The organism is Pseudomonas sp. NPDC087817 (assembly GCF_044742875.1).
In the GTDB taxonomy this organism is placed as follows: Bacteria; Pseudomonadota; Gammaproteobacteria; order Pseudomonadales; family Pseudomonadaceae; genus Aquipseudomonas.
The window spans coordinates 1-52,438 of the sequence record NZ_JBIUVJ010000014.1; the positions used below are offsets into that span (position 1 = coordinate 1).

Annotated in this window: 47 protein-coding genes and 1 pseudogene; 30 read left to right on the forward strand and 18 right to left on the reverse strand. The window is 60.4% G+C overall.

The genetic code is table 11. From position 1 onward, the window contains the following. Positions 1 to 276: pseudogene (locus tag ACIONG_RS12820) on the forward strand (aconitate hydratase B); the annotation flags it as partial. Between the two features lie 170 nt (positions 277 to 446). Here the strand turns inward: ACIONG_RS12820 and ACIONG_RS12825 are convergent. From ACIONG_RS12825 to ACIONG_RS12835, 3 genes are all read right to left on the reverse strand, one after another. Next, positions 447 to 2,093 carry a SulP family inorganic anion transporter gene (locus ACIONG_RS12825; RefSeq protein WP_401299805.1) on the reverse strand — a complete coding sequence of 549 codons (1,647 nt, stop codon included), beginning with the start codon at positions 2,091 to 2,093 and terminating at the stop codon, positions 447 to 449. Between the two features lie 80 nt (positions 2,094 to 2,173). Then, positions 2,174 to 3,454, reverse strand: a complete 1,281-nt coding sequence (locus ACIONG_RS12830; protein WP_401299808.1) for a serine/threonine transporter — start codon at positions 3,452 to 3,454, stop codon at positions 2,174 to 2,176. Between the two features lie 538 nt (positions 3,455 to 3,992). Further along, positions 3,993 to 4,187 (reverse strand): hypothetical protein, encoded by a 195-nt coding sequence (locus ACIONG_RS12835; RefSeq protein WP_401299810.1) that lies wholly within the window; start codon positions 4,185 to 4,187, stop codon positions 3,993 to 3,995. Between the two features lie 525 nt (positions 4,188 to 4,712). Between ACIONG_RS12835 and ACIONG_RS12840 the strand changes: the two genes are divergently transcribed. The 3 genes from ACIONG_RS12840 (at position 4,713) to ACIONG_RS12850 (ending at position 6,937) form a co-directional block, all read left to right on the forward strand. Next, positions 4,713 to 5,096: a tautomerase family protein gene (locus tag ACIONG_RS12840; protein ID WP_103303342.1), complete on the forward strand. Its 384-nt coding sequence runs from the start codon at positions 4,713 to 4,715 to the stop codon at positions 5,094 to 5,096. Between the two features lie 207 nt (positions 5,097 to 5,303). Continuing rightward, positions 5,304 to 5,828: a cysteine hydrolase family protein gene (locus tag ACIONG_RS12845; protein ID WP_401299813.1), complete on the forward strand. Its 525-nt coding sequence runs from the start codon at positions 5,304 to 5,306 to the stop codon at positions 5,826 to 5,828. A 140-nt stretch (positions 5,829 to 5,968) separates the two neighbouring features. Further along, positions 5,969 to 6,937 carry a 2-hydroxyacid dehydrogenase gene (locus ACIONG_RS12850; protein WP_401299816.1) on the forward strand — a complete coding sequence of 323 codons (969 nt, stop codon included), beginning with the start codon at positions 5,969 to 5,971 and terminating at the stop codon, positions 6,935 to 6,937. Here ACIONG_RS12850 and tssA read toward each other — a convergent pair. The 5 genes from tssA to ACIONG_RS12875 are packed head-to-tail and all read right to left on the reverse strand — an operon-like array spanning position 6,934 to position 14,441. Further along, positions 6,934 to 8,016, reverse strand: coding sequence for a type VI secretion system protein TssA (gene tssA / locus ACIONG_RS12855; RefSeq protein WP_103303339.1), 1,083 nt, complete (start codon positions 8,014 to 8,016; stop codon positions 6,934 to 6,936). The two genes, ACIONG_RS12850 and tssA, sit on opposite strands and share 4 nt — an antisense overlap. Beyond that, complete coding sequence (locus ACIONG_RS12860; RefSeq protein ID WP_401299819.1) at positions 8,013 to 11,837, reverse strand: type VI secretion system protein; 3,825 nt, start codon at positions 11,835 to 11,837, stop codon at positions 8,013 to 8,015. Before ACIONG_RS12860 ends, tssA begins: the two co-directional genes overlap by 4 nt. Beyond that, complete coding sequence (locus ACIONG_RS12865) at positions 11,834 to 12,598, reverse strand: DotU/TssL family secretion system protein (RefSeq protein WP_401299821.1); 765 nt, start codon at positions 12,596 to 12,598, stop codon at positions 11,834 to 11,836. Before ACIONG_RS12865 ends, ACIONG_RS12860 begins: the two co-directional genes overlap by 4 nt. A gap of 18 nt (positions 12,599 to 12,616) precedes the next feature. After that, positions 12,617 to 13,948, reverse strand: a complete 1,332-nt coding sequence (tssK, locus tag ACIONG_RS12870) for a type VI secretion system baseplate subunit TssK (protein WP_401299824.1) — start codon at positions 13,946 to 13,948, stop codon at positions 12,617 to 12,619. 46 nt (positions 13,949 to 13,994) lie between these two features. Then, positions 13,995 to 14,441: a type VI secretion protein gene (locus ACIONG_RS12875; protein WP_401299827.1), complete on the reverse strand. Its 447-nt coding sequence runs from the start codon at positions 14,439 to 14,441 to the stop codon at positions 13,995 to 13,997. A 227-nt stretch (positions 14,442 to 14,668) separates the two neighbouring features. Here ACIONG_RS12875 and tssB point away from each other — a divergent pair, with 227 nt between their 5' ends. The 11 genes from tssB to ACIONG_RS12930 all read left to right on the forward strand — a co-directional run bounded on the left by tssB (position 14,669) and on the right by ACIONG_RS12930 (position 27,812). Further along, positions 14,669 to 15,211 carry a type VI secretion system contractile sheath small subunit gene (gene tssB, locus ACIONG_RS12880; protein ID WP_064117633.1) on the forward strand — a complete coding sequence of 181 codons (543 nt, stop codon included), beginning with the start codon at positions 14,669 to 14,671 and terminating at the stop codon, positions 15,209 to 15,211. A 30-nt stretch (positions 15,212 to 15,241) separates the two neighbouring features. Then, positions 15,242 to 16,726, forward strand: a complete 1,485-nt coding sequence (gene tssC, locus ACIONG_RS12885) for a type VI secretion system contractile sheath large subunit (RefSeq protein WP_401299830.1) — start codon at positions 15,242 to 15,244, stop codon at positions 16,724 to 16,726. Between the two features lie 219 nt (positions 16,727 to 16,945). Further along, positions 16,946 to 17,440, forward strand: a complete 495-nt coding sequence (locus ACIONG_RS12890) for an Hcp family type VI secretion system effector (RefSeq protein ID WP_103303333.1) — start codon at positions 16,946 to 16,948, stop codon at positions 17,438 to 17,440. Positions 17,441 to 17,455: 15 nt separating this feature from the next. Then, entirely contained in the window at positions 17,456 to 17,899 is a 444-nt protein-coding gene (tssE, locus tag ACIONG_RS12895; protein WP_103303332.1) for a type VI secretion system baseplate subunit TssE, read from the forward strand. Further along, positions 17,883 to 19,676 carry a type VI secretion system baseplate subunit TssF gene (tssF, locus tag ACIONG_RS12900; protein ID WP_401299835.1) on the forward strand — a complete coding sequence of 598 codons (1,794 nt, stop codon included), beginning with the start codon at positions 17,883 to 17,885 and terminating at the stop codon, positions 19,674 to 19,676. Before tssE ends, tssF begins: the two co-directional genes overlap by 17 nt. Beyond that, entirely contained in the window at positions 19,640 to 20,665 is a 1,026-nt protein-coding gene (gene tssG, locus ACIONG_RS12905) for a type VI secretion system baseplate subunit TssG (protein ID WP_103303330.1), read from the forward strand. Before tssF ends, tssG begins: the two co-directional genes overlap by 37 nt. Position 20,666: 1 nt before the next feature. Then, positions 20,667 to 23,207 (forward strand): type VI secretion system ATPase TssH, encoded by a 2,541-nt coding sequence (gene tssH, locus ACIONG_RS12910; RefSeq protein WP_401299838.1) that lies wholly within the window; start codon positions 20,667 to 20,669, stop codon positions 23,205 to 23,207. Between the two features lie 47 nt (positions 23,208 to 23,254). Further along, positions 23,255 to 24,118, forward strand: a complete 864-nt coding sequence (locus ACIONG_RS12915) for a hypothetical protein (protein ID WP_213028282.1) — start codon at positions 23,255 to 23,257, stop codon at positions 24,116 to 24,118. Between the two features lie 84 nt (positions 24,119 to 24,202). Further along, positions 24,203 to 25,231 (forward strand): endonuclease/exonuclease/phosphatase family protein, encoded by a 1,029-nt coding sequence (locus ACIONG_RS12920; protein WP_103303327.1) that lies wholly within the window; start codon positions 24,203 to 24,205, stop codon positions 25,229 to 25,231. Between the two features lie 16 nt (positions 25,232 to 25,247). After that, positions 25,248 to 27,257, forward strand: a complete 2,010-nt coding sequence (tssI, locus tag ACIONG_RS12925) for a type VI secretion system tip protein TssI/VgrG (RefSeq protein ID WP_401299843.1) — start codon at positions 25,248 to 25,250, stop codon at positions 27,255 to 27,257. A gap of 12 nt (positions 27,258 to 27,269) precedes the next feature. Next, positions 27,270 to 27,812, forward strand: coding sequence for a toxin-antitoxin system YwqK family antitoxin (locus ACIONG_RS12930; protein WP_213028280.1), 543 nt, complete (start codon positions 27,270 to 27,272; stop codon positions 27,810 to 27,812). Between the two features lie 143 nt (positions 27,813 to 27,955). On the opposite strand, the gene ACIONG_RS12935 is transcribed toward ACIONG_RS12930, so the two are convergent. After that, entirely contained in the window at positions 27,956 to 28,351 is a 396-nt protein-coding gene (locus tag ACIONG_RS12935; protein ID WP_103303324.1) for a DUF4280 domain-containing protein, read from the reverse strand. Between the two features lie 190 nt (positions 28,352 to 28,541). Between ACIONG_RS12935 and ACIONG_RS12940 the strand changes: the two genes are divergently transcribed. The 3 genes from ACIONG_RS12940 (at position 28,542) to ACIONG_RS12950 (ending at position 31,638) form a co-directional block, all read left to right on the forward strand. After that, on the forward strand, positions 28,542 to 29,609 hold the full coding sequence (locus ACIONG_RS12940) for a phosphotransferase family protein (protein ID WP_401299847.1): 1,068 nt from the start codon (positions 28,542 to 28,544) through the stop codon (positions 29,607 to 29,609). 22 nt (positions 29,610 to 29,631) lie between these two features. Next, positions 29,632 to 30,399, forward strand: coding sequence for an SDR family oxidoreductase (locus ACIONG_RS12945; RefSeq protein WP_041480848.1), 768 nt, complete (start codon positions 29,632 to 29,634; stop codon positions 30,397 to 30,399). Positions 30,400 to 30,531: 132 nt separating this feature from the next. Further along, positions 30,532 to 31,638, forward strand: coding sequence for a Gfo/Idh/MocA family protein (locus tag ACIONG_RS12950; protein WP_401299850.1), 1,107 nt, complete (start codon positions 30,532 to 30,534; stop codon positions 31,636 to 31,638). Between the two features lie 3 nt (positions 31,639 to 31,641). Here the strand turns inward: ACIONG_RS12950 and ACIONG_RS12955 are convergent, their stop codons facing one another. From ACIONG_RS12955 to ACIONG_RS12980, 6 genes are all read right to left on the reverse strand, one after another. Further along, positions 31,642 to 32,295, reverse strand: a complete 654-nt coding sequence (locus ACIONG_RS12955; RefSeq protein WP_401299853.1) for a trimeric intracellular cation channel family protein — start codon at positions 32,293 to 32,295, stop codon at positions 31,642 to 31,644. Between the two features lie 949 nt (positions 32,296 to 33,244). Continuing rightward, the gene (locus tag ACIONG_RS12960; RefSeq protein ID WP_103303320.1) at positions 33,245 to 33,502 is read right to left on the reverse strand and encodes a DUF1652 domain-containing protein; all 258 of its coding nucleotides are present in this window, start codon (positions 33,500 to 33,502) and stop codon (positions 33,245 to 33,247) included. A 136-nt stretch (positions 33,503 to 33,638) separates the two neighbouring features. After that, a complete protein-coding gene (locus ACIONG_RS12965) occupies positions 33,639 to 35,135 on the reverse strand; it encodes a helix-turn-helix transcriptional regulator (protein WP_103303319.1) in 1,497 nt (498 codons plus the stop codon). A 234-nt stretch (positions 35,136 to 35,369) separates the two neighbouring features. Beyond that, positions 35,370 to 36,254, reverse strand: coding sequence for a LysR substrate-binding domain-containing protein (locus ACIONG_RS12970; protein ID WP_401299857.1), 885 nt, complete (start codon positions 36,252 to 36,254; stop codon positions 35,370 to 35,372). A gap of 6 nt (positions 36,255 to 36,260) precedes the next feature. Further along, positions 36,261 to 38,474, reverse strand: coding sequence for a molybdopterin cofactor-binding domain-containing protein (locus ACIONG_RS12975; protein WP_401299860.1), 2,214 nt, complete (start codon positions 38,472 to 38,474; stop codon positions 36,261 to 36,263). After that, a complete protein-coding gene (locus ACIONG_RS12980) occupies positions 38,474 to 38,938 on the reverse strand; it encodes a (2Fe-2S)-binding protein (RefSeq protein ID WP_401299863.1) in 465 nt (154 codons plus the stop codon). The genes ACIONG_RS12975 and ACIONG_RS12980 overlap by 1 nt, the downstream gene beginning before the upstream one ends. Positions 38,939 to 39,056: 118 nt before the next feature. Between ACIONG_RS12980 and ACIONG_RS12985 the strand changes: the two genes are divergently transcribed. The 11 genes from ACIONG_RS12985 (at position 39,057) to ACIONG_RS13035 (ending at position 50,578) form a co-directional block, all read left to right on the forward strand. Beyond that, positions 39,057 to 39,947: a LysR substrate-binding domain-containing protein gene (locus tag ACIONG_RS12985; RefSeq protein ID WP_401299866.1), complete on the forward strand. Its 891-nt coding sequence runs from the start codon at positions 39,057 to 39,059 to the stop codon at positions 39,945 to 39,947. Positions 39,948 to 40,277: 330 nt separating this feature from the next. After that, the gene (locus ACIONG_RS12990) at positions 40,278 to 41,207 is read left to right on the forward strand and encodes an amidohydrolase family protein (RefSeq protein WP_401299869.1); all 930 of its coding nucleotides are present in this window, start codon (positions 40,278 to 40,280) and stop codon (positions 41,205 to 41,207) included. A gap of 4 nt (positions 41,208 to 41,211) precedes the next feature. Further along, positions 41,212 to 42,117, forward strand: a complete 906-nt coding sequence (locus ACIONG_RS12995; protein WP_064390555.1) for an amidohydrolase family protein — start codon at positions 41,212 to 41,214, stop codon at positions 42,115 to 42,117. Between the two features lie 311 nt (positions 42,118 to 42,428). Then, complete coding sequence (locus ACIONG_RS13000) at positions 42,429 to 43,814, forward strand: UbiD family decarboxylase (RefSeq protein ID WP_401299872.1); 1,386 nt, start codon at positions 42,429 to 42,431, stop codon at positions 43,812 to 43,814. Between the two features lie 11 nt (positions 43,815 to 43,825). Then, on the forward strand, positions 43,826 to 44,440 hold the full coding sequence (locus tag ACIONG_RS13005; RefSeq protein WP_177431383.1) for a UbiX family flavin prenyltransferase: 615 nt from the start codon (positions 43,826 to 43,828) through the stop codon (positions 44,438 to 44,440). An 87-nt stretch (positions 44,441 to 44,527) separates the two neighbouring features. Then, positions 44,528 to 45,589 carry a CobW family GTP-binding protein gene (locus ACIONG_RS13010; protein ID WP_401299875.1) on the forward strand — a complete coding sequence of 354 codons (1,062 nt, stop codon included), beginning with the start codon at positions 44,528 to 44,530 and terminating at the stop codon, positions 45,587 to 45,589. Positions 45,590 to 45,836: 247 nt separating this feature from the next. Continuing rightward, complete coding sequence (locus tag ACIONG_RS13015) at positions 45,837 to 47,192, forward strand: nucleobase:cation symporter-2 family protein (protein WP_103303309.1); 1,356 nt, start codon at positions 45,837 to 45,839, stop codon at positions 47,190 to 47,192. 13 nt (positions 47,193 to 47,205) lie between these two features. Then, entirely contained in the window at positions 47,206 to 48,594 is a 1,389-nt protein-coding gene (locus ACIONG_RS13020) for an amidohydrolase family protein (protein WP_401299878.1), read from the forward strand. 152 nt (positions 48,595 to 48,746) lie between these two features. After that, a complete protein-coding gene (locus ACIONG_RS13025) occupies positions 48,747 to 48,947 on the forward strand; it encodes a hypothetical protein (protein WP_401299881.1) in 201 nt (66 codons plus the stop codon). Positions 48,948 to 49,040: 93 nt separating this feature from the next. After that, positions 49,041 to 49,817 (forward strand): PoNe immunity protein domain-containing protein, encoded by a 777-nt coding sequence (locus ACIONG_RS13030; protein WP_401299884.1) that lies wholly within the window; start codon positions 49,041 to 49,043, stop codon positions 49,815 to 49,817. Further along, positions 49,817 to 50,578 carry a PoNe immunity protein domain-containing protein gene (locus tag ACIONG_RS13035; RefSeq protein ID WP_401299887.1) on the forward strand — a complete coding sequence of 254 codons (762 nt, stop codon included), beginning with the start codon at positions 49,817 to 49,819 and terminating at the stop codon, positions 50,576 to 50,578. Before ACIONG_RS13030 ends, ACIONG_RS13035 begins: the two co-directional genes overlap by 1 nt. Positions 50,579 to 50,617: 39 nt before the next feature. Here the strand turns inward: ACIONG_RS13035 and ACIONG_RS13040 are convergent, their stop codons facing one another. Both ACIONG_RS13040 and ACIONG_RS13045 read right to left on the reverse strand, forming a co-directional pair. Continuing rightward, a complete protein-coding gene (locus tag ACIONG_RS13040; protein ID WP_401299890.1) occupies positions 50,618 to 51,064 on the reverse strand; it encodes an NUDIX hydrolase in 447 nt (148 codons plus the stop codon). Between the two features lie 86 nt (positions 51,065 to 51,150). Beyond that, entirely contained in the window at positions 51,151 to 51,318 is a 168-nt protein-coding gene (locus ACIONG_RS13045) for a hypothetical protein (protein ID WP_177431377.1), read from the reverse strand. Between the two features lie 159 nt (positions 51,319 to 51,477). Between ACIONG_RS13045 and ACIONG_RS13050 the strand changes: the two genes are divergently transcribed. Beyond that, on the forward strand, positions 51,478 to 51,906 hold the full coding sequence (locus ACIONG_RS13050; RefSeq protein ID WP_103303303.1) for a nuclear transport factor 2 family protein: 429 nt from the start codon (positions 51,478 to 51,480) through the stop codon (positions 51,904 to 51,906). A gap of 81 nt (positions 51,907 to 51,987) precedes the next feature. Here the strand turns inward: ACIONG_RS13050 and ACIONG_RS13055 are convergent. Beyond that, the coding region (locus tag ACIONG_RS13055; protein WP_401299895.1) for a malate:quinone oxidoreductase at positions 51,988 to 52,438 on the reverse strand (451 nt) is incomplete at its 5' end.

Below are 52,438 nucleotides of genomic sequence, written 5' to 3' on the forward strand. Positions count from 1 at the left end.
CAGGCACGCGTTGAGCCAAACAGCACCGTGGTGTCGACGTCGACCCGTAACTTCCCGAACCGTCTGGGCGACGGCGCGAACGTCTACCTGGCTTCGGCCGAGCTGGCGTCCGTGGCTTCGATCCTGGGTCGCCTGCCGACCGTCGAGGAATACATGGAATACGCTGGCAAGATCGACAGCATGGCGGCCGATATCTACCGCTACCTGTCCTTCGACCAGATCGCCGAGTTCCGTGAAGCTGCTGCGAACGCCAACATCCCGGTCGTTCAAGCCTAACGCTGCAACGCACTGAAAAACGCCGCCCATCGTGAGATGAGCGGCGTTTTTTTTATGCCTTGGAATACCGATCCCCTGTAGGAGTGAGCCTGCTCGCGATAGCGGTGTGTCAGTCAAACTTGTATCAACCGGCAGACCGCTATCGCGAGCAGGCTCACTCCTACAAGGGATTATGTATTGAGTTTGAGGGCTTGCTGGACCGCACCATCCACGCTCAAGCCACTGAGGATTACACCATTGGCCTGCACCTCCGGCAACGCCTCCAGCACCACCAACGCCCCATGCTTGAGTCGCGCCAGAATCAATCGCTTGCCTTCCTGACGCACCCGCAAAAAGAATTCCTGCATCGCCTCGATGCTGGTGCCATCCAGATCCGGAGTTTCCTCCAGACTCAAAATCACTGTGTGCACAGGCGCATCCGAATGCCGAGTCAAGCGTAACGCCGCGCCGAGGATCCGCTCGACATTGGCGAAGAACAACGCCTCGCCCGGCCGGACGATCAACACCCCCGGCTCGCTGGTTGCCGTCGGATGGCGCTGTTGATCGACAAAGTCATGCCCGCCATCAATTCGCCCCAGCACCTGAATATCCGCCGACGACATTTGTTTGAGCATCAGCAAGACACTGATCGCCACCGCCACCAGCAAACCGTCGAGTACACCGAGCACCAGCACCGCCACCACCGCGCACAGAACCAGCACGCGATCGCGGCGCCAGATGAAGTAACGCCCCAATGGCTGCAGACTCAAACCGCGCCCCAACGCGTGCATGACAATCGCCGCCAACACCGGTTCAGGGGTCAAAGCGATCCACGGCAACACGGTCAGCACGATGATCAGCACCACCAACGCCGCCACCCCGCCGGCCCAACGTGAAGTGGCGCCCGCCGCTTCATTTGCCGACGTCGCCGAATAACCCGCTCCCGCCGGCATGCCATGGAACAACCCGGACAACAGGTTTGACGCCCCCAGCGCCAGCAAATCGCGATTGGACGTCACGCGGTCACCATGTTTGAGCGCGTACGAACTGATCGAGCCGTAAGACTCCGCGTACAGAATCATCACCAGCGCAAAGCCCACCTCCCCCAACCGCAGCCAGTCGGCGAACGGCAGCACCGGCAGGTTGGGGACTTCCAGGCTGAGGTCGATCATGCCGATCATCTTCACACCGTACGCCGGCAAGTTCAGCCATTGGCCGGCGGCGATGCCGATCACCACTACCAGCAAACCACCGGGCAATCGTGGCAACCGCGAAAACGCCGCCAACAGAATCAACGCCACTGCCGCCACAGCCGCCGCCGGCCAGTTCCACTGCGGCAATTGCTCCAGCAGTTGTGGAGCGAAGCGCACCAGATTGGCGTCGGTCAGGTGCACGCCGACCACACTGGCGACCTGCTTGAGAATGATCGTCAGCGCCAGGCCGAAGGCAAACCCGCGCAACACCGGTTTGGCAATGAACGCCGTGACGCTGCCCAGACGAAAGATCCCGGCCAGCACAAACAGCGCGCCCGTGACCAATACCAGACCGACCGCCAGCGTCGCGCGCAATTGCGAATCACCATTGGCCAGCGTTGCCGTGGCCGCCGCCAGTACGGCCGCGGAGGATGACGTCGCCGAAACAATGGCAAAACGACTGGTACCGAACAGCCCGTAACAGAGCAACCCGGCAAACAGGGCGATCACCCCAGCCTGCGGCGCCAGCGCGGCGATGGTCGAGTAGGCTACGGCTTCGGGCAGCAACAGCCCGGCAATCGACAGACCGGCGAGTACATCCCGCCAGCGATTGGGTGATTCAACAGGTTGTGGGGCGCTCGACAATCCACTGTCTCCAGACGAAAAAAAACCGCTGTGCGCATCACGCACAGCGGCCACTGTAGCTGAGTCTTCGAGGCTTTGGCTTACGCCGTCAGCGAATAAATCACCGCCGAAATTGCCACCAGACCTACTGCGGTCACGAACACGTTCGACGCCTTGCCGCGATAGCGCGCCATCGCTGGCACTTTACGAATCGCGTACATCGGCATCAGGAACAGGATCGCCGCGATCACCGGACCACCAACGGCCTCGATCATGCCCAGAATGCTCGGGTTCCAGGTTGCGACGATCCAGCAGATCACCAGCATGAACGCCGCCACAATGCGATCCAGAGCCTTTGCGCCCGGACGCTTGCCACTTTTGATGATCAAGCCCTTCAGGCCTTCGCTGGCACCGATGTAGTGACCGAGGAACGACTTGGAGATCGCCACGAACGCAATCAACGGCGCCGCGAACTCAATAGTCGGATTGTTGAAGTGGTTGGCCAGGTACGACAGGATCGACAGGTTCTGCGCCTTGGCTTCAGCCAGTTGTTCCGGCGACAGGGTCAGCACGCAACTGAAGACGAAGAACAGCACCATCACCACCATCAACAGGTGGGCACGGCAGAGGATCTGCGAGCTGCGCTGGTCGGCGTTAACGCCGTAACGACGCTTCTGATCCACCGCAAACGCCGAGATGATTGGCGAGTGGTTGAACGAGAACACCATCACCGGAATCGCCAGCCACATCGTGTGCAGCAACGCCGATGGCGCCGGCACTTGCGAAGCGGTGGCGAGGATGCCGCCGTTCCAGTGCGGAATCAGGTACACGGCGAGGAACAACAGCGCAACGATGAACGGGTACACCATCAGGCTCATCGCCTTGACGATCGCCTGCTCGCCGCAACGCACCACGGCCAGCAGGCCGAGGATCAGCACCAACGACAGCCAGATGCGCGGTGGCGGCATGATATGCAATTGATGTTCGAGGAAACTGGCGACCGTGTTGGTCAGGCCGACGCTGTAGATCAGCAGGATCGGGAAGATCGCGAAGAAGTACAGCAAGGTGATCAGCGCACCGGCCTTGATGCCGAAATGCTCCTCGACCACGTCGGTGATGTCAGCGCCTTCGCGACCGGACAGCACAAAACGGGTCAGGCCACGGTGTGCGAAGAACGTCATAGGGAAGGCCAGCAGCGCGAGGATCACCAGCGGCCAAAAGCCACCCAGCCCTGCGTTGATCGGCAAAAACAGGGTACCGGCGCCGATGGCCGTCCCGAACAGTCCCAACATCCAGGTGGTGTCCTGGCGATTCCAGCTCGAAAGTTCAGCGGGTGCTACTGCATCAAAGCGTTGGTCGACGCTTTTGGCCTGATCATTCATCCGGTCGGATCTCCGCATTCCGGTCACTTGCCACTCGGTCAGGACGCGTCGGAAAAAACCGACAGACATGCTCCGGCCGAAACAGGGGCGCGATTCTCCGCGATAAATGAGCAGAAGCAAAGACTTAGCTGAGGAATGGTTGTGCGGAGCAGATCAGTGGGGTGTCGTTTTTGGGAAAATGGCTGTCGGCGCAAGGCATGTGCGGTGTCGTTTTTTGACAACTTCCAGCGCCGACGGCGGATAAAACCTCGTTAGAAAGAACGCATGACTATCAATCCGATTGTGAGGCACGCCAAGCCAAACAAAAAACCGAGACTGAACCTGAACAAATCCGACCGAATTTCGGCTGGGGAGAGGCCTTGTATTTCGTCGGCAAGTTCGGCGTCTTCCCGATACAGTCGCTCAATTCTGGCTACGCGTTCTTCTAGGGTCATGATTATTTCCTTTCCGGGGGGCACGAGAGCTACTTGCCATGTGAACCGTGGTTGAACAATGTGGGATGCGTGACGACAAATACGATGAGTGCTGAGTCTGTTACTCAAAACTTGGCCAAAAGGCCTAATACAGCCGCAAGCGCGGTTAATACCCCAGTGCCTGCCGCAACTGGATACCAAAGTCCCTCCCGCCCCAATTTGCGTTCTTCGGCAATGAGTTTGCGTCGTTCGACAATCAGTTTCCGTGATTCATTTTGCAGTCTTTCGAGTTCCAGATTTTCCCGATCGTTCTGAAGCATGCGCCTTCCTTGGCTGTTGGCAGTGGCTGCCGGGGCTACTTTGTACCCTCATGATTTCCTATTCATCCCGTGCCAGATAGCGGATGAATCCGGCGGTTTTGTAGGCAATATCCGGGAGTCAGGTAGGCCGACTCATACAACATCGCCATAGAGATTGCGGAGGGCTAATCGACCCGGCGCAAGCCAGGCTTATTCCGTCGGCCCCCATTTGTCGAGCACTGATTCACCGCCAGCACCACGTGCTGCGCAATCACCAGCGCCGGTTCGCTTTTATCCGTCACTAAAATCAGCAAGTCGCGCTGACAGATTGCAGGCAAGCAAGTGTGCTGTGTGAAGGCTGCCTGCCCCATCGCTGGCAAGCCAATTCCCACAGGGATTTGGGACCTGGTCACGATTATTTGAGCAGCGCAGGACCTGTGGGAGCTGGCTTGCCAGCGAAGGCGTCCGATCGAACACCCGAGTCTTCCAATCCGGCCCAAATGGTCTAGCGTGAATGAATCCTCTGCCTCCCCGGAGTTTCCATTCATGCCGCTCGTTCGCGTCGAACTCAAAAAACGCACCGATCCCACCTTCGCCAAGCGCGTCGGCGAGCAGATCTACGCTGCCATGCGCAGCACAATCAATGTGCCGGAGCACGATAACTTCCAGATCCTCAACGAACACGACGGCGAACATTTCATCTTCGACCCGCAATATCTGGGCATCCAGCGCAGCGACCAACTGGTGATCATCCAGATCACCCTCAACGAAGGTCGAACGCTGGAGCAGAAAAAAGCCCTGTACCAGACCATCGCACAAAGCCTGAACACGCAACTGGGCGTTCGCCTCGAAGACGTGTTCATCAATCTGGTGGAAGTGAAAAAGGAGAACTGGTCGTTTGGCAACGGCATCGCCCAATACGCCAGTTGACAGCCCGTGGACGCCGCCAGCATGATCAGCCCCATGAACCTTCGCGCGCTGCACCTCACCCGCACCACCACGACCGCCACCGGCGGGTCGTGGTGTTTGTGCCTGGGGTAAAACCAGCGCAGCAAACCCAGGGCCCCGCCAGCAATGGACGGGGCCTTGTTGTTTCTCCCGTCCGTGCGGCTGCTTTTGTCACTCAAGGAGAAACACATGTCTGCAGCACTGTTGATCATCGATATGCAGGTCGGTCTGTTCCACGGCCCGGAAAAACCCCACGACGGCGAACGCATTCTCGCCAACATCCGGCAGTTGATTGCAAAGGCGCGCCAACACCACGTGCCCGTTTTCGCCGTACGACACACCGGCCCCGAAGGCTCGCCGATTGCTGCGGGCAGCCCCTTCTGGCAATTGTTGCCAACGCTTGAACTGGACGCAGAAGTCGATCACCTGTTCGACAAGTCCCGACCCAACGCCTTCCACGACACTGACCTTGCGCAGCAGCTCAGCAATGGAGATATCAAAGATCTGTACCTCGTTGGCATGAAGACTCAGTTCTGCATCGACAGCACCTGCCGCGCCGCTGCCGATCTGGGCTTCAAACCGCTGCTGGTGGCTGACGCCCACACCTGCATGGACACTCCGGCGTTGACCGCCAAAGCCATCATTGACCACCACAACGCAAGCCTCGGCGGCGCGTTCGCCCGGTTGATCAACAGCGCCGACGTGACCTTCTGACGAAGCGCCCGCGCGCTCCCCGTTTCAGCTCCTACACTGGCTGGAACGGGGCAGCGCTCGGCCATTGCCAAACCGCTCTGGAATCAGCACTCTGCAACGACTTTCGCGACCGAACCGCCGACGATCAAAGGAGCCGCGCAATGCCCGCAACCGTTCTGGTACTGGTTGAAACCATCAATGATTACTTGCCGATTCTCGAGCATCAGGGCTTTCATCTGATCCTCGCCCCCACGCCTGCCGAACGTGCGCAAGCCATCGCCACCCACGGCCCGCGCATCGACGCGGTGCTGACCCGGGGCCCGCTGGGCCTGACCTCCGACGAAATCGCCGCCCTGCCCGCGCTGAAAATCATCACGGTGATCGGTGCCGGTTACGAGCAGGTCGATCTGCAAGCCGCCAGTGATCGCGGGATCACCGTGACCAACGGCGCCGGGGTCAACGCCTCGTCGGTGGCTGACCATGCGATGGCCATGCTGCTCGCACTGGTGCGTGATATTCCGCGCTGTGACGCCGCCGTGCGCCGTGGCGAATGGCCGAAAATCATGCGTCCGTCACTCGCCGGCAAGCGCCTGGGTATTCTCGGCCTCGGTGCGGTGGGCCTGGCGATTGCCAAGCGCGCAAACCTCGGCTTCGACATGGACATCAGCTATCACAGCCGTCAGGTGCGCAGTGACGTGCCTTACGCGTTCTGCTCGACCCCGACCGAACTGGCGCGGGCGTCGGACTTTCTCATTGTCGCCACGCCGGGCGGGATCGGCACGCAGCATCTGGTGACGCGTGCGGTGCTCGATGCGCTGGGGCCGAAAGGGTTCATCGTCAATATCGCCCGGGCCAGTGTGATCGCCACGGCGGACTTGATCACCGCACTCGAACAACGGCGCATTGCCGGCGCGGCGCTGGATGTGTTCGATCATGAGCCACAAGTGCCGGACGCGCTAAAAACCTTGGCCAACGTGCTGCTCACGCCCCACGTCGCCGGCCTGTCACCGGAAGCCACCCAAGGCACCGTGGAACTGGTGGGAAAAAACCTCGTGGCGTTCTTTTCCGGGCAACCGGTGCTCACGCCGATTCAATTGCCGCCGAGGGTCAACAACCAGCGCGTGCACTAAAGCACCCCAAGCAACGTCCACAGGCGCCGCGATTCAGCGTCGGCGCTGATCAACTCGCCGAGTAATTCGCTCAGCGGCTTGTTGCCCCACTCGACTCCGCGCCGGATCAGATAGGGCACCGGACTGTGAGGTTCGGTGCGCGCGAGGTATTCGGCGATCAGCAGCAATTGCCGGTATGCCTCTTCGCGACTGGCCGGCTCACGAAAGGCCTGCGCGAGCGGCGCGGATTCGTCTGATTGCGCGACCACCACGGGCGCTTCGACCAACGGCGGTGGCGGCGCCGGTTGTTGTGGGTGCATGGCGATAAACTCCTGAACCAGGGTCAGCAGCGCTTCAATGGTGTCCTGCAAAGGGTGCAGCCCCGGCGCCTGATCGCCCAGATAGGCATCACTCCAGCTATCGAGCCGTTGCAGGTGTTGCAGGCTCAGCAGCAGATTGCCCTGAGTACGCAGCCAGAACGCCAGCGGCGTGGCGCGGATCTGCTCGTTGAGTTTCTTCTGTTCGTTGCGCGCGGTTTCCGCCAGGGTCTTGGCGTTTTTGCTGTCGTTGGTCTGCACCTGGTGAACCTGCAAGCGCCGCCAGACTTCCAGGGTATAAGCCTCAAAATCGCTGTTGCGGCTGCCGAACAGCGGCACCCGCGTGAGCAGCACTTCACTGTAGCGACGCACCAGCCATTCCAGCGGAATCACCCGCCACGACTGGTCGCCGTCTTCTGCCTGCGGATGCAGTTGCTCGGGAAAACGCTCACACAAACCGGCGATCAGCGCCAGGCTGCCGGGCAAGCCGTCCAGCGCTTGCAGATGCAGCCACGCCTCGCCGAGCCAGGCGCTGAGCATCAGGTCCTTGCTGCGTTCCAGCAATAGCGTGATGGCGAGTTTCTCGACGTCCGGCCAGTTCGCCCGCTTGAGTGTCGACTGCCAGACTCCGGTCGGCAGGCTGGCGTCGTCCTCGCGGCGCAGGTCGCGCAACTGGTCGAACTCACGTTCATAGCGCAAGTCGACGCCGCACGGCGCGTCCGCGCTGATCGGCGCGAGCAACTGATCAATCAGATCCGGCAACGTGGTCGATGGCAGGCTCACAGATTTTCCTTTTGGGCTTCAAGCGCAGCCGTGGTGCCGGTCACCTGAAACGGCGAGCGCGGCGCACGGGTCGGCAATGGTGCAATCGACAACGGCAGTTTCGAGCCCTGGCTCATCAGCGAGAGGCGCACGAACATCCGCGTGAAGTCACTGGTGACACTGTCGCTGGACGCCGTCACGGGCAAACGCAAGGTCAGCGGAAACTCGGTGTAATCCATGCTCGGCTGGCGCTGTACCGAGAAATGCGCACGCATCAGACGCAGCAACGACCACGGCCCGCCGTACTCCCAACCGGCCTCCAGATCACGCACCACCAGGTTCGGTTGCAACGGGTCGTTGACCGGCCGCTCCTTGCCGTTACGCGCCCAGCGCAGGGTCAGGCGGATGGGCTGGCCGACCATCCAGCGCAGGTTCGGTTGCTCGGCCGGGACCGGATAGTTGATCTGCTGACTGCCGGCGAGCAGGCCCCAGGCAATCACCTGATCGGCGCCCTTCTCATCGTCACGATCGGTACGCCAGCGCACGTCCAGTTCGACGCCGAGGATGCCGCTCTTATCGCGCACGAACAGTGGCGTCAGCCAAATGCTGGCCTGTTTCAAGCGATTGAGAAAATCTTCCGCCGCCAGGCGTTCCGGGGTCTGGCTGAGCACCAGTCCGGCTTGCGCCACAGGCAGTCGTTTATCGATGATTTCGAGGAAATGCTGAACCCGAGCCGGGTCGGCATCTTGCGCCTGCACGCCGTTGGCAAACGGAAAACGATCGGCCAGGTATTGATTGAAATAGTTGGCCAGTTCATTCCACGCCGCTGCCGCCTGTTGCTGTTGCAAGAACTGGCAGCGCTGCATCGCCGCCTGTTGCAGTTCCACCGCGCGCATCGCCAGCGTTCCGCGCCCGCCCACCAGATTGGCGGTTTGCAAGACCTGCACGCAGGACGCGGTGTCCATGTCGATGAAATCGCGGCTGACCAGTTGCTCGATCTGTGCCGGCGAACTGGCCGGGTTGGCATCCTTGTACTTGAGCAGTTCGTCATTGAGCGCGCTGAACTGCGTCACGCGCTCGTAATCCAGCGCCGACAGATTGCCTTGTTGGGTCATCAGCCACTGCAACGCCGACTGCCGTCGCTCGGTGATGCCGAGCATGGTGTTGAACTGCTGCTTGAGGCTCAGTTTCAGGTCCTGCACATCAGTGGCACCGTACAGTTGCAGGCCGAGGTTTTTCGAGCCGTCCCACTGGCTGATTTCAGTACGCCCCGCGAACAGCGGTTGCGCGGTGATTTCATCGAGGCCACTGACAACCTGCGCCATTGCCCGCCGGTTCAACGCACCTTGCAGACGCGCGGCCAGATCATTGCGATGCACCTCGACGAAGGCCTTTTGCAAGGCCATGGCCTGCTCGGCCTGCACATTGAACACCGCGTACGGATGAGTCTGATCGTTGTGATCCTTGAGGCTTAACCACATTGCCTGAGCGGCGGCGGCTTCAGCCGTTTGCAGCAATGCCTCGCGATAGGCCGGCGGGATGCGTGGCAACTCTTCGGCGACATAGCTTTTATAACTGGTGAAGTAATTCAGCGAGGTATTGAGATCATCGCCATCCACGGTCTGGCCTTGCAGATTGACGTTGTTTTGATTGGCGCGCATGGCCACCGACACAAAGTCGCGCTTGAACAGCGCCTGCACGGCGTTGTTGAGCTTGACCACATGTTCCTGCAACGCCAGTTGCCCGCTGCCTTGCTGGATCAACAGATTGCCGCGTGAACCAACCTGGGCGATCCACTGATCACGGAAACTCTGCTGCAACTTGCCAGCCTGCTGATCGAGTTGCTGCTCAACGACCGGACCGAGCAAGGTGCTTTTGCGCACCTTGTCGAGAAACTCACGATAACCCGGCACCAGTTCCTGGCCCTTGCCGCGACTCCACGTCGAGTTGGTCAGGGCAACCGCCGCTTGCAGGTCATCGATCAACGCACGCAAGTCTTCCAGCTCAGTGAGGCTGTTGCCGCTGCCAGCCTCGAGTCGTTCCAGATGCAATTTGAGGTAGCCGGCCTTGCTGACGAAGTTCTCGGCAAGAAAATACTGATCAAGCCAGCGCTGCATCAGCCCGTTGAAGTTACTGGTGACCAACGGGCGCTCGACGCTCAGATCCAGCGCTTGCACATCACCGCCATCCCCCGCCGCCAGCAAACGGTTGTAGTACGCGGAATGCGGCACGGTCGCCGCATTGAGATTCAGTGACAGCGCGCTATTGCTCAGTTGCACGAGATCGTCCAGCGGCGCCCGCTGACTGTTCTGCACCTCGGCAAACAATTGATTCTGCTGTTCCAGACGCAACGCCCGATCTACCAGATCCGTAGCCTTTTGATAATTCTGCCACTGCGCCGGGTCCTCACTTTCCACACTGGTGCGCCGATCGGTACTGCGGATCGCCTTGATTTTCGTAAGCTCGGCGACCAGCAATTGGTGCAACGGCTGGACCATCTGGCGCTGAGCAGACTTGAAGAGTGCCTGTTCGATTTTCACGTCCACCGAGGAAAACCATGAGGTCGGAAACGCCAGCGAAATGTAGTGCCAGTGCGGGGCGCGCTCCAGCACCCGCCAGAAACTCTGCACATTGCGCCGAGTCGGCTCGACCCGATGCGCGTCATCGGTGACCGCCACGTAGCTCTTCTGCGCACTCTGCATCAGCCGCGCCAGTTCATGGGCATCCTTGACCGACTGATTCCACACCCACAGCATCGCCACCGCCCAGACCACGCCCACTACCAGTGCGACCCCAGCGGTGATCCGCTGCCAGCGCTGACGCAAACGCAGCAGGCGCGGCACACCTTGGGCCAGACCGCGCTCGCCGACCAGCCGCTGGCGCCACAACTGGCGCACGAACACGCTTTGTTGCAAGCCGCTGTCGTCGGCGGAAAAACCATCCCTGGCATCTTTCGACGCCTGACTGGCAGTGAAATACACGCCGCGAAAACACGGCGCTTCGCCCTGTGCATTACCCTGAAACACCGGCTCCAGCACGCTCTGCAAACCACGGCGCAGGGTTTCCAGACGCTCCGGCAGCGCATACAGATCCGCGCTCAAATGGCCGGACAAGGTGCCGACCTCGATCACCGCTTCAGCAACAGCGCGGTGGATTCGATCCAGCGCCTGATCGCTCCACTGCCCTTGCCACACGGCGTCACGCGCGTAGGGCGACGACCAGCCCAAAGTGCGTTCGCGGGCCTCGTCGGGTAAGGCACTGATCAGTTCCTGAAACCCCGGCAACTCTTCCAGGCCGGTGATGATCACGTACACCGGCACGCTCAAACCGAAGCGTTGCAGCAAATCGATAAAGCGCCGGCGCGCCGCCAGACCGAGGCTGGCGGCTTGTTCGAGATTGCTCAGGCGACTCACCGGCACTGTCCAGATCACCCCGTCCAGCGGCCGTTTACTGCGCAAACGCAAGATCAGACCGAGCAGCCGCCACCAGCCGCCGCGCTGCAAATGCATGCCGTCGTCCGGCAGGAACAACGCCTGCGGCACCACCAGCACCGCGCCTTCGGGGTCCGACCACCAGCGGCCGAACCACGCCGGTTTGTCGGTCGGCTGCAAACGCCATTCGCTGACCAGTTGCGTGCCCTGGATTTCGTCGCCGAGCATCAATAGCCACGGCATCTGATAGCGGTCGCGACTGCCCTGCTCCTGCTCCATGTGCCGCACCGAGGCATAAAAACTGCGGATCGCCGCGCCGCTCTGGGTGCGCAGCCACCACACTGCCACGGCGATGATGACCAGCAACAACAGTAACGCGAAGACCCACGCGACAATCGTCAGGGTGCTCATGAGTCGTGCTCCGCGGGCGTCACCGAATCGGTCATTTGCAATACCGGTTCCAACTCGGAACGAATGTCACGCCAGAGAAACTGACCGAGCCCGGTCAACACCAGCACCATCGCCAGAATCCCCAACGCCAGACGAAAACCGTCCGGCAGCGCTGTACGTACCGGCAACTGCAACGGTGTGACCAGCGAGGGCTGCACCAGTCGCTGGCTGACGCCTTCATAAGAGGCCTCGTCCTGCCAGGCAAAGTTGAACAGCGCCAACCGCCATTTCTCCAGTTGCGCCTGACTGTGCTCGCCGCGCAGACGCCCGTGGAAACCGAGAATCAGGCACTGCAAATACACGTTGGCGAGATCGCGGGCGGTCGGTTGCTGTTCATCGAGCAGGGTTTGAATCGCCGCCGGCACTTGCTCGCCGGCCTGCCGGCTGGAATACAGGCGCGACTCCAATGGTTTGTCCTGCCATGCCGCCTGCCCCGGCCATGGCGTAAACAACAGGGTTTCGTCGACCAGTGCGACGAAGGCATACACCAGTGCCTTGACCTGCTCGGTCGCCGAGTCGCCGACCCGCGAATACGCAGTGCGCCACAAGCGTTGCGAAGCCTGAGTGGACAACTCGACCGCGGTCTCGACCAGCGCCGCTTCGTCTTCGCTGTCCTTGGGCAATTGCACCCAGTCCTGTTGCCATTGCTGCCATGTCTGGCGGAACGCGCTGCTCAACGGTGCGTCCTGCAACCCCAGGCTTGCGGCACTTCCTTGCGACATACGGCGTTCCTTGTGTGATCAGGCACTTTCACTGTTCTGCGCGACAAACAGCACCACTTGCCACGGACTGCTGGTCAGCTTTGCAGCGGGGGCGGCGATCATCAGCGGCAGTTGCGCGTCGAACCAGGCGCCCTCGGCCGTGATCACAAACAGTCGCGTGTCTTCGCCGACGCTGTAGGCCACTTGCTCGCTGCGGCTCATGGCCTGATGGCTCAGCCCACTCATGCGCTGGCGGCTGAGCAACGCAATGTGCGGCGCCGAGGCGATGATCGCGCCGCGCAACCAGTCGATCGCCGCTTGCTCGCTGGCACCATTGGGCATGCGCAAACCAACGACCAGACGCTGGCTCGGTTGCTCGTCCGGCAACTGAATGGAAAAGCTCTGTTCACCGCGTTCGAACGGCAGGCTGCGATAGCCGGCGCGGATCAGTTCGAGGGTGGTTTCCAGCCATTGCAGCACAGCGTCGTAACCGCGCTGCAGCTCAAGAAAATCCAGTGGTGCGAACGCCGGGACGCCGGCCAGTGGATCGAGCGCCGACCAGGCGCCTGCGAGGCCAAGCAAATGCACGTACAAGGTTTGCGGGTGCGCGATGCGACTGTTCAGCGTGCCTTCGACTTCCGGCAGCCGCGCCCACAACGCGGTCAACTGGCGGCGGATTTCCAAGGCATCGTCCTGGTTGCCAGCCTGTTGCGCCTGCCGCAAACGGCCACCGAGAAACAGACATTTTTCCCGCGCCCGTGCACAGAGCCCGGCGATGCGGCGTCCGAGCACGGATTCCGGCAACAGGACCGGCGTTGGCGGCGTGTACGCCAACGGCAGAAAGCCGCCGCCCTCCTTGCGGATTTTCAGCAACGGCAGGCAGATTGAATCAGCCTTGTTCAACTGCGTGCACAACCGTGGATTGGGTCGCCACACGGTGATCGATTCGGGGAATTCACCGCTGGTAAGATCCGGCAACGCTTCACCGACCACCGACTGCAAGCGGCCCTTGAGCGGCAGCAATTGCCCGGCGCGCCACATCGGGCTGATCGCCAGGAACACCGTGACAGTGGCATCGTCGGTGGCGTTGATTGCGGCGCTGACATCCAGTTCCAGCGTCGGCCCGACACCGGCCAGCAAATCCACCGGCAAGCCATCGGGCATCGTCCCTTGCAGCGACAACACCCGCACCACGCCGGCGCTCAGCGCCGATGGGTCGAACTCCATGTGGCTGACGCCCCAGAACCATGGATTACACGCCTGCGCCAGATGCGCGCCGAGCGCTTCGGCCCGCAGCCCTTGCAACTGAAAATGCTGCGGCAGCAATTGCATGCCTTCGTGCCAGCAAACCGCGTCAGGTAGCAGACTCATACGACTCCTTTCGACCCTGCCGCCAGTCGGCGGCGAGCGGTGTGTTTCAGTTTTCCTGGCTGACCAGACTCATTTCACGACTGTCGAATTTGAGCCAGGCCTCGCTCTGATCATCGAGGCGCAATCGGTGCGCTCCGGGAGTGTTATAGCTGGCGAAGACTAAAAGTCCAGAGGCCTTCTTGCCCCCCAGCGGGAAGGGTTGGCGGTCGATGAATTGCCCCGGCACCAGCTCCAGTCCCCATACACTCATCAACTGACGATAGTCGCGCTGGTACTGCTCGCGCTCGGCAAACCACTGACTGGCGCTGATGCCGGACAGTTGCTTGAGCAGATCGGGGTCATTGACCGCAATGAAATCCACGGCAATCGGTGTGTCGTCATTGGCCTTGGGCGCGACGTCGAGGGTCAGGCTGTCGAGGTCGACTTTCGGCCCGAAGAAAGAACAGCCCGCCAGCAGTGCCAACACCCACGTTAGAAAAAGTCGTCTACACAAAATGAATTTTCCTTTTCCCGAATCTGTCCAAAAATGTTTTTCCTTGCATTTTTATAGACCTGTTCTAGCGTCTTGGGTAGTTCGGTTCCTACAGCCGAATGAGGAAGGTTTGTCAAAGGAACGACAGGTCATCTGCCTCCCTTTCTAACCTACGGTCCAGCAAGGGAAAGCGATGAACGGGCCACCCCGATGCATTGCGCCCGCTCATCGCATCGGAGTCCGCCGTCATGGCAGAAAGTACTCAACACAAGCTCGACCGGGTGCGTCCGCCCCGAGTGCAAATCACCTACGACGTCGAAATCGGCAACGCCATCGAGAAAAAGGAATTGCCGCTGGTGGTCGGGATCCTCGCCGACCTCTCCGGTAAACCGCTCGAGCCATTGGCAAAACTGACTGAACGACGTTTCACCGAAATCGACCGCGACAACTTCAACGAGGTACTCGCCTCGATCGGCCCGCGCGCCACGCTGCAAGTCAACAACACCCTCAGCGGCGACGACAGCAAGCTCAATATCGAACTCAACTTCAAACACATCGACGACTTCGACCCGGTCAAGGTAGTGGAGCAAGTCACGCCGCTGCGCCGTTTGTTCGAGGCCCGCCAGCGTCTGCGCGATCTGCTGACCAAGCTCGACGGCAACGATGACCTGGACAAGCTGTTGCGCGATGTCATCGCCAACACCGAAGGCCTGCAGGAAATCAAATCGGCCCGCCCGGACACCGCTACCCCGGCAGCTGATGCCGAGGCGCCGGCCGAACCGCAAGCCTGATCGTCCACTTAATCGAGGGGAGAACTCACCATGCCCGCCGCCGCCCAGAATCAAGCCAGCGAAAATGCTGCAGCCGAAACTTTATCCCTGCTCGACCGGATCATCGCCGAGGGCCGCATGGCCCACGATGACAGTCAGCAGGATTACGCCCGCGACATGCTCGCGGAGTTCGCCACCCAGGTTCTTGACGAAGGCATGGCCATCGACAAGGACACCGTGGCGATGATCAACGACCGCATCAGCCAGATCGACGAACTGATCAGCGCCCAGCTCAACGAGGTGTTGCATCACCCCGACCTGCAAAAACTCGAAGCCTCGTGGCGCGGCCTGCACATGCTGGTGCAGAACACCGAAACCAGTACCCGGCTGAAACTGCGCCTGCTCAACGTCACCCAGAAAGAGCTGCAGAACGACCTGGAAAAAGCCGTCGAATTCGACCAGAGCGCGCTGTTCAAGAAAATCTACGAAGAGGAATACGGCACCTTCGGTGGCCACCCGTTCAGCTTGCTGGTCGGCGACTACACCTTCGGCCGGCATCCGCAGGACATCGGCCTGCTGGAAAAACTGTCGAACGTAGCCGCCGCAGCGCACGCGCCGTTCATTGCCGCCGCCAGCCCTCGCCTGTTCGACATGACCAGCTTCACCGAGCTGGCGGTACCGCGTGATCTGTCGAAAGTCTTCGAGAGCCAGGAGCTGATCAAGTGGCGCTCGTTCCGCGAAAGCGAAGATTCGCGCTATGTGTCTTTGGTGCTGCCGCACTTCCTTCTGCGCCTGCCTTATGGCCCTGACACTGTGCCGGTGGAAGGCATCAACTATGTCGAAGACGTCAACGGCACCGACCACAGTAAATACCTGTGGGGCAACGCCGCGTGGGCCTTGTCGCAACGCATCACCGAAGCCTTTGCCAAATATGGCTGGTGCGCGGCGATTCGCGGCGCTGAAGGCGGCGGCGCGGTCGAAGGTTTGCCGGCGCACACGTTCCGCACCAGCTCCGGCGACCTGTCGCTGAAATGCCCGACCGAAGTGGCGATAACCGACCGCCGCGAGAAGGAACTCAACGACCTCGGCTTCATCGCCCTGTGTCACAAGAAAAACAGCGACGTGGCGGTGTTCTTCGGCGGCCAGAGCACCAACAAGGCCAAGGTCTACAACACCAACGAGGCCAATGCCAACGCACGGATCTCGGCGATGTTGCCGTACGTGCTCGCGGCCTCGCGTTTCGCCCATTACCTGAAGGTGATCATGCGCGACAAGGTCGGCAGTTTCATGACCCGCGACAACGTGCAGACCTACCTCAACAACTGGATCGCCGACTATGTGCTGATCAACGACAACGCCCCGCAGGAAATCAAGGCGCAGTACCCATTACGGGAAGCGCGGGTGGATGTCACCGAAGTGGCCGGCAAGCCCGGCGCGTATCGGGCGACGGTGTTTCTGCGGCCGCACTTTCAGCTTGAGGAGTTGACGGCGTCGATTCGTCTGGTGGCGACGTTGCCGCCACCGGTTGCTGCCTGATCGCAGCAATTTTTGAGTGAATGCCTCCCTGTGGTGGGGGAGCCAGTCTCTCAAGACCATTGAAACACCTGTGGTGAGGGGATTTATCCACGATGGGGCGCGCAGCGGCCCTTGATTTTTTGGGGCTGCTTCGCAACCCATCGGGGATAAATCCCCTCGCCACAGGTTCAGTGCTCAGCCCAATTTGCCTAATGTGATTTTCTTCAGGAGTTTCAAGCGATGGATGCAATCATTCTCGACCTCGGCGGCGACATCAAAGGCGACAGCCTGCTCGAGGGTTATACGGACAAGATCGAAGTCATGTCCTACAGCCACAACGTCGCGATGCAGGTGACCAACGACGTCAGCAACTCGGAGCGCACTTCCGGCAAACCGCATATCGGCGAATTCACCCTGACCAAATTTGTCGACAGCTCCACCCCCACGCTTAACAGCTATTGCTGCGCGGGCAAACCGATCCCTGAAGCCAAAATCACCATCGGCCGCAACGCCGCTGAAGGCAGCGGGCAACTGATGCCCTTCATCATCTACACCCTCAACAACGTGGTGCTGTCCAACGTCAGCGTCAGCGGTGGTACGGGCGGCAAACCGGTGGAAACCCTGTCGCTGAACTTCACCAAGATCAAATGGGAACTCACCGCGCAAAAGGACGACGGCACCAAGGAAGGCACGGCGGGCACCGTGTGGGACCTGGCGGCGAACAAGGCCGGCTGACCGGGCGCATAAGCCATGGCCGGCACCGGGATTCTCCCGCCACTGTTCGAACGCCTTGCCTGGAGCGAGGACGATGCCGTGCAGGCGTTCGACCAGCAGGATCTGCTCGACTCGGTGCTTGCCGAGTTGGCGCGCCTGTTCAACACCCGCCGTGGCTCGCGCACCTTCACCACACCACCCAGCGTGATCGATTACGGCATCGCCGACTGGAGCGCCCTGCAACAGCAGCGCAGCGATGACCGCCGGCGACTGGCGCGAGACATCCGCGAAGCCATCACCCATTTCGAACCTCGCCTGTTGTTAGGCGAGGTTGAGGTCAATCCCCTGCCCGACCACCCGCAACGGTTGAGCATTCGCTTGCTGGGCGAACTGCGCAGCGGCTTGCAGCATTGGCCAGTGGCGTTCGTCATCGAACCCGGCGGCGAAGGGCTGGAGGTACGTCATGAGCGACTCGATTGACCCGCAACTGCTCGATTACTACCAACGGGAGCTGACGTGGCTCAGGCATGCCGGGAGTCAGTTCGCCGAGCGTTATCCGAAAGTCGCCCGACGCCTGGAACTGTCACCCGGCGAATGTCCCGACCCGCATGTCGAACGCTTGCTGGAAGGTTTTGCGCTGCTGGCCGCGCGTCTGCAACGGCGACTGGATGACGACTACGCCGAGTTCAGCGATGCGCTGCTCGAACAGCTTTATCCCTTGGCCATGCGCCCGTTGCCGTCGTGCGCCATCGTCCAGTTCGAGCCGGACCCGAGCAAAGGCAAGCTCGACGGCGGCTATCCCCTGCCCCGCGACACTCCGTTGTTTGTCACCACCAGCAAAGGCGAGAGCATCCACTTTCGCACCAGTGCCGCCGTACGTTTGTGGCCGATCGAAGTGACCGAATCCTTGTTGCTTGGCAGCGATGAGGCGCAGGCACTGACCGCTGTCGCGCAAGCGCGTTCGGCGTTGCGCCTGAGTTTGCGTTGCCTCGGCGACACTCAATGGTCGGAGCTGGGCATCGACCGATTGCGCATTCATCTCGCGGCCTCGCCGGTGATCAACGCCAGCCTGTATGACCTGCTCGGTGCGCATGCGGTGCAGGTGCTGGCCGGGTCGCCGGGCAGCGTTCCCACGGCACTGAAGGGACTGCCTGACATCGTCGGTTTTGCCGAAGACGAGGTCCTGCTGCCCGACGAAGACGGTGTACATCCCGGCATGCGCCTGCTCGCCGAGTACTTCGCATGCCCTGAGAAATTCCACTTCTTCGATCTGCCGCTGGGCGGTGCAGCCAGCGACAGTCAGACGTTGTATCTGTACATCGTTTTTGATCGCGCGCCGAGCAGTCGCTTGCATTTGCAGGCGAGCGATATCGTTCTCGGCTGCGCGCCCGTCATCAATCTGTTCCCGCGTACGTCCGAACCGCTGCGCCCTGACGGCACCCGCAGCGAGTACCGATTGATCGCCGACAGCCACCGCGAAAACAGCGTCGAGATTCACAGCATTCGCGGCATGCGCGCCAGTTCCGGCGCCGGCGTGCAACGGCTGCCGGCCTATTACGGCAGCCAGCACAGCGACGGTGATCAACAGCGTTACTGGCATGCCCGACGGGTCAGCGGCATGACCCCGAACCGGCTCGGCAGCGATCTGTTGGTGAGCGTGGTCGACACCCGTTTCGAGCCACAGACCGATCTGCCCGATTACAGCCTGACCGCTGAGTTGCTGTGCACCAATCGTCACCTGGCGCAAAGTCTGCCCGCCGGTACGCCGCTAGGGTTTGAGCGTCCCGGCCCGGTGGCTTGGGCACGTCTGCGCAATCCACCGAGCCCACAAAGTTTGCCGCGCCTGGACGGTGATTCGCGCTGGAGGCTGGTGTCGCAACTGACCCTCAATCATCTGTCGCTGGTCGAAGGTCCGCAGGCGCTCGATGCACTGAAAGAGATTCTGCATCTGCACAACCTGCGCGATGAAGCCAGCGCTTTACGCCAGATAGACGGCTTGCTGAGCATCAGTTGCGAACGGGTAATCGGCCATGTCGGCGTCGATGCCTGGCGCGGTTGGCGCAATGGGCTGGAGGTGCAACTGCAGCTTGATCCGCAGCACTTTGTCGGCAGCAGCGCGGTGCTGTTTTCGGCGGTGCTGGCGCAGTTCTTTTCGGTGTACGCCACGGCCAATCGCTTTGTGCGCACGGTATTGATGCAGGCCGACAAGGAGGTCAAGGCATGGCAACCGCAAGCCGGCATGCCCCTGTCGCTCTGACCCTGAGCCAGCGTCTGCGCCGCGATCCGCAGGCGTTCGAGTTGTTGCAGGCGTTGCTGTTGCTGGAGCGCGAACAACCGCAAGCCGAATCCCTCGGCAGCGGCACCTCGCCACAAGCGGAAGCGTTGAAACTGCGCGGGCCGCTGACGCCTGTGTTTCCGACCAGCCAGATTGAGAACCTGCAGGAAGCGCCGGGCGAACCACTGACCCTCGACACGCCGATCTTCGGCCTCGGCGGTCCCGACGGGCCGTTGCCCTACGCCTATCAGGAATGGCTGCAACAGCGCGCGCGAGCGAAGGATCATGCGCCGGCCGAGTTCCTCGATCTGTTCCAGCATCGACTGCTCAGCCTGCTTTACAAGGTGATGCGCAAGCACCGTATCGCCTTGGGTTTTGTCACGCCGGGCGCCTCGCCAGTGCAGGCGCAACTGCGCGCGCTAACCGGGTTGTTGCCCAAATCCTTGCAGGAACGCCAGGCGATTCCTGACTGCGCGGTGCTCGCGTGTACGGCGCTGTTTGCCGATGGCCGCCGCTCGCTGGCCGGGTTCGCAGCGATTGTGCGTGAGCAGTTTGAAGTGCCGGTCGAACTCAGTGCTTACGAAGGTGCCTGGCGCGAGATTCCCTTGGCCAGCCGCAGCCTGATGAAGGCTGGCGGGCGCAATCTGCAACTCGGACGCACGGCCGTTGCCGGCAAGCGCGTCTGGGATGAACACGCGGGTATTCGCCTGACACTCGGGCCACTGTCCTCGACGCAGGCCGGACGTTTTCTGCCGGACGGCGAAGCGCACCCGGCACTGGCGAGCCTTGCAGCGCTGTATTTCGGTCCGGATCTGGACGTCAAACTGGTGCTGCTGGTGCGCGGTGCCGGGCCCATGAAACTCGGCCGTCAGGCCCCCGCCCTGCTGAGCTGGAATGGCGGCCTGCAACGTCAGGCCAGCCTCGCTGTGCAACGCATCGAAACCCGTCTTCGTCAGCTGGAGATCACCTGAAATGGAACTGGCCAGCCTGATCGGACGCCTCAATCCGGACAACCGCCGCGCCCTCGAACGCGCCGCGCAACGCTGTCTGCAACGCGGGCATCACTTTGTCGAGATCGAACACTTGTTGCTGGAACTGCTCGACATCGAGGGTGGCGATTTTGCCTTTTTGCTGCCGCGTTTCGGCCTGGAACGCGATGCGCTGACGGTGGAGATCAACAAGGCTCTGGATCTGTTCAAGGCAGGCAGTACGCGCACGCCGGCACTGTCGTCGCACACGTTGGGCTTGCTCGAAGATGCGGTGGTGCAGGCCAGTGTGCTGGGGCTCGACAGTATCCGTTCCGGGCTGTTGTTGCTGGCGTTGATCGACCGTGACGAGCGCCGCAGTCTGTTGCTCAACAGCGCTTCGTCGTTGCTGCGAATTCCCAAAGAGGCCCTGCGCGCGAATCTGCTGGAGTGGACGGAAAACTCTCGCGAACACGTCGGTGCGCGAACCGCCACGTCTAAAGGTCCGGCACCGCGACAGGATTCGGTTCTCGACCAATACACCCAGGACCTGACTGCCGACGCCCACGCCGGGCGCATCGATCCAATCGTTGGCCGCGATGGCGAAATCCGTCAGTGCATCGATATCCTGCTTCGCCGCCGCCAGAACAACCCGATTCTGGTTGGCGCACCCGGCGTCGGCAAAACCGCCGTGGTCGAAGGTCTGGCCCTGCGCATCGCCGCCGGCGACGTGCCGCCGTCGTTGCAGGAAGTCAGCTTGCGCGTGCTTGACCTCGGCTTGCTGCAGGCCGGTGCCGGGGTCAAAGGCGAGTTCGAACAGCGTTTGAAAGGCGTAATCGACGCAGTACGCAGCGCCGACAAACCGATCATCCTGTTCATCGACGAAGCCCACACCCTGATCGGTGCGGGTGGCGCCGAGGGTGGCAGCGATGCAGCCAACCTGCTCAAACCGGCGCTGGCCCGGGGCGAACTGCGCACCCTCGCCGCGACCACCTGGATGGAATACAAAAAATACTTCGAGAAAGATCCGGCCCTCGCCCGTCGTTTTCAACTGGTCCAGGTCGAAGAACCGGATGAAATCACCGCCGTGGAAATGCTGCGCGGGGTGGCTGCCAAACTCGAACAGCACCACGGCGTGCAAGTGCTCGACGCGGCGATCCATGAAGCGGTGAAACTTTCGCACCGCTACATTTCCGGCCGCCAGTTGCCGGACAAAGCCATCAGCGTCCTCGACACCGCGTGCGCCCGGGTCGCCCTCGGCCAGCACGACGTACCGCCTCCGCTGGAAAGCCTGCGCCACCGGCAGAACAGCCTCAAGGATGAAGTCGAACGCCTGCGCCGTGAACAGGCCACAGGGCTTGATCACCGTGAGCGAATTACCCTGCTGGAAAGCGAATCGACCAGCAACGTGCAAGCGATTCGCGAATTGGAAACCCGTTGGGGTGAAGAGCGTGTCGCCGTGCGCGAGCTGCTCGAAACCCGTCGCGAGTTACTGGCGTTGAGCGAGCGCGCCGACAGCGATAAACCCGATGAAGCCACCGACAGTCGCATCGATCATCTCGCCGCCGAACTACTGCGCCTTGAGGCTGGACTGGATGCGATCCGCCAGGACGATCCGCTGGTGCCGGAACAGGTCGACAGCAAAACCGTCGCCGCTGTCATCGCAGGCTGGACCGGCATCCCCGTCGGCAAGATGCTCGCCGACGAAGCCCACGCCGTGCGCACCCTCGGTGCGCGCATGGGCCAACGGGTGATGGGCCAGAGCACCGCGCTCAACACCATCGCTCAGCGCTTGCAGGCCTACCGCGCCGGACTGACCGACCCGCAGAAGCCAGTCGGTGTATTTCTCTTGGTCGGCCCGACCGGTGTCGGCAAAACCGAAACCGCGTATGCGCTGGCCGACGCCTTGTATGGCGGCGAACGCAACCTGATCAGCATCAACCTCTCGGAATATCAGGAAGCCCATACCGTCAGCCAACTCAAAGGTGCGCCGCCCGGTTATGTCGGCTACGGCAGCGGCGGCGTGCTCACCGAAGCGGTACGACGCAAGCCCTATTCGGTGGTGTTGCTGGATGAAATCGAGAAGGCGCATCCGGATGTGCTGGAGGCGTTCTACAACGTCTTCGACAAAGGCTTGATGGAGGACGGCACCGGTCTGGTGGTGGATTTCAAGAACACCGTGATGTTGGCCACCAGCAACGTCGGCGCGGAGTTGTTGCTCGATACGCCGGTGGCACAACTCGGCAGCGAAGCCTTCAACGAAGCCCTGCACAAAGTCCTCCTGCAAGCCTTCCGCCCGGCGTTTCTGGCGCGCATGACCGTGGTCGCGTATCGGCCGCTGGAAGAGGCGACGCTGGAAGGAATTGTGCTGGCCAAGTTGGAAAAACTGCGCGGGCGCTACAAGGCGGCGACCGGCAAGCAGTTCGAGTTTGATTCAGGAATTGTGAAAGCGGTGCTCGCCAAATGCAGCGCGGCGGGTGCGCGGGATGTCGAGAATGTGTTGATGACGCAGGTGACGGGGAAGTTGGCGGAGTGGGTGCTGGAGTAACAGAAACGACACCTCCAGTTCTGTGCAAATAAAATCAAGGATGAACTATGTTAAATACGCACACCGACACTAAAGAAACAGAACTGGCAAATGCGCTCAATCATCTGAATGCCTTGCTGTCGACAAATTTCAACATCCCCAACATTCACAGCCTGTTGAAAAGCAAAGCCATTTTACTGACCCAAGACACCGACGATGTTTCACCCAACGCAACTACTTGCCTCAACGGGCAAGTCAGTGTCCCTAGAGGAATAGAAATCAGCGTCCCCGAAGGTAATGGAATAATGATTAAGGCGAAAGGAGCTGTCAGCACCCGTCCTTGGTATGTTTTTCATTATGCAAATGGCGAGTCCACCAATGGCACCCTTGGAACGGGTTCCTGCCTGGTCCCCTATGATGCGCCGATAGGTACAGTCGTAATATCAGGAGGTTTTTGCGGTTGTGTCGCGCGCGTAGACAAGGCTAATAATGGCTTGCTGTTTACGCATGACAATAACGGTAAATGCCTCGTTGCCCCCTTACCGGGCACAACCAGAATTGCCAGCATCGATTTTAACTCATACTGCGAAAAAGGTAACAGCCACCAAAGAAACGCATTTGAAGAGGTCGTCGTCGCAGAGGTGCACATCTCGATGCCGTCAGTTGTGGCTGCTACTATTTTTTTCTTGAAAATAAACAACTCCCAGTTCTTCGCTTTCTGTTCTTCTTATTTGTTCGGCTTCTCATCCAGACCTACTTCTAGCTTTGGTTTTCTGGCACGGTTGATAACAACCCCTCAGCCGGTGCCCAATTTACACCGCTATTACTTTCCAGACCCTGAAAACTCCAAGTTTATCAGTTTGATCGATAACGCCGCTGCCAACCTGCAGGAAGTGGCCAACCCACTGCCCATTACAAATGAGACACCATAAATGAGCCAATTGGAATTCAGAATCGCAGCAGGCCGGCATACACAACCTGTGCGTCGAGTTGACAAAACGAAGTGAGAAATCAAAATGCCGCTCACGATAATGACTTGGAACGCGCAACACTTCGACGAACAGAATTCGACGCTATCCGAGGCTTACAGAGAAAAACTTGCCTTTCTGGTTTATTACCTTGAGCAAAGAAAGCCCGATATCTTCGCCTTGTTCGAAACAGGTAAATCGGGCGCAGCCAACACCCAATTAGTGAGGGACCTGACTGCACATTACAGTCCAGTAAGCATCCTTCAGCCCGAGAGCGCAAAAAACAAAATCACGACATTGGGTTCAATCGTTTTTGTAAAGAACGCGATTGCCAGTGAATTTACCGACATTTCAGAACATGTTCCACTGGATGACAAAGAGCAACGTGGAGCATTACTTATTCACCATAAAACTACCGATTTATGTTATGGCTTCTATCATGCAAACGCGTCCTGCGTGGCACTGGGAAATATCGTCAACGCAATAAATTACATTCAGGGCATGAGGGTCAAACTGGTTTTTTTTGGTGGCGATTTGAACGTACCCACTGATGGCAAGCCTGACGCAATAATGAAAATGCAGAAACTCACGCCAACAGGTGCGGGGTATACACATGTCAGCATCCTGAGTGATGACGTGAGTTCCTCCAGCAGAGAATTAAGAGACATGCAGGAGTTTGGCCACTTCCTTAATCTCACGCCAAAAAAATATTTTGAAGAAGAATACAAATGGAACCATGCCATCGATGCAAAACCTCGGCATCCAACAGCACAGTTAAGCTTGTTGGACTATGCCTATGTACATGAACTGGAGAAATGGAGCGCCGTTTGCGAAGGCAGTGCTAACACCGTTGTATCGGGAGAGTCAGTCAGGCACCGCACAACCGTCATCCAGAAAATCTGCCTGGGCATGTCCGTAAGAAGTGATCATTTCCCGGTATTTTTTACCTATGGTGTTGTGCCGTCTTCTCCCTCGACATCCTCGGGTTCCCCTCCATTACTGGCTCCGGTATCGACTGGTGCCTCGGTATCACCGTCGCTCGGCCCCGCCCCCGTTGACGGCAGTTCAATGTTTTAGCCATTGAGACCACCCCATGCCACGTTCCACCGACAGCAACACCAGTCTCTCCCTCACCGCGACTTCGCTGTCAGCGTTATTCCCTGAGTCACTGTCCGGCGATGAAGCACTGAACATGCTGGGCACGCAAATTCTTAACAATCTCAACGACGGTGCAACTCTCACCCTGAGCAGCGCCATCGCCACTCACGTCACCACTACCCTGCACAACGACGCGCAGTTGCGCCCGTTCGACGCGCTGGTCGCCGAGATCCGCCAGCTCCCGGCCGACTCAACTGCCGAACGCTATCAGCTTGTGCTTAGACCCTGGCTCTGGTGGCTGACCCTCGCCAGCAACAACCGCGTATTCCAGAACCTCGCCACCTCGGACATCGTCACGACGATCTTCAAGGCCCACGGCTTCACCGATTTCAAACTCTCGCTGACCGGCAGCTACACCCCGCGTGAATACTGTGTGCAGTATGGCGAAAGCGATTTCGCCTTCGTCTCGCGACTGCTGGAAGAGGAAGGAATCTTTTGGTTCTTCACCCACGAGGACGGCAAACACACGCTAGTGCTCGGCGACAGCAACGACGCTTTCGTGCCGATCCCCAATGGGCCGAAAGTCAGTTATCTGGGGCAAGGATTGGGCGAACGTGAGCTGCACGGCATCCGCTCGGGCCAAGTCTGCTTGCAAGCAGTCGCCGGGGTGTATCGAGCGACCGATTATGAGTTCACCACACCAGCCACCTCGCTTTACGGCCAGGCCGAAGCGGTGGCCGGGCCGCGTTCGATCTATGAGCATCCCGGCGGCTACAACGCCAAAGCACGCGGCGATACGCTGACCAAGCAGCGCGTTGATGGCTTGCGCAGTGAGGAAAAACGCTTGGTTGGCGAGAGCGACTGTCGCTGGTTGATTCCCGGGCACTGGTTCACTCTCGACGGCCATGACGATGCAAGCCTCAATATCGACTGGGTGGTGACGCGAGTCACCCATGACGCCAGCCACGAAAGCTATCGCAATCGGTTCGAGGCGATCCCGAAAGCCACACCGTTTCGCCCGCAACGCAGCACACCGAAACCGCGGATGCACCCGCAAACCGCGATTGTGGTGGGCAAGTCCGGAGAGGAAATCTGGACCGACGAATACGGGCGGATCAAGTTGCAATTCCCCTGGGATCGCGACGGCAAGAACGATGAAACCAGTTCCTGCTGGGTGCGCGTGGTGCTGCCGTGGAGCGGCAAGGGGTTCGGCATCCAGTTCATCCCGCGTATCGGTCAGGAAGTCATCGTGACGTTTATCGACGGTGATCCGGATCGGCCGCTGGTGACCGGTTGCGTCTATAACGGTGACAACGCCCTGCCCTATGCGCTGCCGGCCAATCAGACGCAATCGGGGATCAAGACCCAGTCGTCAAAGGGTGGCGGTGGTTTCAACGAGTTGCGTTTCGAGGACAAGAAGGACGCTGAAGAGGTGTTCTTGCAGGCGCAGAAAGACCTGAAGATCAACGTGCTCAACGACACTACCGCCACAGTCGGCCATGACGAAACCCTCACCGTACAAAATGCCCGCACTCGCACGGTCAAGGATGGCGACGAGACCGTGACCCTGGAGAAAGGCAAACGCAGCGTCACCATCCAGACCGGCAGCGACAGCCTCGATGTCAAGGACAGCCGCACGGTCAAAGTTGGCGCCGATCAGAATCACAGCACCGGCGGCAACTACACCGACAAGGTCACCGGCGATTACAGCCTGACGGTGGACGGCAACCTGACGATCAAGGTCAGCGGCACCCTCACCCTGCAAAGCGGCGGCAGTTTCACGATCAAGAGCGGCGCCGATCTGGCGACCTCGGCCAGCACTTCGATCACCCACAAGGCCGGAACTGCCTTGACCAATCAGGCCGGGACTTCACTGGACAACAAGGCTGGCACCACGCTGACCAACGACGCCGGTATCAGCCTGACCAACAAGGGCGCGGCCTCGCAGACCGTGGACGGCGGCGGCATGCTGACCATCAAGGGCGGCCTGGTGCAGGTCAACTGACAAGGAGCAGGCATGGCGATCACACCGCTGGATTTGCAGCAGGATGACAAACAGATGAAGGGTCGTTTGCAGGATGGTCAGCTCGACGGTGCCTTGCAGATCAAGGATGACGGGCGCAAACAGGCCGATCTGAATTACAGCCACGGGGAGTTGCAGGGCATGTCGCTGCTCTATCACCCCAACGGCAAAGTCTCGGCGCAGATGCCGTTTGTGCGCGACAAGGTGCAAGGCGTCGCGAGTTTTTTTGCTCCTGAAGGTTTTTTGCAGCGCAAGGCAACGTACCGGCGCGGGTTGTTGCATGGCGAGGCGTTCAATTACTTCGCGGATGGGCAAGTGGCGGAGGCGGAGTTTTATCGCGATGGCGTGCGTGAGGGGCGCTATCAGCGCTTTCATCCGAACGGGAAAACGGCGGTGGAGGCGCGCTATGTGAATGGCCAGTTGCTGGAGCCAGAGCAAGGTTTTGCCGAGGATGGGCGGCCGTTGGGCGCGGATGGCAAACCGATTTCGCGGGTGCGTTGGTGGTTCCGCCGGTGGGCGGATCCGCAGCAGGCTTGAAGTTTTTGTTTTGTATCGACTGGCCTCATCGCGGGCAAGCCCGCTCCCACAGGGTTTGTGTTGTGAATGCAATATTGTGAACACCATCGACCATTGTGGGAGCGGGCTTGCCCGCGATGAGGCCCGTACATTCAGCACAGATTTCAGGGAATAAGCATCTGCATCTGCCCCGGCACCACAATCTTGATCACCCCCGCCCAGTTACACATCAACGTGCTGTTGGCGTCGATCGCCGGCATCCCGCCAAGCAGCAGCGTCGGCGCGCCGCCGGGAATCCATGGCGTGGCCGTCGCCGGAATGCACGGCATCGGCGTCAACACGCCCAGCGCTGCCGCAGTGGCTGCGGCGACCATCGGGTTGGCCATGCTCATGCACACGCCGAACGGCAGGATATTGACCAGCGGAATGTGATCCATGATGTTCGCCGCCGGCATCCCGCCGGTCAGCGTGCGGTTGACTGGCAGCACGTTGAGCATCGCCGGGGCGGCGCCGAAGCTGCATTGCAATGTGGCGGTGGCACAGACTTGCGGACAGCCCATTTCACGACTCCTGCGTGGACACGGCATACCCGCTAAACCTTAGTCGCCCATAGCCCGCCGCGCACATTCCCAAAGGTGATTATCGTGCAACACGCTAACCTATAAGACCGACCCGCGCTTGTGACCGCCCGAGCGCGCCATTAGATTAGCCAATGATGTCTGGCCTCCAAAATAAGCAGAAGGGATAAGCATGGCGCTTACTGACCAGTCCACCCGTATCCGCTCTGGCGAAGAACTCGATGCCAGCCTGATCGATCCGTACCTCAAAGCGCACATTCCGGGCCTGAGCGGCTTACCTGTGATCAGCCAGTTTCCCGGCGGTGCGTCGAACCTGACTTACCTGCTGGAATACCCGGAGCAGGAGTTCGTCCTGCGCCGCCCGCCGTTCGGCCACAAAGCCAAATCCGCCCACGACATGGGCCGCGAATTCCGCATTCTCAATCAACTGCGCGATGGCTTTCCGTATTGCCCGAAAGCCTACGTGCATTGCACCGACGAATCGGTGATCGGCGCCGAGTTCTATGTGATGGAGCGGGTCAACGGCATCATCCTGCGCTCGGAACTGCCGCCGGAATTGGGCCTGGATTCGGCAAAAACCGAAGCGCTGTGCAAAAGCTTCATCGACCGTTTCGTCGAACTGCACCGGGTCGACTACAAGGCCTGTGGCCTCGGTGATCTGGGCAAGCCTGAAGGCTACGTCGCCCGCCAGATCAAAGGCTGGAGCGAGCGCTACGAAAAAGCCCTGACCCCGGACGCGCCGCACTGGGAAGCGGTCAAGGCGTGGCTCAACGACAAGATGCCGGCCGACCACCCGACCTCCAGCATCGTCCACAACGACTACCGCTTCGACAACGTCATCCTCGACCCGCACAACCCGATGCAGATCATCGGCGTGCTCGACTGGGAACTGACCACCCTCGGCGATCCGCTGATGGACCTGGGCAACACCCTCGCCTACTGGATCGAGTCCGGCGACCCGGCGCCCGTGCAACTGATGCGCCGCCAGCCGAGCCACGCGCCGGGCATGCTGACCCGCCGCGAGTTCGTCGATTACTACGCCGAGCGCTCCGGCATCCAGATCGACAATTTCGACTTCTACTACACCTACGGCCTGTTCCGTCTGGCCGGCATCGTGCAGCAGATCTACTACCGCTTCTATCACGGCCAGACCCAGGACAAACGCTTCGCGCAGTTCATTCACATGAACAAACTGCTGGAGCAGATGAGCTTGCAGGTCATTGCAAAATCGAGCCTCTGACGGCCCACACCAAGGAACCCCTATGTCCAAGACTCAGTTGTTCGACCTCGACGGCAAGATCGCTTTCGTCTCCGGCGCCAGCCGTGGCATCGGTGAAGCCATCGCCAAACTGCTGGCCCAGCAAGGTGCCCATGTGATTGTTTCGAGCCGCAAACTCGAAGGCTGCCAGCACGTCGCCGATGCAATCATCGCCGCTGGCGGCAAGGCCACCGCCGTAGCCTGCCACATCGGCGAAATGGAACAGATCAGCCAGGTGTTCGCCGGGATCAAGGAACAGTTCGGCCGCCTCGACATTCTGGTCAACAACGCCGCGACCAACCCGCAGTTCTGCAATGTGCTCGACACTGACCTCGGCGCGTTCCAGAAGACCGTAGACGTGAACATTCGCGGCTACTTCTTCATGTCCGTGGAAGCCGGCAAGCTGATGCGCGAGAACGGCGGTGGCAGCATCATCAACGTCGCGTCGATCAACGGTATTTCGCCGGGGATCTTCCAGGGCATCTACTCGGTGACCAAGGCTGCGGTGATCAACATGACCAAAGTCTTCGCCAAGGAATGCGCGCAGTTCGGCATCCGCTGCAACGCCCTGCTGCCGGGCCTGACCGACACCAAATTCGCTTCGGCGCTGGTGAAAAACGATGCAATTCTCAAGCAGGCACTGACGCAGATCCCGCTCAAGCGCGTGGCCGATCCGAGCGAAATGGCCGGGGCGGTGTTGTATCTGGCCAGTGACGCGTCGAGCTACACCACCGGCGTTGCGCTGAATGTGGACGGCGGTTTCCTGTCCTGATCGCAACCAACCCATGTAGGAGCAGCCTCGGCAGCGCCTACACGGGTTGAATATTTATTCTAGAATTTGCATATAGAGAATTTTTATTCCATAAATAGCCTTCCTGAAAATAAAAATCCAAGGAATACGGCTATGCGCGAACTCGGTATCGGTCTCATCGGCACAGGTTTCATGGGCCGTGCCCATGCCTTGGCGTTTCGCAATGTCAGTGCAGTGTTCGAACTGCCGTTCAAACTTTCCCTCGCCGCCCTCGCCGACGCCGATCCACAGCGTGCCCGCCACTGCGCCGATGCCTGGGGCTTTGCCGCCCATCACAGCGACTGGCAACAATTGATCGATGACCCCAAGGTCAATCTGGTCGCCATCACCACGCCCAATCACCTGCACTACCCGATGGCCATGGCCGCCCTGGCTGCCGGCAAAGCGGTGTACTGCGAAAAACCCCTGGCGGTGAACCTCGAACAAGCCAGCGCCATGCGTCAGGCGGCCAGAGACGCTGGAGTGGTGACGGGGGTCGGCTACAACTATCAGCACAACCCGATGATCACGCTGGCGCATGACTTGATTCGCGACGGCGAACTCGGCGAGATCATCAGCTTTCAGGGTGAGTTCAGCGAAGACTTCATGGCCGATCCCGACTCGCCGTGGTCATGGCGCTGCGACCCGGAGCATGCCGGCGGTGCATTGGCGGATCTGGGCAGTCACTTGCTGTCGATGGCGCGTTATCTGGTGGGCGAAGTCACAGCGGTTTGCGCCGACACTCACACCGTCCACACCCAACGACCGGCAGGCACCACGCAAAAATCTATTAGCGTCGACGATCAAGTCCACGCCCTGCTGCGTTTCGCCAACGGTGCCCGAGGCACGTTCAGCAGCAGTTGGCTCAAACACGGCTACAAAAATCACCTGAGCTTTGAAATCAGCGGCACGCGCGGCACCCTGACTTTCGATCAGGAGCGTTTGAACGAACTGCGCCTGTTCCGCGCCGGACAGGACGGCTTCCAGCGCCTGCTCGCCGGCCCCGACCTGCCCGGCTACGCCGCGTTCAGCCCTGCCCCGGGCCATCAATTGGGCTACAACGAACTGAAGACGCTAGAGGTGCATGACGTGTTGATGGCGTTGGCCGGCCCCCATCAGGGCGGCACGGATTTCGAACAGGCCTGGGCCGTCGAGCGTCTGGCCACGGCGATTCGCCTCGCCGCGCGCGAGCAGCGCTGGGTGCGCATCGAGGAAATCTGACCCTCAGGCGTCAATGACCTTCGGCAACTGCCAGCCGAAATGCACGGACAACAGGCGCAGCAGCAAACACGCTGCGCCTGCCAGCAATGCCGCTGCGACCGGCGGCACACCGCAGCGCCGCGAGATGATCAACACCGCCGCACCGGTAAACGCCGAACTGGCATACAAATCCGCCTGCAACACCACCGGTATCCGCGCCAGCACAATGTCGCGAAGCACCCCGCCACCGACGCCGGTAATCGTACCCATCAGCATGGCTACAAACGGCGTAATGCCGAAATTCAACGCCTTCTGCGCCCCCGCCACGGCAAACAGCGCCAGCCCCGCCGCATCGAGCACGATCAGCGTGGACCCGGACCAGCCCAGCACCTGTTCATGGAACACAAATGCCAGTCCACCCATGAAAAACGCCAGCGCCGGATAACGCCAATCGGCCACCGCGTTCGGCGGCGTGGCGCCAATCAGCAAATCACGCGTCACCCCACCACCGAGCGCGACGATAAACGCAATCACCATCACCCCGAGCAAGTCGAGCTGACTGCGCATCGCCGCAATGGCCCCTTCCACAGCAAACACCGCCGTGCCGAGCAGATCGGCCACCAGCACAATCCGCTCAACCCGAGACCTGCGCCCCGCCGGCGTTATTGAGTGACGCAACGGGTGGTCGTGGTGTGACGAGTGACTTGTTCGTCCACGTACATGTCACCCGACACCTCAGTGTTTTCGATGACCTGACAAGTACGTTCCGGCGGTGGAGGCGGCGTTACAGGGGGCGGAGGCGGAGGACTGGCACAACCGGCCAACAGCGCCACGGAAAAAGCCAACGACAATGGCGAACACACGCGTTTCCCAAGATTGTTCATAGGATGACCCGCGAAAATGAGAGACAAACTCCCGCAACCGAACCGACCACGGAAGACCTGACCACTCATTCTTTATAGCCGACAGCCCCGCAAGCGCCAGTAAACCGGCCACCCCGAAGCGCCAGAGCTGTCGATTTTGCGCCGGATTTGAAGGAAAAATGACTCATGACCAACTTCGCCATACCGACCGCCATCGCTGGCAAGCCAGCTCCCACAAGGGTGGAGTACAACCGACAAAAACAGATCGGCTCTAAAGCCGCCTTCGCGAGCAAGCCCCCTCCCACAGTTTGAAACCCGATTCACCCACCAGAAACAGGTCGGCCTAAAGGCCGCCATCGCTGGCAAGCCAGCTCCCACAAAGAAATGAATACACCCAAAACGCGGCGCATGCCGCCCCACTCAACACAATGAGCGTTAGCTCGAGTACCGCTCTTGATCTAAAGCGCCCGTCGGCAGGCTGAGCGGAGGGGTTCATCCGGGGAGGACATCGAGAGGAGGTGCAGCGAAGCAAACCGGAGGCGATGCCCCGGATGAACCCCGGAGCGAAGGAACCCGAGCCACAGCGAGGGCCGTACGTCAGGGTAAAGCCTTTTTGGTTACTTTTTCGGCGTCTGGAAAAAGTGACCCGCCGTAAGGGCGGAACCCTAAGCAGCCGTTACCGCAGCATCGGATATGCACTCATCAGCAAAACCATCGACGCCCACCCCGCCGTTATCGCTGGCAAGCCAGCTCCCACAAAGGACCTAAGCCAAGTCAATATCACTGAACGAACGCAAAGAATTACTCTGCAACTCATACCGCAACTCATCAATCAACGCGTCCACCGACTCCGGCGTACGCAACGCATCCAGCTTCAACCCACTGATCACCAGATCCACCTGCCCGGACACCGCGTGATACAGCTTCACCGTCAGCGAATGATCCCCATCTACCGAACACTCGCAAGCCAGCGGCGAAAAACTGTGCTCAAGCCGGGCGCGCAACTGCGCAAGATTCATCATTGAGGCCGTTCCTTTAACTACTCGAAGGGACACGATCCCAAGCCATAAAAGGCTCGTATCGCACCCCAACAGACTAAGAACAGCCCCCGCCCGCCGACACCCGAATTTGCACCGGCTGAACTAGTGCATTTGCACCCTAACGCTGACCCTTGGCCCGCCACTCACCAGAAAACAACCCACGCTCCCGCGCCCAGACAATCGCCTCGCTGCGGCTGTGCACATCCAGCTTGGAATACACCGTCGCCACATGATTACGCACGGTATTCGGCGCCAGTTTCAACCGCGCCGCAATCTCCTTGTCCGCCAGCCCTTCGCAGATCAGCCCAAGTACATCGCGTTCACGCGCCGTCAGATCAGTGAACGACACACTCGGCAGTTGCGGCGAATTGACCTTCTTCACATTGGCCAGTTTTTCGATCAGCGTACGACTGAACCACGAGGCGTCCTTCATCACCTCTTCGATCGCCGCCACCAGCTCAAGCTCGGTACGCTTGCGCTCGGTGATGTCCATCAACACCAGCAGATAACAAGACATGTCCTGAATATTGACCGTGTCGGCGGACACCGCACACTCCAGCAGATCCGTATCTTTCTTGCGCAGCCGCACATCGACCCGGTCGATCCGCCCGTTCTTCGCCAGGGCCGTCAGCAACCGGGTGCGGGCGCCCTCGTCGTCGATAAAGTCCAGTTGCGTCACGGTTTTGCCGACCACGTCATCGCTGGCATAGGCCAGGGTATCGAGGAACGCCTGATTGACATCAATCACCTGCTGCTCGTCAGCGCTGCAAATCAGGATCGGTACCGGCGTCAGACGGAAGGCCTTGGCGAAGCGCTCTTCGCTCTGGCGCAGCGCCACTTCAGCCCTGCGCCGCAGCTCCATGTCGACGAAGGAAAACAGCATGCACTGCTCATCGTTGAGCAGCAGCGGCTGCCCGGCGACGATCACCTGCTTGGTACTGCCATCAGACAAGCGCAGCTCGGCCTGCATCTGCGGAATGGTCGCGACATCTTTCAGGCGTTGAATGGCCAGATCCTTGTGCTCAGCCTGTTCGAGGATGTCGATTTCATAGGCCGAGGTGCCGATGACCTGGTCGCGGGTATAGCCGGTCATCTCGAGAAACCCCGGATTGACCTTGATGTAACGCAAATCGCTGAGCCGGCAGATCACCGCCGGCGCAGGGTTGGCGTTGAAGGTTTTCTCGAAGCGCTGCTCGGCGTTGGCCCAGTCGGTGACGTCGCTCATGATCAGCACCAGCGACTCCGGCTGGCCTTCACGGTCAGTCAGCACCATGCTGCGCACGCTGTGCACCCAGACACGCTCCGGGTCATCCGCAGCGAACAGCTCGATCAGCACGTCGCTGAAAACTTCACAGCGCGCCACGCGACTGATCGGGTAATTCTCGGCGGGCACCATGTGGTTGTTGCGATAGCGCAGGCTGAAACGCTTGGCATACTCCTCGGCGTTCGCTCCCAGCTCGCCGATCCGGCTGACACCGTGCATGGCCAGCGCGGCTTCGTTGGCCCAGAGAATGCTTTGATCCAGCTCGAGCAGGATCACTCCGTCGGACAGCCCGGCAATGATTTGCTGCAACTGGCGACGATTGGTTTCGCGGGTCAGGACTTCCTGGCTCATTGGATCTCCACAAGTGATACGCCCATGTGAAGGTTACGACCGCAGCTGCCGCTGATCGTGCGAAGTGACTGAAATGGTGCGCCAGGAGCATGGATGCTGACTTTATCGGCCTCATCGCGGGCAAGCCCGCTCCCACAGGGATTTTGGTGTGACACCAATCTTCAGAACACCACGAAACCTGTGGGAGCGGGCTTGCCCGCGATGAGGCCGGCACCTCCAAAAGAAGTATGACTGTCACTCCGCCCGCTTCAGCTCACGCAGGGTGTCGAGGAAGAGTTTGAGGACTGGGGAAGCATCATCCGCGCGATAAGTGGCATACAGCGGCACTTCCGGCAGCGCCGGGGTCAGCGACTTGAACACCAGCCCCGCCGGCGCCAATTGCTCGATGGAGGCCGGCAACAGCGCCACGCCAAACCCGGCTCGCACCAGACTGAGCAAGGTCTGCACCTCGATCACCTGCTGACGGATCTGCGGAGTGAACCCGGCCTGAATGCAGCACTGATATAGAAAATTGGCAAACCGTGACTGCTTCAACTCCAGCGCCACGAACGGCTCCTGCGCCAGATCCGCCGGGGCCAGCACCGCGCGACAGGCCAACGGATGATCCGCCGGCATCACCACATGGATCGGCTCGTAGATCAGCAATTCATTGCGCAACTGCAGATCGTCATAGCCGACGCGAAACACGCAGGCATCAATGCGTTTTTCCTTCAACGCCTTGACCTGCGCCGCCGGGGTCATCTCGTGCAGGCGCCAATTAACTTGCGGATAGCGCTGACGAAACAGGTGCAGAGCCTTGGGCAGCACGCCGACCATCACCGAACTGATCATGCCGATTTCCAGCTCACCGAGCTGCCCGCGCCCGGTTTGCCGGGTCAGGTCCAGCGCCCGTTCAAGCTGCTCAAACACCAGCGGTGCTTGCTCCTTGAGCATCTGCCCCGCCGCTGTCAGCTCGACCCGATGATGACTGCGTTCGAACAGCGGCGTGCCAAGTTCCTCTTCGAGCAAACGGATCTGCTGACTCAACGGCGGCTGGCAGATGTGCAGGCGTTCGGCGGCACGACCGAAGTGCAGCTCATCGGCCAGCGCCATGAAGTAACGCAACAGGCGCAGGTCCATGGCGGCTTACCCCAGACTCAGAGGGGTCGAGCGTTGCCGCACGCCGGTCAGCGCAAACAACGCGTTGGCAATGGCCGGCGCCACCGAAGGGCTGCCCAGTTCGCCGACACCGCCGGGTTTGCTCGGCTCACCGTCCAATACGACGATGTCGGTGGCGGGCATATCGGACATGCGCGTGACGCGGTAGTCGTGAAAGTTGCTCTGCACCACCCGCCCCTGCTTGATGTCGAGTCGATCAAACAACGCGTGGCCGAAGCCCCACATCAGGCCGCCATAGATCTGCTCTTCGACCCCGCCCGGCGACACCGCCAACCCGCAATCGACCACGCAGGTGAGCTTTTCGACTTTCGCCTTGCCATCGACGGTCGCAACCCGCGCCACCACCGCGATAAAACTGGTGTAACCCTGATTCGTGGCGATGCCCAGCGCCGTGCCCGGCGGCAAGGGCTGGCCCCATCCGGCACGCTTGGCAGCCTGCTTGAGCACCGCCACATGCCGTGGCCGTTCCTGCATGTTGGCCAGCCGGAACGCCAACGGATCGGTGCCCGCCGCATGGGCCAGTTCATCCATGAAACTTTCCACAGCAAACACGTTGGGAATAAAGCTCACCGAGCGATACCAGCCACTGGGCACGTTGCTTTCGTGCTTGACCCAGTTCAAGTCCAGGTGTGGCGGACGATAGGCAAAGTCCCACGCGGTGATCGCTTCGGTGGTGCTGTAATCCATGCGATCCGGGCGTTCGAAATAACCCGGCTCCCACTGCTCCGGCGAAGCCGGCGACACGGCATGCAATTGCAGCGCGGTCAGTTTGCCCTGTGCATCCAGCGCGCCTTTGACCCGATGCAGGGTGGCCGGGTGATTGAATAACGCATGCATTTCGTCTTCGCGGCTGTTGAGCAGTTTCACCGGCACACCGGTCTGTTGCGCCAGATACGCGACTTCGAACAACCAGTACTTGGCCTCTCGCGCACCGAAACTGCCGCCGGACACCAACTCGTTGATGGTGACCCCGGCCTTGTCGATGCCGCACACGGTTTGCGCCGCTTCCAGTGCTGACGACGGCACCTGCACGCCGCCCCAGTAGGTGATCGCCTGATCCTTGACCTGCGCGGTGATACAGATCGGCTCCAGCGGGTTCTGCACCTTGTAGGGCATGGTGTAATCGGCTTCGATCAGCTTCGCAGCATTCGGCCATTGCCCGGAGACATCGCCGTGGGTCATGGCTTTGACGGTTTGTATTTTCGGATCGCCGATGGCTTTGGCTTGAGCGCTGGCCAACTGTTCGCTGTCGAACCCGGCCAGCGCTGAATCGCTCCACTGAATCGCCAGCACGTTGCGCCCCTGTTGCGCGGCCCAGAACGTGTCCGCCAGCACCGCGACGCCGTCCAGATTGCCGCCAAGCACATCCGGCCGCCCCGGTATCGCGATCACCTTGCGCACACCCGGCACCTGCAACGCTGCCGCCGAATCCACGCTGATCACCTTCGCACCAACCACCGGCGCACGCTGAATCACCGCCACCAGCATCCCCGGCAATTGCACGTCAATGCTGTACTTGAAACGCCCACAGACCTTGGCTGCTGCATCGCGCTTGTGACGCAGCTTGCCGATGTACTTGAAGTGCGCCGGATCCTTCAACGTGACCTGCTCCGGCGCCGGCAAATGCGCCGCCACGCCGACCAGTTCGCCGTAGCCGAGGCTGCGTCTGCTCGATGGATGGACGACTCGGCCTTCTTCGGTGGTGCAACTGTCAGTGCTGACTTTCCACTGCTTGGCCGCCGCCGTGATCAACAGCGCTCGCGCCGTGGCCCCAGCCATGCGCAAACGGTCGTATTCCAGCGAGACGCTGGTGCTGCCGCCGGTGGAGAAGACTTTCCAGATCGGGTGAATGTAGGTGTCGAAGAACGGATCTTCCGGGGTGATCACCTGCACGGTCATCGGGTTGACGTCCAGCTCCTCAGCGACACACGCGGCCAGCGCCGTTTGCGTGCCCGTGCCGGAATCGTGCTTGTGCACCACCAGTTTCACCGTGCCGTCGGGGAAGATCCGCACCCAGGCGTTGGGCTCGAATTCGCTGGCCGGCGCGGGAGCCTTCGGGTCAGTGGCGGCTGCGCCGGACGGTAAATACAGGGCAATCGCCAGCCCCGAAGCCACCGTCGCCGCCTGTTTGAGAAACACTCGGCGTGACGGTTCGATCAAAGTGTCGTCGAGCAGGCGCATCACGCCTCCTTCGGCGTATTCGCCGCGCGTTTGATCGCCTTGTTGATCCGCCCGTAAGTGCCGCAGCGGCAGATATTGCCGGACATCGCGTTGCGGATCGAATCGTCAGTCACCGCCGCCCCAGTGTTGAGCAACGCAGCCGCGGACATGATCTGACCGGATTGACAGTAGCCGCATTGCGGCACATCTTCGGCGACCCAGGCCAGTTGCAGCGGATGAGTTTCTGTCGGCGAAAGGCCTTCGATGGTGGTAATGCTGTGGCCCGCGACGGCGGCCAGCGGCAATTGGCAGGAACGCACCGCGACACCGTTCAGATGCACGGTGCAGGCACCGCACAGGCCCATGCCGCAGCCGAATTTGGTGCCGGTAAGTTTCAGTTGATCACGCAGGACCCATAACAAGGGCATGGAGGGGGACGCCTCATCCAGCTCGCGTCGTTCGCCGTTAACCGTGAATGCAATCATTGTCAGGCTCCAAAAGAGCGGCCCGTCTTTGTGCGGGCCTGGTGACCGAATAGTGGGAGCCTTGGCAACACGCGGCCAGCGACGATTTCTGCCAACCGGTGTAAGCAGGACTAACAACATGTACAAGCGATACCCGTCGGTACAGTCCATGAGTGCGTTTATCCACGCGGCGCGCAGCGGCAGTTTTTCCAGTGCCGCCCGCAAGCTCGATCTGACCCACAGCGCGATCAGCCAGCAGATCCGCGCACTGGAAGACTTCATTGGCCAGCCGCTGTTCGTGCGTGAAGGTGGCGGCAGCAATCTGACTGACGCCGGGCAGCTGTTTGCCAGCGTGTTGTCCGACGGCCTGGCGCAGATTGATCGGGCCTTGTCCTCGGTGAAAAACCGCAGCGTGGCGCAACGCCTGACGCTGGATGTCGATAGCGAACTGGCGCAGAGCTGGCTCAATCCGCGTTTGCCGCAGTTGCTCGATGGGTTGCCGGATTACGAGGTGACGCTGCTGTCGATGCCGCGAAGTGATCGCAGCACATTCGAGCGGGTCGATCTGGCGTTGCGTTATGGCTATGGCGATTGGGACGACTGCGAGATGACGCAGATCTGCGGCGATCGGGTGCTGGCAGTGGCTTCGCCGGCGTTGCTTGAGCGCTATGGTTTACAGGTGCCGTTGAGCCCGGCGCAGATCCTCCAATTGCCGTTGTTGGGGTATACGCGGCGGTCGTGGATTCCGTGGCTGGATGCGGCGGGCATGCCGCCCGTGGAGCCGCCGGCGCGGGTGGTTTTTGATAATGCGGCGAATTTGATTGCGGCCGCCGAAGCGGGTGTCGGTGCTGGATTGGTGCGTGGATTGCTGGCCGCCGATGCATTGCGCAGTGGACGCTTGGTGGCGTTGAACGAGGCGCAGATTGCGGCGCATTACAACCTGTATGCGGTCTGGCCGCATGGGCAGGCTGAGCGGGTGGCGCCGGTGGTTGAAGTGATCAAACAATTGGCCCAGCGTACACAATCCTGACGCCATCGCTGGCAAGCCAGCTCCCACAGTTGCTGTGTTGCGCCGCAGATCGGATTAACACCTCGATCATTGTGGGAGCTGGCTTGCCAGCGATGAGGTCAGCCCCATCACCGCAAAACCATATCGAACGCATATCACCACCGCGCCCAATTAATATTGTACGAACCCCTCCCCCCTTTCCAATACTCGCCCCCAGCAGCCACCCACCCGGGCCGGATGCAAACAGGCGAGGGAATGCGCGTGTCCAGCGCATAGAAATGGCCGATTGCCCGGGACGTGGATGCCGAGAGCCGCAAGGCTCCCTTCCCCGCTATCAGGAGATCGACTTCAATGATCATCGATATCAGCTGCTATCCCACCGATCTGGTGGACCTCGCCTGGAGGCATGACGGTGACCCGTTCACCGGCGAGCGTCTGCTGGAGATGATGGATGGCCCGTACATGGTCAACGGCAAGACTCGCCGCATCGACAAAGCCTTCATCCAGCCGCCGCAAGGCAACACGATTTACACCTGGACCGACGGCGAACTCTCTGGCCGCGAATCCATCGACGCCTACATGGCCTACACCCTGAAAATGGTCCAGACCTACCCGGACCGTTTCATCGGCTGCTTCGTCTACAACCCGCGTTGCGGTGTGCAGAACGGCGTCGAGGCGATCGAGCGCTACGTCAAGGAGCACGGCTTCGGTATGGTCCAGATGCAGGCCAACATGCACGCCTACCGGCCTGATCGTGCGCTCGACTGGGTGCGTCCATGCTTCGAGAAATGCGCCGAACTGGGCATCCCGGTCAAGCTGCACACCGGCGACGGGCCGTACAGCATCCCGTCGGAATGGGTGCCGATGATCAAGGAATTCCCCAACGTCAATTTCATCATGGCCCACTTCGGCGTGCAGACCGGCGGTGTCTACGTGTTCGAACCGATGCAATGGGCGATGGAGTTGCCCAACGTCTACTGCGAGTCCGGCTGGTGCCTGCAATCGCGCATCGTCGAATTCGCCAAGGTCTTGCCGACGCACAAGATCCTCTTTGGCACCGACACCCCGCCGAACGAGCCAGGCATGTGGCTGCGCCTGCTCGAAGTGCTCTGCCATGAGCCGCCACAAGGCCTGAACCTCGACGAGGACACCCTTGAAGACTATCTGGGCAACAACACCGCGCGGATGATCGGCCTCGAACCGACCCCGCCGCCGCGTTCCGTTTCCGAAGCAGAGGCGCAACTCAAGCGTCCCGTCACCACCCAACTGGCCAGGAGCTGAACCGATGATCATCGACACCCATCTGCACCCCACCAACCTGGTCGACGAGGCCTGGCGCCACACCGGCGAACCGTTCACCGGCGAGCGCATGCTCAAGCTGATGGACGGCCCGTACATGATCAACGGCAAACCGCGCCGCATCGACATGGGCTTCATCCAGCCACCGCCGGGCAACACCGGTTATCGCGACGGCAACCGCCGCGGCCGCGAGGGCGTGCGCGACTACATGTCGTACATCGCCGAACTCTGCGTGAAATACCCGGACCGTTTCATCGGCAACTTCAACTTCAACCCGCGCTGGGGACCGGAAAACGGTGCGGCGGAGCTGGAATTCCACATCAAGGAATACGGCTTCAAGATGCTCAAGCTGCACGCCAACATGCACGGCTATCGCCCGGATCGCGCACTGGACTGGCTGCGTCCGGCGATGAAAGTCTGCGCCAAATACAACATCGTCGTGCTGATCCACACCGGCGACGGCCCGTACACGATTCCGACGATGTTCTACCCGATCATCCGCGAGTTCCCGATGGTCAATTTCATCATCGGCCACTTCGGTATCCAGACCGGCGGCAACTACTCGTTCGAAGCGTTCTGGATGGCCATGGACACGCCGAACGTGTACTGCGAATCGGGCTGGTGCTTCCAGTCGCGGATCGTCGAATTCGCCAAGGAACTGCCGCGCAACAAGATCGTGTTCGGCACCGACTCACCACCGAACGAACCGGGGATGTGGCTGCGCGAACTTGAGGTGTTGTGCTCGCCGGCACCGCAGGGGTTGGGGATTGATGAGGATCATCTCGAGGACTACCTGGGCAACAACATAGCCCGGCTGTGCGGGATCGAACCGACACCACCACCTAAAGACCTCGCGGAGGCGGATATTCGCCTGACCACCACATACTTGTAGCTACACACAACCCAATGTGGGAATGGAGTTTCCTGTGGTGAGGGGATTTATCCCCGATGGGCTGCGCAGCGGCCCCAAAACCTGCGACCGCGTTGTATCAGGCATATCGCGTTTACTGGTTTTACGACTGCTTCGCAGCCGATCGGGGATAAATCCCCTCGCCACAAAGGCCCTCCCACAAGGTAACAGCGCAACACACAGCGACTTTACAGGCACGAAGATGACCCGGCGTTCGTTCGACCGGCAGGCCAACGGCTGCTCGATCGAACGCCCTCTCACCCCTGCGTGCCTGCTTTTTACGAGGTGAAACCATGACCCGTTCGACGCTCGGCGACTCCCAAGACTTTCACGCTTTCATCGACGCCTATCGCCGTGAGTTTCCGGACGATGTGCTGACCATCACCCAACCGATTTCCGCCGATCAGGACGTCACCGCCCTGGTCGATGCCCTCGCCGCTCAGGGCCGCGATCCGCTGCTGATCTGCGAAAACGTCGGCGACCTGAAAGTGCCGGTGGCGACCAACCTGTTCGCCTCCCGCACTCGCATCGCCCGACTGTTCGGCGTCACCCCGGCGCAACTGCACGAAACCTTCCAGAGCCGCGCCAACCAGCCGATCCCGCCACGTTATGTGGACACCGGCCCGATCCTCGATGAAGTGTTCGAAGGCGAGGCGCTGGACCTGGCGCTGCTGCCGATGCTCAAGCATTTCGACAGTGACCGGGGGCCTTACATCACCAACGCGATCATCATTGCCGAAGACCCGCTCACCGGCATCGCCAACATGAGCTACCACCGCTCAATGCGCCATGCCCGTCAGGCCCTCGCCACCAGCCTGCACTCGCGCGGCCACCTGTGGCGGATGCTGCAGACCGCCCGCGAACGCGGCGAAGAATTGCGCGTGGCGATGGTGGTGGGTGCGCACCCACTGTTCATGCTTGCCGCTGCAGCGCGTTTGCCCTACGGCAGTGATGAACGGGCAGTGGCGGGCGGACTGTTCGGCGCGCCGCTGGAGCTGGTGAAAACTCCACGCTACGGCATCGGTGTCCCGGCTTACGCCGAGTTTGTGCTCGAAGGTGCAATTGACCCGGCGGCGTATGCCGAGGAAGGTCCGTTCGGTGAGTTCAGCGGTTACTCCTCGGACCGCTCGACCAACAACGTGCTGCGTGTCGACACTCTGCTGCGGCGCAAAGATGCGTGGTTGGTGGACGTGATGGGGGGCCGTTACGCCGAACACCTGACTCTCGCCCGTCTGCCCCGTGAAGCGGAAATGAGCGAGAAGCTCAAGGCGCGCTTCCCCGCCGTCACCACCGTGCATTACCCGAACTCCGGCACGCATTTTCATTGCTACGTGGCGCTGGATCAGAGTCGCGACGGCGAAGCGCGGCAGATCATGCTGGCGCTGCTCGGCTGGGACCCGTACCTGAAAACCGTGATCGCGGTGGACAGCGATATCGACATCAGCGATGACAGCCAGGTGTTGTGGGCACTGGCCACGCACTTCCAGCCGCACCTGGATATTTTCACCATCGACGGTTTGCCCGGCAGCCCACTGGATCCGTCGTCCTCGGTCAACGGCACCACCTCACGCATGGGCCTGGACGCTACACGCGGTTCGGCTTTTGACGGGATCAAGGCGCAGCTCGATCAGGATGTCCTCGAACGCGCCCGGGTGTTGCTCAGAGGTCTTGAGTCGTGAACCGCCAACGGATGGTGGTCGGCATCAGCGGCGCGTCCGGCTTCATCTACGGCGTGCGCCTGCTGCAGTTGCTCAATGAGCTGAACATCGAAAGCCACCTGATCATCAGCCGCGCCGCGCTGCTGACGATGGCCCACGAAACCGACTACAAACTCGCCGACGTCACCGCGCTGGCCAGCCACTACCACCGCGCCGACGATGTCGCCGCCGGGATCGCCAGCGGTTCGTTCCGCTGTCTGGGCATGGTCGTGGCGCCGTGCTCGATGCGGACGCTGGCGGAGATTGCCACGGGCACCTCATCGGGACTGATCGGCCGCGCCGCCGACGTCACCCTCAAGGAGCGCCGCACCCTGGTGCTGATGGCCCGCGAGACACCACTGACCCTCGCCCACCTGCGCAACATGACCGCCGTCACCGAAATGGGCGGAATCATCGCCCCGCCGGTGCCGGCCTTCTACGCCCGCCCGGAAAGCCTTGCGCAGATGGTCGACCACAGCCTTGGTCGGGTGCTCGACCTGTTCGGCCTGGATGCGGGCGTCGCCACACGCTGGAGAGAAAACCCCGGCCCCTGTGGGAGCTGGCTTGCCAGCGATAGCAATAGGTCAGTCGGCATCACTGGTGAATGACACACCGCCATCGCTGGCAAGCCAGCTCCCACAGAAAGCGTCATCACTCATTTCATCGTGCACCGGTAAATCATCAAGGAGCCTCAAATGAATACTCCCTTCAACGCCCCAACCCCGAATACCAAAATCCCCGTGACCATCCTCACCGGTTTCCTCGGTGCCGGTAAAACCACCCTGCTCAATTACATCCTCAAGGAAAACCACGGACGCAAGATCGCCGTGATCGAAAATGAATTCGGCGAGGTCGGCATCGACGGTGATCTGGTGCTCAGCTCCGAAACCGAAGAAATCTACGAGATGGTCAATGGCTGCGTGTGCTGCACCGCCGAGGTTCGCGAGGACCTGGTGCGCATCGTCCGCGAACTGGTGGCGCGCCCGGTGCGCCTTGATCACATCCTCATCGAAACCAGCGGCCTGGCAGACCCGTACCCGGTGGCGCAAAGCTTTTTCATCAACGACCCGATTGCCGAGGAAGTCGAACTCGACGCCATCGTGACCATGGTCGACGCCAAACATATCGCTCAGCATCTTGAGGATCTGCAACTGGACGGCGTCGACAATCAGGCGGTGGATCAGATTGTTTGCGCCGACCGCATCGTCATCAACAAGGTCGATCTGGTCAGCAGCGACGAGGTGGAAGCCCTGCGCGGCAAGATCCGGGGCTTGAACGCCACAGCGGATCTGGTGACCTCGACCCATGCGCAAATCGATCTGAGCAAGATCCTCGGAATCGGCGCCTTCGAGTGCACGCAAAAACTGATGGAAATCGGCGCGGACCAGCACGATCACGATCAGCATGGCCATGACCATCACGCAGAGCACTCTATTGAAGAGCAGGATCACCAACACGACCCAAGCGTGTCATCGGTGGGCATCGCCGTGGACGGCGCGGTCAACCTGATGGCGTTCCATCGCTGGATCAGCGAACTGCGTTCATCCCAGGCCGACAACCTGTACCGCATGAAAGGCGTGCTGGCGGTGGCCAACGAAGACCAGCGCTACGTGCTGCAAGGCGTGCACAGCCTGGTGGAGTTCCGCGCCTCGACCGCGTGGGGCAGTGAGCCGCGCTCAAGCAAGATCGTATTCATCGGCCGCGACCTGGATCGCGCGGCCCTGAACCAGGGCTTTGCCGCCTGCCTGGCAGGCTGAAACAAGGCATCGGAGCCGGTGGATGGCGGTTCCGGGCACGAATGACTGATGCCAGGTCGGATGAACAACACCAGACCTGTGGGAGCTGGCTTGCCAGCGATTGCGGACTGTCAGTTGATGAATTGGTGACTGATCTACCGCCATCGCTGGCAAGCCAGCTCCCACAGGGATCTTCGGTGTTCCCAAGTCAGAGGCATCAGACGAATACCCCTCTCAACCGCATAAAAACAGCCAGAGGTGTTTCCCCATGTCGTCAGCCACTCCCTCCTCCGCCGTGCACCCCGTCGACCGGATTTTGCCGGTGCGACAAATGCTCACCCTCGGCCTGCAACACATGGCCGTCTCATACATCGGCGCCATCGCCGTGCCGTTGATTGTCGCCAGTGCCTTGAAAATGTCCCACGCCGACACCGTGGTGCTGATCAGCACAACGCTGTTCTGTTCCGGCATTGCCACCATCCTGCAAACCGTCGGCTTCTGGAAATTCGGCGTACGCCTGCCGATTCTGCAAGGCGTGGCCTTCAGCAGCGTGGGACCTGTGATCGCCATCGGCAGCAACCCGGAGGTGGGATTTGCCGGGGTCTGCGGGGCGGTGATCGGTGCCGGGATTTTCACCATGCTGATGGCGCCGTTCGTGGGCCGATTGCGGCGATTCTTCCCGCCCGTGGTCACCGGTTGCATCGTCACTGTGATCGGCTTGCAACTGTTCCCGATAGCCTATGAATGGGTCGGTGGCGGTCGCAACGCCAGCAACTTCGGCGCGCCGGCGTTTCTCGGCGTAGCGGTGGTGGTGTTGCTGACCATTCTGCTGGTCAACCGTTATGGCAGTCCTTTGCTGCGCAACATGGCGGTGTTGATCGGCATGCTGATCGGCGCCGGTCTGGCGTACGGCTTGGGTATGGGCAGTTTTCACAGCGTCGAAGAAGCGCCGTGGCTGACCGTGCCCTACCCGTTCTATTTCGGATTGCCGACCTTCAGCCTGATCCCTATCGCGACCATGGTGGTGGTAATGATCGTGCAGATGGTCGAATCAATGGGCTTGTTCGTGGCCATCGGCGACATCGTCGAAAAACCGGTGGAAGACAAACAGGTGATCAACGGCCTGCGCGCCAATGGTCTGGCCAGCACTATCGCCGGAATGTTCGCCGCGTTCCCGTTTATTGCCTTCATGGAAAACGTCGGCCTGGTGATCCTGACCGGCGTGCGCAGCCGCTGGGTGGTCGCGGTCAGCGGCTTGCTGATGTGCTCGATTGCCCTGGTGCCGAAGGCCGGGGCGATCATCGCCTCGATGCCGACTGCCGCACTGGGCGGCGCCGGGATCGCCATGTTCGGCGTGGTCGCGGCGGCGGGGATTCAGACCCTCGCCAAGGTCGATTACGAGCGCAATCGCTACAACGTGCTGATCGTCGGTTTCACCATCGCCGCCGCGCTGGTGCCGGTGCTCGCGCCGACCCTGTTCAAACAATTACCCGAGTGGTCGCAGCCGTTTCTGCACAGCAGCGTGGTCATCGCCTGCCTGGTGTCGGTGCTGCTCAACGCCGCGCTGAATGGCGTCAGCGTGCCGGAAACCACCGCCAGCAAATCCGCCTCGCACATTCTCTGAACTGGAGCCTGCCATGACTCAACTGCAAAACATCCTGATCAAAAACCCGGTCGCGGTGATGACCGGCCTGCGCGGCCCGCGTGCCCGAGCGGGTGCCGTAGACATCCGCGTGGTCAACGGGCGCATCGCCGAAATGGCCGCCCACCTGGAATCACAACCCGGTGAGCGGGTGCTCGATGCGCGCAACAGCGTGGTCTACCCGGGCTGGATCAACACCCACCATCACCTATTCCAGAACCTGCTCAAAGCCGTGCCCGAAGGTCTGAATCAGGACCTGCAAGGCTGGCTGGCGAGCGTGCCCTACCCGCGTCTTAATCGCTTCACACCACAACTGGCGCGGATCGCCGCACGGCTGGGCATGGTCGAGTTGTTGCTGTCCGGCGTGACGACTTGCGCCGATCACCACTACCTCTACCACGCCCACGGCAGCACCGAGACCGGCGATTTGCTGTTCGATCTGGCCGACGAGTTCGGCCTGCGCTTCGTACTCTGCCGGGGTGGTGCGCTGGAGTCGGCGAGCGCGCATCCGGGCTTCTCGAAAACCGCACTACAACCGGAAAGCCTCGAGCAGATGGTCGGCGATATCGAGCGGCTGAAATCGCGGTATCACCAGGACACCCCGGATGCGCTGCGCCGCGTCGTGGTCGCGCCGACCACGCCAACCTTCTCGCTGCCGCCGACCCTGCTGCGCGAACTCGCTCATACCGCGCGCGGCCTCGGCTTGCGCCTGCACACACACTTGTCCGAAACGCAAAACTACGTGAATTTCTGCCGGGAAAAGTACAACTGCCTGCCGGTGGAGTTCGTCGCCGAACACGAATGGCTCGGCCCTGACGTCTGGTTCGCCCACGCCGTGCATTTGCAACCGAGTGAAATCCGCATGCTCGCCCAGACCGGCACCGGCATCGCCCACTGCCCGGTGAGCAATGCACGCTTGGGCAGCGGTGTCGCGCCTGTGCCGCAAATGTACGAGGCCGGCGTGCCGATTTCCCTCGGCGTCGACGGCGTGGCCTCCAACGAATCCGGGAGCATGGTCGGCGAAGCCAACACCGCGTGGCTGATCCACCGCGCCGAACAAGGCGCCTCGGCAACGACCGCGGAAGATGTGATCCATTGGGGCACAGCGGGCGGCGCGCAGGTATTGGGACTCGGCGCCGTCGGCACGCTGGAAGTTGGCCAAGCGGCCGATCTGGTGATCTACAGCCTCGACCATCCACGGTTCTACGGATTCCACGACAGCGCCGTCGCCCCGGTGGTGGCGGGCGAACCGATCACGGTGAAATACAGTCTGGTCGGCGGTCGGGTCGTCGTGGATAACGGCGTGATACCCGGCCTGGACATCGAGCGCATGCGCGCCGAAGCGTGGGAAGGCGTGCAGGAAATGATGAAGGTCGACGACTGATCCCCATTCGATGAGTAACCCTGTGGGAGCTGGCTTGCCAGCTCCCACAAAGTCCTGGGCATTAGCGGCTTCCCGGTTTGTCGACTAAGGTTAATACCTCATCGGATTGAGCCCCTGCCCGCAACACCGGGCTCTTCATCAAGGAGAGACTGATGACGTCCCGCCGCAACATCGAACAGACTTATCGCACCTGGTCCAGCCCTATCCTGCTGGAGCTGAAAAAACGCGAGCACCAAATGAAACCCGTCGAGCGTCAGGCGCTGGAAAACGTATTGGTGGAAAGAAGGTTGCTGGACGTTGGCAATCCGGACGGTGCTGAGCGCCGCAAAGGCCCGGCCACGCAAAACGACTAGGGGCACTGATCCCGCGTTTGAATCCTTGATCCAGCGTCTGGATTGCTGCACCATCCCGCAGCTTTTCCACGGGACGCAAGGGACGCGACATCAATGAAACGACGCCAGGAATTCCTCGGTGAAAGCCAGTACGAGCACTTTCTCAAAGAACATGATGAAGTCATCGAGTTCTTCAAGATCCACCGATTCAAATCCGACTCCGATGCCGAAGAAGCGTCGCAGCGCGCCCGCTACTTCCAGACGCTCGCACTCGACAGGTTGATCGTAACCTACACCGCTGGTGCGCCCGTCGAGTCTTTGATTCCCCTGCTTGAAGACCTGCTCGACAAGTACGAAGTGCGCCAGCAAACGCTCGCTGACTATGAGCAATCACCAACGATCTCTCCGCTGGCCATCGATGACTGGCCGGACCAGTACGAAGAAGCGGTTCAAGTGATGGGACTGTGCGTTCTCCTGCACCGCCATGATTTGCTCGCGCGTTTCGTCAAACTGATCGACCAGGCGGGTTACGCCGGTGACGACACGCTCTATGAAGATCTGCTGAAGAAGGTGCTGCCTGACCGTCACGATATTGATGAGTGGTACCACGACGTCTATACGCCCCTTATTCAAGCGGTTTACGTCGATACGCCCGAAGAGGCGTCGTCCCGGCTGCAACAGTACTGCGAAGGATGGTACGGCGCCTTTGAACACGCCCCGTGGCACGACACGCACTTGCAGGGTGAAGAAGGCTGTTATGTCGGTTATTGGGCGTTTGAAGCCGCTGCCATCGCGTTTTTGTACGGCATTGATGACAGCAGGATCGATCACATGGTTTATCCCAGGGATCTGGTCCAATACGCGCGGCGCTCAGCAACATGTGAACACTGATGAACAAGAACAAACAGTTTCTCAGCGACTTCCGATACAAGGACTTTCTGGCCTACAGCGTAGAGACCAGAGAGTTCTGGGAGCACCACACCTTTGAGTCAGACTCTGCCGAACAGGAAGCCTCTCTGCGAGCGAGCCATTTCAGAAGCGTGGCCTTTAAAAAGCTGTTGATCTCCTACACCGCGGGTGTCGAATTCGTTGCGCTGCAACCCCTTCTCGAAGAGTTGATCTCGCTATACGAAGTGCGCCAGCAAAAACTGGCAATCAGTGAACAGATAGTCGATATCTCGCCTCTGGCCATCGATACCTGGCTTGATCAATATGAGGAGTGCCTTCAGGTAGTCAGCCTGTGCGTACTACTGCATCGAACCGACCTCTTAAAGCGCTTTATCCGTCTTATCGACAATGCCGGCTACAAGGGCGAAGACGCGCTTTACGAAGATCTGCTGTGCAAGGTAGTCGAGGACAGAGAAGACATCGATGAGTGGTTTCACGACGTCTACACCCCGTTGATACAGGCGATTCACGCGGATGACAGGCAAGAGGCTGCCGACTTGTTGGCGACCTATTGCGAGCAATGGTATGGCGCCTTCACCCACGCGCCCTGGTACGACTCTCACCTGGACGGCGACGAAGGAAGTTATGTCGGTTACTGGGCGTTTGAAGCCGCTGCCATCGCGTTTTTGTACGGCATCGATGACAGCACGGTCGATCACATGGTTTATCCCAGGGATCTTGTCGAGTACGCACGAAATAGTTGAGGCCGTGCGTCGTTGTTCTTAAAGGAGGTCGCTGCTAGGTCAATCGAGCAATCCGGCGCGCTTGAGCAAATCACCCAGACCCTTCGGCACCAGAGGCGCCTGCTCGCTGAAGCTTGAGCGGTCATGCCAGCGCGCAGTAAAGGGTGCACCGTCGCTTTCATGGCCAATGATCTGCGCCTGCGCGTACACGCCGGAGTCGGCAAACCTGGCGTCGTAGACCTGCACAATCTCGTGTCCGGGTTTGCCGTTGTAGATGAACAGGCTTTCCAGTGTGCCGAGCAGGCGCACGTCCGTCATGGACAGACCCAACTCTTCCTGCACTTCGCGCACGATGGTTTCGGCGCTGGTTTCGCCGAATTCGATACCGCCGCCGATGGGACGAAAGCAGGTCTGCTGGCTGACCGGGTCACGAAACTCGTTGACCAGAATTTTGCCGTTGTGATGAAAAACGCAAAGCGCGAGGGCGCGGATCCGTTGTTCGGTCATGGGTGACGTCCATTTCGAGGTGTGAAGGCGCGGCATTTAAACACGATTCGCGCGGCACACCCCGGACATCATCTTGTGGCCGTATCTCAGACCGGAGAAATCGTCGCGAGCAGTCCAATCAGAATGGTCAGTGTCAGGAAGCCACCCAGGAAAATCGCCATTTTGTTCATGTTGCTCTCCTCAATGCTGAGCTTGCGGTGCACTGGACACTTCGGAATGAAGGTTTGTCGTGAGTGACCGAACTGCCGGGGCATTTTGATCCTGCATCTGAACCGATGACAGAGGCAGATTGAAACGAAAAAAGCGTATCAGATGAAATCTGATCTGTAGGGTGATATTCAGTAGCGACATTAAGTTTGCCCTGACAGCGCTTTGATCTAGAGTCGAAGAACAACAAAAATCCAGAGGTGCAAATGACTGACCTGAACCTGCGGCCCAATGTCGCCGAATCCCTGAACCGCTGGCACGAAATGATCCGTACCGGCGACTTGAGCGCCCTGCCCGCGCTGCTTGATGCCAACGCCGTGTTCCGCTCGCCCATGGCACACACGCCTTATCCGGGCGCCCCGGTGGTTTCGATGATTCTCAACACGGTGTTCGAAGTGTTTGAGGATTTCAGATATCACCGTGAGCTTTCGACCGCTGATGGGCTGAATGTGATTCTGGAGTTCAGTGCCAAGATAGGTTCGAAGGAGCTCAAAGGCATCGACATGATTCGCTTTGATGAGCGAGGCAAGATCGTCGAATTCGAGGTGATGGTGCGTCCCCTCAGCGGCCTGCAAGCCTTGGGTGAACAAATGGGCCAGCGCCTCGGTGCCTACTTGGCAAAAACCAGATCCTGACTCCGCACCTACAGGATTTTCGCCACAAAAAAGCCCACTGACCGTCGCCGGTTCAGTGGGCTTTGTGTGTCAGGCGTCTGGTTACAGAGCCATGTCACGTGCAGCGTTTTCCTTCGGAGCTTCAGCTTTTTCAGCCGCAGGTGCAGCCGGAGCAGCAGCCTGACCGATCACTGGAGGTGTCGGCAGTTCGAGGATCTTGGCGGTATAAGCCCACTCTGCAGCCACTTTGGCTGGATCGCTGTTCAGCTGGGTGCCGTAGCTTGGAACGATCTGGTGCAGCTTGGCTTGCCATTCTGGGGTCGCGACTTTGTCTTTGAAGACTTTCTGCAGCACGCTCAGCATGATCGGAGCAGCGGTCGACGCGCCTGGCGATGCGCCCAGCAGGCCGGCGATGGAGCCGTCTTGAGCAGCAACGATTTCGGTACCCAGTTTCAGCACGCCGCCGGCGGCTTCATCACGCTTGATGATTTGCACGCGCTGGCCGGCTTGCCACAGGCGCCAGTCTTCGGCTTTGGCGTTCGGGAAGTATTCC

Coding starts and splice junctions, on each gene's coding strand:
- ACIONG_RS12830 (WP_401299808.1), bottom strand. CDS start 3,454: ATGAATGATCAGGCCAAAAGCGTCGACCAACGCTTTGATGCAGTAGCA.
- ACIONG_RS12835 (WP_401299810.1), bottom strand. CDS start 4,187: ATGCTTCAGAACGATCGGGAAAATCTGGAACTCGAAAGACTGCAAAAT.
- ACIONG_RS12840 (WP_103303342.1), top strand. CDS start 4,713: ATGCCGCTCGTTCGCGTCGAACTCAAAAAACGCACCGATCCCACCTTC.
- ACIONG_RS12845 (WP_401299813.1), top strand. CDS start 5,304: ATGTCTGCAGCACTGTTGATCATCGATATGCAGGTCGGTCTGTTCCAC.
- ACIONG_RS12850 (WP_401299816.1), top strand. CDS start 5,969: ATGCCCGCAACCGTTCTGGTACTGGTTGAAACCATCAATGATTACTTG.
- ACIONG_RS12860 (WP_401299819.1), bottom strand. CDS start 11,837: ATGAGCACCCTGACGATTGTCGCGTGGGTCTTCGCGTTACTGTTGTTG.
- ACIONG_RS12865 (WP_401299821.1), bottom strand. CDS start 12,598: ATGTCGCAAGGAAGTGCCGCAAGCCTGGGGTTGCAGGACGCACCGTTG.
- tssK (WP_401299824.1), bottom strand. CDS start 13,948: ATGAGTCTGCTACCTGACGCGGTTTGCTGGCACGAAGGCATGCAATTG.
- tssB (WP_064117633.1), top strand. CDS start 14,669: ATGGCAGAAAGTACTCAACACAAGCTCGACCGGGTGCGTCCGCCCCGA.
- tssC (WP_401299830.1), top strand. CDS start 15,242: ATGCCCGCCGCCGCCCAGAATCAAGCCAGCGAAAATGCTGCAGCCGAA.
- ACIONG_RS12890 (WP_103303333.1), top strand. CDS start 16,946: ATGGATGCAATCATTCTCGACCTCGGCGGCGACATCAAAGGCGACAGC.
- tssE (WP_103303332.1), top strand. CDS start 17,456: ATGGCCGGCACCGGGATTCTCCCGCCACTGTTCGAACGCCTTGCCTGG.
- tssF (WP_401299835.1), top strand. CDS start 17,883: ATGAGCGACTCGATTGACCCGCAACTGCTCGATTACTACCAACGGGAG.
- tssG (WP_103303330.1), top strand. CDS start 19,640: ATGGCAACCGCAAGCCGGCATGCCCCTGTCGCTCTGACCCTGAGCCAG.
- tssH (WP_401299838.1), top strand. CDS start 20,667: ATGGAACTGGCCAGCCTGATCGGACGCCTCAATCCGGACAACCGCCGC.
- ACIONG_RS12915 (WP_213028282.1), top strand. CDS start 23,255: ATGTTAAATACGCACACCGACACTAAAGAAACAGAACTGGCAAATGCG.
- ACIONG_RS12920 (WP_103303327.1), top strand. CDS start 24,203: ATGCCGCTCACGATAATGACTTGGAACGCGCAACACTTCGACGAACAG.
- tssI (WP_401299843.1), top strand. CDS start 25,248: ATGCCACGTTCCACCGACAGCAACACCAGTCTCTCCCTCACCGCGACT.
- ACIONG_RS12930 (WP_213028280.1), top strand. CDS start 27,270: ATGGCGATCACACCGCTGGATTTGCAGCAGGATGACAAACAGATGAAG.
- ACIONG_RS12935 (WP_103303324.1), bottom strand. CDS start 28,351: ATGGGCTGTCCGCAAGTCTGTGCCACCGCCACATTGCAATGCAGCTTC.
- ACIONG_RS12940 (WP_401299847.1), top strand. CDS start 28,542: ATGGCGCTTACTGACCAGTCCACCCGTATCCGCTCTGGCGAAGAACTC.
- ACIONG_RS12945 (WP_041480848.1), top strand. CDS start 29,632: ATGTCCAAGACTCAGTTGTTCGACCTCGACGGCAAGATCGCTTTCGTC.
- ACIONG_RS12950 (WP_401299850.1), top strand. CDS start 30,532: ATGCGCGAACTCGGTATCGGTCTCATCGGCACAGGTTTCATGGGCCGT.
- ACIONG_RS12960 (WP_103303320.1), bottom strand. CDS start 33,502: ATGATGAATCTTGCGCAGTTGCGCGCCCGGCTTGAGCACAGTTTTTCG.
- ACIONG_RS12965 (WP_103303319.1), bottom strand. CDS start 35,135: ATGAGCCAGGAAGTCCTGACCCGCGAAACCAATCGTCGCCAGTTGCAG.
- ACIONG_RS12970 (WP_401299857.1), bottom strand. CDS start 36,254: ATGGACCTGCGCCTGTTGCGTTACTTCATGGCGCTGGCCGATGAGCTG.
- ACIONG_RS12975 (WP_401299860.1), bottom strand. CDS start 38,474: ATGCGCCTGCTCGACGACACTTTGATCGAACCGTCACGCCGAGTGTTT.
- ACIONG_RS12980 (WP_401299863.1), bottom strand. CDS start 38,938: ATGATTGCATTCACGGTTAACGGCGAACGACGCGAGCTGGATGAGGCG.
- ACIONG_RS12985 (WP_401299866.1), top strand. CDS start 39,057: ATGTACAAGCGATACCCGTCGGTACAGTCCATGAGTGCGTTTATCCAC.
- ACIONG_RS12990 (WP_401299869.1), top strand. CDS start 40,278: ATGATCATCGATATCAGCTGCTATCCCACCGATCTGGTGGACCTCGCC.
- ACIONG_RS12995 (WP_064390555.1), top strand. CDS start 41,212: ATGATCATCGACACCCATCTGCACCCCACCAACCTGGTCGACGAGGCC.
- ACIONG_RS13000 (WP_401299872.1), top strand. CDS start 42,429: ATGACCCGTTCGACGCTCGGCGACTCCCAAGACTTTCACGCTTTCATC.
- ACIONG_RS13005 (WP_177431383.1), top strand. CDS start 43,826: ATGGTGGTCGGCATCAGCGGCGCGTCCGGCTTCATCTACGGCGTGCGC.
- ACIONG_RS13010 (WP_401299875.1), top strand. CDS start 44,528: ATGAATACTCCCTTCAACGCCCCAACCCCGAATACCAAAATCCCCGTG.
- ACIONG_RS13015 (WP_103303309.1), top strand. CDS start 45,837: ATGTCGTCAGCCACTCCCTCCTCCGCCGTGCACCCCGTCGACCGGATT.
- ACIONG_RS13020 (WP_401299878.1), top strand. CDS start 47,206: ATGACTCAACTGCAAAACATCCTGATCAAAAACCCGGTCGCGGTGATG.
- ACIONG_RS13025 (WP_401299881.1), top strand. CDS start 48,747: ATGACGTCCCGCCGCAACATCGAACAGACTTATCGCACCTGGTCCAGC.
- ACIONG_RS13030 (WP_401299884.1), top strand. CDS start 49,041: ATGAAACGACGCCAGGAATTCCTCGGTGAAAGCCAGTACGAGCACTTT.
- ACIONG_RS13035 (WP_401299887.1), top strand. CDS start 49,817: ATGAACAAGAACAAACAGTTTCTCAGCGACTTCCGATACAAGGACTTT.
- ACIONG_RS13040 (WP_401299890.1), bottom strand. CDS start 51,064: ATGACCGAACAACGGATCCGCGCCCTCGCGCTTTGCGTTTTTCATCAC.
- ACIONG_RS13045 (WP_177431377.1), bottom strand. CDS start 51,318: ATGCCCCGGCAGTTCGGTCACTCACGACAAACCTTCATTCCGAAGTGT.
- ACIONG_RS13050 (WP_103303303.1), top strand. CDS start 51,478: ATGACTGACCTGAACCTGCGGCCCAATGTCGCCGAATCCCTGAACCGC.